The sequence below is a fragment of the Actinoplanes sp. NPDC049118 genome (assembly GCF_040648555.1).
In the GTDB taxonomy this organism is placed as follows: domain Bacteria; phylum Actinomycetota; class Actinomycetes; order Mycobacteriales; family Micromonosporaceae; genus Actinoplanes.
In genome coordinates this window covers 57,672-107,939 of sequence record NZ_JBEZDY010000032.1, presented here as the reverse complement: position 1 = coordinate 107,939, position 50,268 = coordinate 57,672, and the positions used below count along the sequence as shown (strand labels likewise).

Genomic DNA, 50,268 nt, shown 5'->3' with positions numbered 1-50,268 from the left:
CTTGAACGCCTTCTCTATCACCTTCGGCGACCGGTTCCCGGCCGCCGAAACCTACTAACCGAAGACGCCGGAAACACCGTTAGCGAGACAGTCCCTGTTCAGCCCGGATGGGAAGTTGCTGGCGACCCCCGGCGAGGACGAGACGGTGCGGTTGTGGGATCCGGTGACGGGGCGGCCGGTCGGTGCGCCGTTGACCGGCCACACCGACTGGGTGCGGGACGTGGTGTTCAGCCCGGATGGGAAGTTGCTGGCCAGCGCCGCCGACGACGAGACGGTGCGGTTGTGGGATCCGGTGACGGGGCGGCCGGTCGGTGCGCCATTGACCGGACACACCGCCGGGGTGTGGGACGTGGTGTTCAGCCCGGATGGGAAGTTGCTGGCCAGCGCCGCCGACGACAATACGGTGCGGTTGTGGGATCCGGTGACGGGGCGGCCGGTCGGTGCGCCGCTGACCGGACACACCGCCGGGGTGTGGGACATGGAGTTCAGCCCGGATGGGAAGTTGCTGGCCAGCGCCGCCGACGACAATACGGTGCGGTTGTGGGATCCGGCTACCGGACGGCCGATCGGTACGCCGCTGACCGGCCATACCGCCGCGGTGCGGGCGGTGGCGTTCAGGCCGCCGCACGGAGACTTGGTGGCCACCGCCAGCGAGGACAGGACGGCGCGGTTGTGGGATCCGGCTACGGGGCGGCCGGTCGGTGCGCCGCTGACCGGACACACCGCCGGGATGGGGGCGGCGGTGTTCAGCCCGGACGGGAAACTGCTGGCCACCGCCAGTGCCGACAATACGGTGCGGTTGTGGGATCCGGTGACGGGGCGGCCCGCCGGTGCGCCGCTGACCGGCCACAGCGACTGGGTGCGGGACGTGGCGTTCAGCCCGGATGGGAAGTTGCTGGCCACGGCGAGCGAGGACGAGACGGTGCGGTTGTGGGATCCGGTGACGGGGCGGCCGGTCGGTGCGCCGTTGACCGGCCACACCGCCGGGGTGCGGACGGTGGTGTTCAGCCCGGATGGGAAGTTGCTGGCCACGGCGAGCGAGGACGAGACGGTGCGGTTGTGGGACCCGGCCGCCAAGCGGCCGGTCGATGCGCCGCTGACCGGCCACACCGACGGGGTGCGGGCGGTGGTGTTCAGCCCGGACGGGACACTGGCCAGCGGTGGCGGCGGCGATAAGACGGCGCGGTTGTGGAACCCGGTTACCGGCCAACCGATCGGTGAGCCGCTGGTTGAGCACACCGAATGGGCAACAGCGGTGGCGTTCAGCCCGCCGGACGGGAAGTTGCTGGCCACGGCGAGCATCGACAAGGCGGCGCGGTTGTGGGATCCGGTGACGGGGCGGCCGGTCGGTGCGCCGCTGACCGGACACACCGCGGGGGTGCGGGCGGTGGCGTTCAGCCCGCCGGACGGGAGGTTGCTGGCCACGGCGAGCATGGACGACACGGTGCGGTTGTGGGATCCGGCGACGGGGCGGCCGGTCGGTGCGCCGCTGACCGGACACACCGCCGACGCGTTGGCGGTGGCGTTCAGCCCGCCGGATGGGAAGTTGCTGGCCACGGCGAGCATGGACAATACGGTGCGGTTGTGGGATCCGGTGACGGGGCGGCAGGTCGGTGCGCCGCTGACCGGACACACCGCGGGGGTGCGGGCGGTGGCGTTCAGCCCGCCGGACGGGAGGTTGCTGGCCACGGCGAGCATGGACAATACGGTGCGGTTGTGGGATCCGGTGACGGGGCGGCCGGTCGGTGCGCCGCTGACCGACCACACCGAAGAGGAGGGGGCGGTGGCGTTCAGCCCGGACGGGAAACTGCTTGCGATCGCCCTCGACGACGGGACGGTGCGGTTATGGGATCCGGCCACCAAGCGGCCGGTCGGTGCGCCGTTGACGGGCCACACCGAGTCGGTATCGTCGGTGGCGTTCAGCCCGGACGGGAAACTGCTCGCCACCGCCGGCCTCGACGACACCGTTCGCCTGTGGGATCTTTCGATCTTCCTGAACCCGATAGCGAACCTGTGTCAACGAGTCGGCGGTCTCAGCGAGGAAGAATGGAAAACGTATGCGCCCGGCGAATCGCTCCCTAGGGTCTGCGGCGACTGAAGGTGGCTCCGGCCGGGAGCCGGGCCTGGGGCCGAGCTGATGGCCGAGCGCAGGCCGGGTCAGGGCGTGCGGCGGTTGGTGCGGCGGGTCGGCGCGGCGGTGGTCGGGTCCTCCGGCCACGGGTGCCGGGGGTAGCGCCCGCGCAGTTCCGCACGTACCTGGGGATAGCCGTTCGACCAGAAGGACGCCAGGTCCCGGGTGACCGCGACCGGGCGGCCCGCGGGCGAGAGCAGATGCAGCAGGACCGGGATGCGGCCGTCGGCCAGCCGCGGCGCCTCGCGCCAGCCGAAGGTCTCCTGCACCTTCACCGCCAGGACCGGTGCCGCCGGGTCGGCGTAGTCCACCCGCACCCTCGAGCCGCTCGGCACCGGCAGGCGTTCCGGTGCCACCTCGTCCAGCCGCCCGGCCACCGACCAGGGCAGCAGGCGGCGCAGCGCCGCGGCGGTGTCGATCTTCGCCAGGTCGGCGCGGCGGCGGACCGGACCCAGCGGCAGCCAGTCGTCCAGGCCGGCGAGCAGGGCGTCGTCGTCCACCGCCGGCCAGGGCTCGCCCAGCGCGGCACGGGCGAACGCCAGCCGCTCCCGCAGCTCGGTCGCCGTCCGCGACCAGGTGAGCAGGCCGAGTCCCTCGCGGCGCAGCCCGTCGAGCAGGGCCGCGTGCACGTCGGCGGGGTCCGGGCGGTCGATCCGGCGTTCACTCAGGACGATCGCGCCGAGCCGGTCGACGCGGCGGGCGACCACGTCGCCGTCGATCCAGCCGATCTGGTCGCCGGTCTCGCGCAGGGTGGCCGCGGCCTCGCGGGCGCCGGCCTCGTCCAGCGGCGCGGCGCTGCGGATCCGGGCGGTGCGGGCGCCCGGTGCCCGGTCCGCGTCCGCGACCGCCAGCCAGGGCGTTCCCGCCAGGCCGCTGCCGCCGCCGAGCTCCGCGGCGGTCCCGCCCGCCATCAGGTACGCCCGCCCGCCCGGCTCGCGGGCCCGGGCGACCCGCTCGGGGTACGCGAGCCCGATGATCAGCCCAGCCGCGAGGTCGTCCGGCAGCGGCCCGCGATCACCGGGCTTTTCGCCGGCGTCCGGGTTGCGGGTGACCGCCGCGGTGAGGCGGCGGACCTCGGCGCGCCAGCCGCCGTCGTCCTCGGCGCGGGCGCGGCGCCAGGCCGCGACGAGATCGTCCGCCGCCCGGTCCGCGTCCAGCAGCGCCACGACCTCGGCGGCCCGCCGGGCACCGACCGCGGGCGCGCCGTCGAGCAGGGCGCGGGCGAGGCGGGGGTGCAGGCCCGCGTCGGCCAGCGCCCGGCCGCGGGCGGTGATCCGGCCCTCCGCGTCGGTGGCGCCGAGCGCCCGCAGCGTGCCCGTCGCGGCCTGCAGCGCGCCGGCGGGCGGCGCGTCCGGCAGGCTGAGGCCGCTGCCGTCCGGGTGTCCCCACAGCGCCAGGTCCAGCGCGAAGCCGGTCAGGTCGGCCGCCGCCACCTCCGGCTCGGGCTGGGCCGGGAGCCGGTCGTGCTGGGCCTGCGACCAGCAGCGGTAGACCCGGCCCGGCGCCTCGCGCCCCGCCCGGCCCGCCCGCTGCGTCGCCGAGGCGCGGGACACCGCGACGGTGACGAGGGCGCCGAGGCCCCGGCCGTGGTCCATCCGGGGCACCCGGCTCAGGCCCGCGTCGACCACCGCGCGGACGCCGGGGACGGTCAGGCTGCTCTCCGCGACCGCGGTGGCCAGCACCACCCGGCGTACCGGGCTGGGGCGCAGCGCGGCGTCCTGTGCGGACCCCGGCTGCCGGCCGTGCAGGGTGACCACCTCGGCGTCGCCGCCGGGCAGGCGGGACGCGACCGTCTCGATCTCCCGGGCGCCCGGCAGGAAGACCAGCACGTCGCCGTCGCCGTCGGCCAGGGCCCGGCGGACGGTGCCGGCCACGTGGTCGAGGAGCCTCGGGTCGACGCGCAGGCCGAGCGGGGGCGCGACGGGCTGCGGCGGCGGGCACCAGTGGACGTCCACCGGGTGCAGGGCCGCCTTCGCCTCGACGACCGGTGCGCCGCCCAGGATCTCGGACAGGCGGTGGGACTCGGCCGTCGCCGAGGTCGCCAGTACCCGCAGATCCGGGCGGAGCTCCGCGCGTACCTCGATCAGGAAGGCCAGGGCGAGGTCCGTGTCCAGGTGGCGCTCGTGGCACTCGTCCAGGATCACGACCGCCGTTCCGGCGAGCTCCGGGTCGCGTTGCAGCCGGCGTACCAGGACCCCGGTCGTCACGACCTCGACGCGGGTCTCGGCGGTGACCCGGCGGTCGCCGCGGACCGTGTAGCCCACCCGGCCGCCGACCTGCTCGCCGAGCAGAGCCGCCATCCGGCGGGCCGCCGCCCGGGCCGCGACCCGGCGTGGCTCCGCCACCACGACCCGGCCGGCCGGGTCCGGCCCTGCCAGGGCCAGGGGGACCAGGGTGGTCTTGCCGGTGCCGGGCGGCGCGACCAGCACCGCCGCGCCCGCGTCCGCGAGGGCGGCGCCCACCGCCGGCAGCACCGCCCGGATCGGCAGGTCGGGCAGGGCTTGCGTGGCGATCAGCACCGGACAAGTCTCGCGCACGCGGGCGGACCGCCCGGCGGCACGTGCTGGGCGTGTTAATTTCCCTGGAAAGCAGTGCAAGATCGGATGATGGACTGTTTGACTGACCGTCGGAAAAACAGGGGGTGAGCGGTGGACCGGATCGAAGTTCTCAACTCCCTGCCCGCCGAGAAGCTCGAGGCGGATCTGCTCGCCGTGTGCGCCGCCCCCGCCTGGGGCGCCGCGGTCGTGGCGCGGCGCCCGTATGGCTCACGTGCGGCCGTCATGGCCGCGGCCGACGCGGCCGCACGGGACCTGAGCTGGGAAGACGTCCTGCTTGGGCTGTCCGCGCATCCGCGGATCGGCGAGCGCGCGCAGGGCGACTCGAAGGAGGCGGCGTGGTCGCGGCGGGAGCAGTCGGCGGCCGCGAGCAGCGCGGACGACGAGACCACGGCCGCATTGACCGCCGCGAATCACGCCTATGAGGACAGGTTCGGCCACGTATTCCTGATCTTCGCCAGCGGGCGGTCGCAGGAGGAGATCCTGGCGGCGGCGCGGGCCCGGCTCGGCAACGACGAGGAGACCGAGCGGGCCGTCGTCGCCGGCGAGCTTCGCAAGATCGCACTGCTGCGGCTGGAGAGGCTGCTGGATGCCCTCGACTGACGGCACGGCGGCGCGGTTCCACGCCAAGATCTCCACCCACATCCTGGACACGGTGACCGGCGATCCGGCCCGGGACGTCTACGTGCGGCTGGAGCGGCGCGATTCGGACGGCTGGCGCCTGATCGCGGAGGGGCGCACCGACGACGACGGCCGGCTGCTGCACCGCGTGCCCCTGCACGACTGGCAGGCGGGCGGCTACCGGCTCGTCTTCTACGTGGAGCCCTACCTGGGCGGTGAGGCGTTCTTCCCCGAGATCACCGTCGCGTTCCACGTGCACGATCCGGAGCGGCACTACCACGTGCCGCTGCTGCTGAGCCGCTACGGCTACACCACCTACCGAGGGAGTTGACGCGTGGCGATCGTTTTGGGGAGCAACCGTTACGGCAAGGCGGAGACGCGGCTGGTGCGCGTCACGCGGGCCGGCGACACCCACGGGCTGCTCGACCTGAACGTGAGTGTCGCGCTCTCCGGCGATCTCGCGGCGACCCACCTGACCGGCGACAACGCCGGCGTGCTGCCCACCGACACGATGAAGAACACCGTGTACGCGTTCGCCCGCGAGCACGGCGTCGGCTCGCCGGAGGCGTTCGGGCTGCTGCTCGCCCGCCACTTCGTCGCGACGCAGCCGCAGATCTCCGGCGCGGTCGTGAGCCTCGAGTCGTTCGGCTGGGAGCGGCTGGGCCCGCACTCGTTCCGGCGGGCGGGCGACTTCGTCCGCACGGCGACGGTCGGCGTCTCGCCGGACGGGGAGCAGGTGGTGTCCGGGCTCAAGGACCTGGTGCTGCTGAACTCGACCGCCTCGGAGTTCCACGGCTTCCCGCGCGACCGGTACACGACGCTGCCCGAGACGACCGAGCGGATCCTGTCCACCGCGGTCGACGCCCGCTGGCGGCACCGGTCGGCCGCCGCCACCGACTGGGACGAGTCGTTCGAGGGCGCGAAGGACGCGATGGTCAACGCGTTCGTGAACACCTACAGCTACTCGTTGCAGCAGACCCTGTTCTCGATGGGTTCGCGGGTGCTGGACAGCCGGTCCGAGATCGCCGAGATCCGGCTCGCGCTGCCCAACAAGCATCACTACCTGGCTGATCTGTCCCCGTTCGGGCTCGAGAATCCGAACGAGGTGTTCATCGCCGGGGACCGGCCGTACGGCCTCATCGAGGGCACGGTGGCCCGTGACGACGCGCCCCCGGCCGCCGCCGACTGGTACTTGTGATCATTTCCACCCGATGAAGCCGGGGAAGAACCGCGGATTTTACCCTCCGCAAAAGGTTGCCGGAAGACCGTAAGGTGCGGGACGCCTCGGGACCGATACGGTAGCCAGAGATTCACGTTTCGAGGGGAGTCGCAGATCGTGACCGAGATTCTGTCCGACGAGGCCGTGGCGTTCGTCGCCGATCTGAACCGGCGTTTCCGGCCGCGTCGCAACGAGCTGCTCGCAGCCCGCGCCGCCCGCCGGGCCGAGATCGCCGCCGGCGGCACGCTCGGGTTCCTGCCCGAGACGGCCGACATCCGGGCCGGCGACTGGACGGTGCCCGCCGCACCGGCCGACCTCACGGACCGGCGGGTGGAGATCACCGGGCCGACCGAGCGCAAGATGACCATCAACGCGCTCAACTCCGGCGCCAAGGTGTGGCTCGCCGACCTCGAGGACGCGAACACCCCGCACTGGGCCAACGTGGTGGACGGCCAGCAGAACCTCTACGACGCGATCCGGCGCACCATCACCCTCGAGACCCCGGCGAAGACCTACGAGCTGGGCGGCGGGCCGTACCCGACCATCGTGATGCGGCCCCGCGGCTGGCACCTCGACGAGCGGCACCTGCCCGTCGACGACGAGCCCGCCGTGGGTGCGCTCGTCGACTTCGGGCTCTACTTCTTCCACAACGCCGCCGAGCTGATCAGCCGCGGCAGCGGGCCGTACTTCTATCTGCCCAAGATGGAGTCGCACCGCGAGGCCGCGCTCTGGAACGACGTCTTCACCTACGCCCAGGAGGCCCTCGGCATCCCGGTCGGCACCATCCGGGCCACCGTGCTCATCGAGACGATCCCGGCCGCGTTCGAGATGGACGAAATCCTGCACGCGCTGCGCCCGCACATCTCCGGGCTCAACGCGGGCCGCTGGGACTACCTGTTCAGCATCATCAAGTACTTCCGGGACAACCCGGCGATGGTGCTGCCGGACCGGGCCGCGGTGACGATGACGGCGCCGTTCATGCGGGCCTACACGGAGCTGCTCGTCTCGACCTGCCACCGGCGCGGCGCCTTCGCGATGGGCGGGATGGCCGCGTTCATCCCGAGCCGTCGCGACCCCGCGGTCAACGAGGTCGCCCTCGCCAAGGTCCGTGAGGACAAGGAGCGGGAGGCCGGCGACGGCTTCGACGGCTCCTGGGTCGCGCACCCCGACCTGGTGCCGGTCTGCCGGGAGATCTTCGACCGGGTGCTGGGCGATCGCCCCAACCAGCTCGACCGCAGGCGCGACGACGTGACCGTCGAGGCCGCGCAGCTGCTCGACGTCGCCGCAACCGGCGGCGCGGTGACCGAGGCCGGCCTGCGTGGCAACGTCTCGGTGGCGCTGCAGTACCTGGAGGCCTGGCTGCGCGGCAACGGCGCGGTCGGTATCAACAACCTGATGGAGGACGCGGCCACCGCGGAGATCTCCCGCTCCCAGGTCTGGCAGTGGATCCACAACGGGGTGCGCCTCGACGACGGCACCGCGATCACCGCGGACCTGGTCGGGCGGCTCGAGGACGAGGAGCTTGCCAAGATCCGTGACGCGCTCGGCGACCAGGCGTGGGCGGGCAGCCGCTTCGACGACGCCCGCAAGCTGTTCGAGCGGGTCGCCCTGGCCGACGACTTCGCGGACTTCCTGACGACGGCCGCGTACGACTCGATCGACTGACGATGCGGCTCAGCGAGGACGACTACGCCGCGGTCGACGGCCGGCTCGCCGTGCACGACGCGTTCCTCGCCGAGCGTTACCCGGGTGAGCGTCCGGGCCGGCAGCCGGTGCACACCGTCTACATCCCGGCCGACCGCATCGCCGGTTTCCGGGACTGGGGCGGTGCCGCGCTGGCGGCCCTGGACGACCACCCGCCGCTGCCGTTCCCGGCGGCCCTCGCCGACCGGGTCCGGGCCAAGCTCGCCACCGAGCCGATCGAGGACCTGCGCATCGACTTCGAGGATGGCTACGGCGTCCGCGACGACGACCAGGAGGACGCCGCGGTCAAGGCGGCCGTCGCCGTGCTGTCCGACGGCGACCGGCCGCCGTTCCTCGGTATCCGGATCAAGTCGCTGGAGGCCGCCACCCGGCACCGCGCGCTGCGCACCCTCGACCTGTTCCTGTCTCTGTATTCCGAGCCGTTCGTCGTCACGCTGCCCAAGGTCAGCGGCCCGGACCAGGTCGCGGCGATGGTCTCGCTCTGCGAGCGGCTCGAACGCGGCCACGGGCTGAGCGCCGGCACGCTGCGGTTCGAGATCCAGATCGAGCTGCCGTCGGCGGTGCTGGGCGCCGACGGCACCGCCACGGTGGCCCGGCTCATCACGGCGGCCGACGGACGCTGCACCAGCCTGCACTACGGCACGTACGACTACAGCGCGGCGGCCGGGGTGGCGGCGGCCTACCAGGCGATGGACCACCCGGTCGCCGACTACGCCAAGGCGGTCATCCAGGCCGCCGCGGCCGGCACCGGGGTCCGGCTCTCCGACGGCTCGACCAACATCCTGCCGGTCGGCACGGACGTGGCCGTGCACGACGCCTGGGCGCTGCACCACCGGCTCGTCCGCCGGTCTCTCGAACGCGGCTTCTACCAGGGCTGGGACCTGCACCCGGCGCAGTTGCCGACCCGGTTCGCGGCCACCTACGCGTTCTTCGCCGGCGGGGTGGACGCGGCCACGCTGCGCCTGCGCCGCTATCTGGACCGCCAGTCGGGCGGCATCCTGGACGAGCCGGCAACGGCCCGGGCGCTGGCCGGCTTCCTGCTCCGCGGCCTGGACTGCGGCGCGCTCGACGACGTGGGCTTCACCCGCGACGAGCTGTCCGCCTTCCGCTGATCAGCCGCCCGAGGAGCCGCTGATCCCGGAGCCGCCGCTGCCGCGGCCCACGACGTTGGTCTTGACGCTGCCGTTGGACACCTTGCCCGCCGACGGCAGCGCGAAGGCGCGCCGGGCCGCGGTGTCGTTCGCCCGGAAGCGCTCGCCGCCGAGCAGCGCCGTGCCCGGCCGCAGGCCGCGTGCGTAGAAGGGCGAGTGCCAGAGGAAGTACGCCGCGCTCCCGTCGTCCGCGCAGAGCTTCTCGTCGACGATGTCCCCGTCCGCGTCGGCGCAGTAGAACACCTCGCCGCCGTCCTCCTCGGCGTCCTCCTCGTCGACGTAGTCCTCGTCACCGGACGAGTCGTAGGTGTACGTCGATGTGTCGTCGATGCCCCACTCGTCCTCGGCCGAGGAGTCGCAGGCGGCGGCGCCGCCGGCGGCGAGGGCGAGGAACGCGGCGGTCAGCGCCACGTTCCGGGAGGTCATCCGTCGGGTCACGGCTGTTCGTACTCCGCCCTTTTCCGTGCCGGACGACCCTGCGGCCGGCGATCTTCGCGCATCCTGCCACAGCGGCGCCAGCCGGGTGAGGCGGCTTCGCCCGACCTGGCCGCCGGGCGACGCACGGCGGCTAGGCTCGGCTCATGGTCGATCTCGTGCTGCGGTCCCGCCGCGTCGTCACCGTGGGCGGCGAGCGCCCGGCCGCGGTCTCGGTCAGCGGCGGCCGGATCGTCGCCGTCGGCGATCACGGCGCGGCGGTCGAGGCCGCCGAGGACGTGGATCTGGGCGACCTGGCCCTGCTGCCCGGGTTGGTCGACACCCACGTGCACGTCAACGAGCCCGGCCGCACCGAGTGGGAGGGCTTCGACACGGCGACCCGGGCGGCCGCGGCGGGCGGGGTGACCGCCATCGTGGACATGCCGCTCAACAGCCTGCCGCCGACCGTCGACGTCGCCGCGCTGGCGGTCAAGCAGGACGCCGCGCGCGGCCGGATCCACGTCGACGTCGGCTTCTGGGGCGGCGCGATCCCCGGCAACGCCGCCGCGCTGCCCGCCCTGCATGCCGCCGGCGTCTACGGCTTCAAGGCGTTCCTCGCGGACTCCGGCGTCCCCGAGTTCCCGCCGCTGAGCCCCGACCAGCTGGGCGAGGCGCTCGCGGCGGTCGACGCACAGTTCGTGGTGCACGCCGAGGACCCCGACCACCTGCACGCCGCCGCGTCCTCCCCGGCGTACGCGGACTTCCTCGCCTCCCGGCCGCCCGACGCCGAGCACGCGGCCGTGGCGACCGCGATCGAGGCCGCCCGCGTGGCGGGCGCCCGCGTGCACATCCTGCACCTGTCCGCGGCGGGCGCCCTGCCGCTGATCGAGGCGGCCCGGGCGGGCGGCCTGCGGGTCACCGCCGAAACCTGCCCGCACTACCTGACCCTGGATGCCGCCGAGATCCCGTCCGGCGCGACCGAGTTCAAGTGCTGCCCGCCGATCCGCGACAGCGCCAACGCCGACCGCCTCTGGGCCGCGCTCGCCGGCGGGCTCATCACCTGCGTCGTCAGCGACCACTCGCCCTGCACTCCCGAGCTCAAGCGCCGGGAGACCGGCGACTTCGCGGCGGCCTGGGGCGGCATCGCCTCCGTGCAGCTCGGCCTGCCGGTGATCTGGACCGCGGCGCGGGCGCGCGGGCACACCCTCTCCGACGTGGTGAGCTGGATGGCCCGGCGCCCCGCCGACCTTGTCGGGCTCACCGGCAAGGGCCGCATCGCGGTGGGCGCCGACGCCGATCTGGTCGCCTTCGACCCCGAGGCCACCTTCACCGTCGACCCCGCCAGGCTGCACCACCGCAACCCCGTCACGCCGTACGCGGGAAGGGTCCTGTCGGGCGTGGTGCGCACGACCTGGCTGCGCGGACGGACCGTGACCGGCGACGCCCCCCGCGGCGTCCTTCTGACCCGGGAGATCTCCTGATGGAAGAGTTCACGCGCCTGCCCGATCTGGCGTCGCGCACCTTCGGCGGCGGAGTGGTCTTCGCCAACGACGAGCTGTTCGCCGCCGCCGACCACCTGGTCGAGCCGGACGCGCCGGTCTTCGCGCCGAGGACCTTCGGGCTCAAGGGCCAGGTGTACGACGGCTGGGAGACCCGCCGGCGTCGCCAGGACGGCTACGACACGGCGATCATCCGGCTCGGCGCGCCCGGCGTCGTGCATGGCATCGACATCGACACGGCGTTCTTCACCGGCAACTTCCCGCCGCACGCCTCGGTCGACGGCTGCGCGCTGGAGGGCTATCCGGACCCGATCCAGCTCGCCGAGGCGCCCTGGGTGCCGCTCGTGCCGCGCTCGCCGCTCTCCGGCGACAGCCGGAACCTGTTCAACGTCGACTCCAGCCAGCGGTTCACCCACGTGCGGCTGAACATCTACCCGGACGGCGGGGTGGCCCGGCTGCGGGTGCACGGCGAGGTCGTGCCCGACCCGCGGCTGCTGCCGAGCGTCTTCGACGTGGCCGCGGCCGAGCACGGCGGCCGGATCGCCGGATGCAGCAACATGTTCTACGGCCACCCGCAGAACATCATCCTCCCCGGCCTGGCCCGCTCCATGGGCGACGGCTGGGAGACCTCGCGGCGCCGCGACGACGGCAACGACTGGGTGCTCGTGCAGCTCGCCGTGCCGTCGGTGATCGAGCTGGCTGACCTGGACACCAGCCACTTCAAGGGCAACGCGCCCGGCAGCGCCACGCTGCGCGGCATCGACGCGCGCACCGGGCTGCTCGACGACCCGAGCGACTGGTTCGACCTGCTGCCGCAGGTCCGGCTCTCGCCGGACACCCGGCACCGCTTCCCGGTCTCGGTGGTTCCGGTGGCGACCCACGCCCGGCTGGACATCTTCCCGGACGGCGGCATGGCCCGGCTGCGGCTGATCGGCCGCCCGGACGTCGCGGTGCTGCGTGCGCGCTACGAGGCGGTGACGTAGAGAACGGCGGGGCGGCTCCGACCCAGGGGTGAAGGCATCCCGAGCGAAGGAGTTGAGGATCATGGCCAAGGTGGTCGCGGAAATGTCGATGTCGCTGGACGGGTTCATCGCGGACCCGCACGACGGGGTCGACGAGCTGTTCGGCTGGTACGGCAACGGGACCGTCGAGGTGCCAACGGTCGACGAACGCCTCACCTTCAAGGTCTCCGAGGCGAGCGCCGGGCACCTGCGGCCGGCGTTCTCCGGCGCGGTCGGCGCCCTGATCACCGGCCGCCGCAACTTCGACCAGTCGCAGGGCTGGGGCGGCACCCACCCGGTCGGCGCGCCGGTCTTCGTGGTCAGCCACTCGATCCCGGAGGGCTGGCCGCGCGCGGACTCGGCGACGACGTTCCACGACGACGCGCTGCGCGCCCTCGAGGCCGCGAAACAGGTCGCCGGCGACCGGATCGTCGCGGTCTCGACGCCGACGCTGACCCGGCAGTACCTCGACGCGGGCCTGCTGGACGAGATCGTGGTGTCGCTGGTGCCGGTGCTGCTGGGCGCGGGCATCCCGTTCTTCTCCGGCCTGTCGAAGACCCCGGTCCGCCTGGAGGACCCCCTGGTCGTCGAGGGCACCGGGGTGACACACCTGACCTACCGCGTGCGCAGGTGACCGCGCGGGCCTACGACAGCTCGACCAGCGAGAGATGATCGTCGGCCGGGAGATCGCCGCCGGCCACCGCGGTGATGAACAGCTCCGGCATGGTCAGCAGGCCGGACAGCGTCGTCTCCAGCGCGGTGTCGGCGGCGTCCCGGCCGTCGGCGATGCGGATCAGGCTCTGCCGGGGCGCGAGCCGGGTCGCGTCCCAGACCTTCCAGCGGCCGTCCAGCGCCGTCTCGACCACCAGGTGGAAGTCCATCGGGGACAGTCCGGGCGCGTAGACCGCGACGACCCGGGCGGGCACGTTCAGCGCCCGGCACAGCGTGGCGACGAGATGGGCGTAGTCCCGGCAGACCCCGCGCCCGTCGAGCAGGGTGTCCGCCGCGTCGGTGGTCGGCCCGCTGCTGCCGGCGGAGTAGCTCAGGTGCTCGAACACCCAGGTGGTGATCGCCCGCACGGTGGCGGTGTGGTCGCCGGCCCAGCCGAACATGGTGGCCGCGAAGCCGGCCAGCCGGTCGGACGGGCAGTACCGGCTCGGCCGCAGCGCGACGATCCGCTCGACCTCGGTGACGCCGGCCGGCTCGGTGCCGGACACGGCGACCTCGGCCGCGTAGGTCACGGTCAGCCTGCCCCGGGGCGCCCGCACGTAGTGCAGCCGGCCGGGCAGCTCCACCGCCTCGACGGCCCGCCCGCCGTCGCCGGTGACCGCGAGGGTCTCGGCGAGCGGCCGGGCGGCGGCGATCCGCAGGACGATCTCGGCCGGCTCGGTCACGTCGAAGCCGAGGGTGGAGGCGACCTGGGAGTTGTTCACGGTCGCCACCGTAACCGCCCAACGTTTCCGCGCACGCCGGCTCGCCCGCGGCGTCGCGGGCGTCGCGGCCGTACGGTGTAAGCGTGAGCGACCCGCGCCGACGCTTCGTGGAACGGATCCACCGCCACGGCGCCCCGCTGACGCCCCGGCTCGCCGCGGCCTTCGCCGCCGTGGCCCGGGAGTCGTTCGTGACCGAGGGTTTCCAGCGCCGCGACGGATCCTGGGCCCGGCCCGGCTCGGCGGGCTTCCTCGAGGCCGTCTACCGCGACGACGTGCTGATCACCAAGGTCGACGGCGGCATGCCGGTCAGCTCGTCCAGCCAGCCCTCCCTCATGGCGATCATGCTGGCCGCGCTCGACGTGCACCCCGGTGACCGGGTGCTGGAGATCGGCGCCGGCACCGGCTACAACGCCGCGCTGCTCGCGTTCCTCGGCGCCCGCGTCACAAGCGTGGACGTGCAGGCCGACGTCGCGGACCGGGCCCGGTCCGCGCTGGCCGCCGCGGGCATCGACGGGGTACGGGTCATCGTCGGCGACGGCTACGCGGGTGCGCCGGGCGAACGCTTCGACCGCGCGATCGTCACCGTCGGCGTCGCCGGGATCTCTCCACAGTGGCTTGCACAGACCTGGCCGGGTCCCGTCGTGGCCCCCGTCGAGCACGCCGGCACCCACCCCGTCCTGGCGGTCCGCGGCACGGCCGGCGGGCCGGTGACCGCGACGGTGATCTGCCCCTCCGGCTTCATGAGCGCCGCGGGCCCGCTCACCGCGGCGCATCCGCGCTCGCATCCGACGCCGGCGCCGTCCGGGTCGCTGGCCGCGGTCGCCGAGATCGCGCCGCCGCGCTGGGGCGACCCGCTGGACTCGCTCGCCTACCGCGACCTCTGGTACGCCGCGGGGGTGTGGAGCGAACGCGCCACCCACGCCGCGGTGCGGGGACGCGACCAGAGCTGCCTGGTGCTGCTGGACGAGACGGGCACCGGCGGCGCGGCGATCCTGCCCGACGGCTCGGTGCTGGCCGGGGGAGCGCGGGCGGAGGAGTACGGGCGGCGGGCCGTGGAGATCGTCGACCGCTGGGAGGCGGCCGGGCGGCCGCCGATGCAGGCGTGGCGGATCGGCCTGCGGCTCACCGGCGAGGAGTCCGCGCCGATCTGGGCGCCCGAGACCTGGACCCTGAAGCCCTAGCCTCGCAGGTAGGCGAGGACCGCCAGGACGCGGCGGTTGGTGTCCTCGGCCGGCGGCAGGTCCAGCTTCGCCAGGATGCTGCCCACGTGCTTGCCGACCGCCGCCTCCGTCACGAACAGCCGCGCGGCGATCGCCGAGTTCGAGTGGCCCTCCGCGACCAGCGCCAGCACCTCGCGCTCGCGGGCCGACAGCGCGGCCAGCGGGTCCCGGGTGCGGCGCAGCAGCCTGCGTACCACCTCCGGGTCGACGACCGTGCCGCCGCCGAGGACCGTGCGCAGGGCCGCGACGAAGTCCCGCACGTCGACGACCCGGTCCTTGAGCAGGTAGCCGACCCGCAGGCCGTCGCCGGTGTCCAGCAGGGCCGACGCGTACTCCTCCTGCACGTACTGGCTCAGCACGACGACCGCGAGCCCGGGCCGCTCCCGGCGCAGGGTGACCGCCGCGCGCAGGCCCTCGTCGGTGTGTCCGGGCGGCATCCGGATGTCCGTGATCACCAGGTCCGGCCGGTGTTCCGCGACGGCCGCCAGCAGGGCCGGGCCGTCGCCGACCGCGGCCACCACCGCGAAGCCGAAGCGGGACAGCACCCCGACCAGGCCCTCGCGCAGCAGGACGCCGTCCTCGGCGAGCACCACCCGGGTCAGCTCCGGCACGGCAGCTCCGCCCGGATCAGCGTCGGGCCGCCCGCGGGGCTGGCCAGCAGCACCCGCCCGCCGACCGCGGCCACCCGGTCGGCCAGCCCGGTCAGGCCGGTGCCCCGCGCCGGGTCCGCGCCGCCGTCGCCGTCGTCGCGCACCTCCAGCACCAGCATGCCGGCGGTCTGCGCGAGCAGTAGGTCGGCGCGGTTCGCCCCGCTGTGCCGGACCACGTTGGCCAGCGCCTCGGAGGCCACGAAGTAGGCGCAGCCCTCGACGTGCGGCGCGGGCCGGGCCATGCCGTCCGCCACCGTGACCGTCACCGGCAGCGGCGACCGGCCGCCGAGCTCGCGCAGGGCGGCGGGCAGTCCCAGGTCGGTCAGCGACTGCGGCCGGATGCCGTGTATCAGCTCCCGCAGCACCACCATCAGCTCCTTCGCCTCGTCGTGCGCCCGGGCCAGCGGTGCCGCCGCCGGCGAGTCCTCCGGCACGTCCAGGCGTGCCATGCCGAGTTGCAGCGTAAGGCTGGTCAGCCGGTGCTGCGCGCCGTCGTGCAGGTCGCGTTCGATGCGGCGGCGCTCGGCCTCGAACGCGTCGGCCAGCCGGGCCCGCGACTGCGCCACCTCGTGCAGGGCGGTGCCGTCCCGGTCGCCGAGCAGGGCCCGGGCCGTCGCGGCCTGGCCGGCCGACACCAGCCCGAGCAGGTGTACGAGCACCGGGACGAACAGCAGCCCGAGGATCGACAGCGGGATCGCCTCGGCGGTCGAGTCCACGGTGAACACGCCGAACTGCCAGGAATCGGTGCCGGTGGCCGCGAACAGCGGGCTCACGATGCACCCGACGTCGATCAGCATCAGCAGCGCGAGGACGCCGTAGACGACCGGGACCACCAGGCCCAGGATGACGGCGTAGAGCACCTCACGCCAGGTGGCCGCCTCGGTGTACCGCAGCCGCAGCCAGCTCACCGGTCCCGGCGCGGCGTCGCGGTGCGCCGACCGCACCGGGCGCCGATCGACAAGCGCCAGGCGCCCGCGCTCGATCGCCGCGAGGGGAATCGCGACCAGCGGGCCGAGCCCGGCGAACAGGACCAGGGCGGTGACCATCAGGAACAGCAGCGGCGCCTCCAGCATCCGGCCCTCCTGCAGCCGCAGCCCGGCCGCCAGCCACGGCAGGATCAGCGTGCCCACCGCGAACCCGGTCAGCGCGGCCAAGGGGCACGTCGTGAGTACGTAGAGCAGCGCGCGCCACGGGCCCGAGGAGAGCAGGTAGCGGGCTTGCCAGGGTGCTTCGTTTGTCGACACGGCGACACGGTAGCCAGCGCGGGGCGGTCGATCCCAGCCGTCCACGGCTAGTTCCGGGGTATGCCTGGCACTACCAGGTGCCGGCCCGGCGCTCCCGCCACGGCCGCCCGTCCGGGTCGTAGATCAGCCGATATGCCGGTACTGCCCAGAATCGCTGGTGCCAGGGGAGCCGCGTCGTGCGGTGCGGCACGAGCCGCCCCGGTGGGCGCGGTCCCCGCTCCCCGCCGGCGTGCCAGTCCCGTACGGCGTTCGCGCTCTCGTTGATCACCCGCAGGGCCGAGGCGGGATCGACAAGCTCTGTGTCGTCGGTGCGGTCCAGGTGTTCGCGCAGCAGCGCGAGCCGCAGGTCGCGGGCGTAGGTGCGGGCGCCGTCGCCGAGCCCGGCCGGATCCGCCGGTTCCCGCTCGTCGGCGGTGCGATCCAGCACGGCGCAGGACAGCTCGCTGTCGTGGGTCCACGAACGACGGTTGAAGTTGTCGCTGCCCGTGCTCGCCCAGACGTCGTCGACAACGCAGACCTTGGCGTGCACGTAGACGGGCGTCCCCTCGTGGTTCTCCACGTCGAAGACGTGCACCCGCTCCGGCGCGGCCCGGCGGCACAGCTCGATGGCCTGCTCGCGGCCGACCTGGTTGGGCGGCAGCGCGAACCGGCCGTCCACGTCCGGGTGGCGCGGCACCACCGCGATCAGATGCAGGTCCGGGCTGCCGTTGAGCGCGTCCGCGAAGAGCCGGGCGACCTCGGTCGACCACAGGTACTGGTCCTCGAGGTAGATCAGCCTGCGTGCTCGTTTGATGGCCTTCGTGTAGCCGCGGGCGATGCTCTGCTCACCGAGCCGGGCGAAGCCGTACGGCGGGCGCATCGACGGGTAGGTGCGCAGCACCTGGATGTCGTGCGGGCCGCACTCGGGCGGGTCCGGCGGCCGCGGCGGCAGGCGGTCGGCGCTCAGGTCGGCGTGGCGCAGCTTGTCCTGCAGCGTGGAGATCGGCCCGTGCTGGTCCAGCGGCACCCGATCGGTCCAGCGCTCCCGGAACGACAGATCCAGGGCGCCGACCACCGGGCCACGCAGCGCGAGCTGCACGTCGTGCCAGGGCGGGTTCCCGCCGTACGCCGAGGCCATCGCGACCGACTGCGGGTCGCCGCGGTGGTCCGCGTCGTCGCGCCGGCTGTGGCACAGGTCGATGCCGCCGGCGAACGCGATGTCCCGCTCCGGCGCGCCGATGTGCCGCAGAATGACCAGCTTCTGGTGATGTGAACCGCCGCGCCGGACCCGCTGGTCGAGCAGGACCTCCCCGCCGGCGGCCGCGATGTCTTCGCCGAGGTTGCGGTTCTCCTCCTCGCTGTACGCCAGCTTGTCCACATGCGAGCGCCAGAGCAGGCCCTTGACCACGACACCGCGCCGGGCCGCCCCGGCGAAGAGCTCGGCGACGGTCGGCCCGCCGTCGCGCATCCGCTCGTCGGGATCGCCCCGCCAGTCGGTGAAGAACAGGTGATCACCGTCACCGAGCGTCTCCACCTCGGTGACCAGCCGGTCGAAGTACGCGCTCCCGTGTATGAGCGGCTCGACCGTGTTTCCGGGGCACCACGCGGGTATCCGGGAGTCCGGGTTGCCGCGCTCGTCCGCGGACAGGAACCAGTCCTCCAGTGGCACGGTGCAGCCTTCCGAGGTCGACGTAGCCCCACGGTAGGCGCTCCGGTGGCCCGCCGCACCCCGAAGTACCCGGAAGCGAAACGCCGGCCGCCCGGCTCGTGCCTGTCCGAACAGGTCTGGACGCGATGTCGCGGATGTCCGGGGCAGTCGATACCGATCTGTTGCCGCGGAGTGACGGATAGGGGGCAGCGAGGGGTCGGCCGCCTAATCCATACTCGTCGTCATGACGGGGGATCCGAATATCAGCAGCGCCATCATCGAGGTCCCGCAGGCGGAAGCGGCCACCGGCACGACCAAGGTCGTCTGGTCGCCCACCCACGGCCCGCTCAACGTGGTGGTGCCCCCGGGCACCGTCGACGGCGCGGTGGTCTGGGTGCAGACCCCTACGGCCGGCAACGTGGCGGTCACCGTCCGGGTCTCGACGCCGTTCCCGCCGCCGCCGCCCTTCGCCGGCGTTCCCGCCTCCGGCCCGCCCGCGCCGGGCTACCCGCCGCCCGGTCAGGCGCCCGTCTCGGGTCAGCCTTTCCCGGGTCAGCCGCCGGTCTCGGGTCAGCCTTTCCCGGGTCAGCCGCCCGTCTCCGGTCAGCCCTTCCCGGGCCAGCCCTATCCCGGGCAGGCCTATCCCGGCCAGCCCTTCCCGGGTCAGCCGCAGACGTTCGCCGGGCCGCCGACGGCCAAGCCGGGCAACGCCCGGCGTAACTCGCTGATCGGCGGCGCGCTCGCCGTGGTGCTCGCGCTGGGTTGCTGCGGCGTCGTCCGCGTGTTCGCCGGCGGGGACGACGACGATCGGGCTGGCAAGCGCACCGGCGGCTCCTCGACCACCGCGCCGGCCACCACCGCCCCGCTCGCCCCGGAGCAATACGTACTGGCCCTGGCGTCCGCCGACACGGCCATCGGTTCGACCTTCGGCAAGCTCAACACCGCGGACAGCGCGGTGTTCGCCAAGGCCGCCCCGGCCGCCGCGGGCGCGATCCGCGCCGAGTCCGAGAAGCTGCGCGCGATCGAACCGCCCGCCGGCGCCGAGACGGCGCACGAGCAGTTGACACTCGAGCTGGGCAGCATGGGCGACATGATCGAGGAGTCCGCCTCGGCGAAGCAGGACTGCCCGGCCGCGTCGCCGTGGACGTCGCTGCTGCAGTCCGGCTGGGCCGAGGGGATCCGCGAGGACGCCAGGAAGCTCGCCGTCGCCGACCCGCAGTACAAGTTCGGCAAGTTCCTGCCGGCGGCGCCGAAGGAGACCAACCGGCGCCTCAAGACCGGCACGTTCGTCAAGCGTTCGAGCTCGAGCGGCCGCGGTCACCTGAAGATCAAGAACGGCCCCGACGACACCACGATCAGCCTGGTGCCGACCAAGGGCAAGAAGCCGAAGCCGGTCTTCACGGTCTACGTGCGCGCCGGCGGCACCTACACGGCCAAGGGCGTCCGCGACGGTACCTACCGGGTCTACACCGCGTCGGGTGCGGACTGGAACGCGGCGAAGAAGGGCTTCATGCGGGACTGCTCGTTCAGCAAGTTCGACGACACGTTCAAGTTCACCACCACGTTCACCTCTACGTCGGTCTCGGCCTCGATCTGGACGATCACGCTCAGCTCGGTGATCGGCGGCAACGCGTCGACGACCGACGTGGACCCGAACTCGTTCCCGAACTGAGCGGTGCGGCGGGCGCCCTGACGGACGCCCGCTTTCCGGTGGCGCCCCTGGGCGGGGGCGCCGCCGGCGGGCGAATATGCCGTTCGCACTATCCCGGTCGCGGATCGCCGCCGCTAGTCTCATTACCAGCGCCCGCCCGGCTGACGGCGTCCCCACGGCCCACGTACGTGTACCGCAATGCGGGTACTTACGGATGTGCGCGCCCATCCCCGCCTGACAGCGTGATCCCCGGACCGCGCCGGGTGGTCCAGTGGTGGGGGACAGGGACAGATGACCTGGAACGGGTCCGACGAGAAGCACGAGTACGGTACCGCCGCGATCCGGGAGCCCGAGCTGGGCGCGCTGCGCCGGGCGCTGGCCCGCTGCGGCCCGGCCGGCCGCTGGATCGTCGCCGAGGTCGCGGGCGAACCGGGCATGGGCAAGTCCACGCTCCTGGCGGGTTTCGGGCGGTACGCGGCCGACGCCGGATGCCGGGTACTGCCGTGGCGGGCCGGGTCCCCGGCGTCGTGGCAGCCGGCTCCCGGTGAGCCGGGCGCGCACGGCGGTCCCGGCGCCGGGCCGCCGATCTCGTCGCTCGCCGAGGTGCTGCGCTCGGTGGCGGGTCCGGGCGCCGGGCGTCGCCAGGTGCTGATCGTCGACGACGTGCACCGGGCCGACCCGGCCTCCGCGGAGCTGCTCGCCGAGCTGGTGCGGCACCCGCCGCTCGGCCCGGTGCTGCTCGTGCTCGCGCACCGGCCGCGGCAGCTCACCGGCGACCTCGCCGCGGCGCTGGCCACGGCCGCGGACGCCGGGGAGGTTCGGCGGGTCGCACTGCGGCCGCTGACCCCGGCCGAATCGGCGACCCTGCTGCCGCCGTCGACGCCGCCGCACCGGCGGTCCGACCTGCACGAGGCGGCCGAGGGCAACCCGCTCTACCTGCTCGGCTCAGCCGGTACGCCCGGAGCCGTGCCGAAGCGCGTCCTGGCGGCCCTTGAGCCGGAGCTGCTCGCCGGCTCCCCGATCGAGCGGCTGGTGGTGTGGTCCGCCGCGGTGGCCGGTGACCCGGCGGATCCGGAGCTGATCGCCGCCGTCGCCGAGTGCGATCCGGCGGCGGTCTACCGCGCGCTGGACCGGATCGTCGCGGACGACCTGCTGCGCCCGGCCCCCTCCGGCGCCGGATTCCGCTTCCGGCACGAGGTGGTGCGGGCCGCCGCCTACGCGTCCGCCCCCTCGGGCTGGCTGCTGGCCGCGCACGGCCGGGCCGCCGCGGCGTTGCGCGACCGCGGCGCCGCCGCGGCCGACCGGGCCGATCACCTCGAGCGCTGCGCCGCACCGGGCGACGAGGACGCCGTCGAGACGCTGAGCCGGGCCGCGGCCGGCGCCGCCTACCGGGCGCCCGCCGACGCGGCGCGCTGGTTCACCGCGGCGCTGCGGCTGCTGCCGGTGGGGCCGGCGACCGCGGAGCGGCGTACCCGGCTGCTCCTGCGGTGTGCGCGGGCGCTGGGCCTGGCCGGGCGGCACGGCGAGAGCCGCGCGCACCTGCACCGGCTGCTCGCCGAGCTGCCGGCCGCCGATGCCGGCCGCCGCGCGGAGGCGGCGGTGCTCGCGGCGCGTGCGGAACGGCTGCTGGGCCGGCATGCCGAGGCCGACGCCCTGCTCCGCAGCGAACTCGGGGCGCTGCGCGCCGCCGTCGCCGCGGGCCCCGGACCGCACGCCGCCGGCTCGGAGCCGGACGCCTCGGAGCCGGACGCCGAGCTGGCCGGCGCCCTGGCCGCGGGCGCGATGCTGCGCGGGGACGCCGCCACGGCACGGCGGTGGTCCGCCGAGGTCCTCGACCACGCCGTCGGCGGCGCGCCCCGCATCGCCGCGTCGGCGCTGCTCGCGCTGGCCGATCTCATGACCGACCCCGCCGGGCCGGCCGATGCCGGCCCCGATAGCGACGGTGCCCGCTCCGGGGTCGCCGCCCGCCTCGGTGGGTCTGCGGATGCCGGCCCTGATAGCGACGGTGCCCGCTCTGGGGTCGCCGCTCGTCTCGGTGGGTCTGCGGATGCCGAGCCTGATAGCGACGGTGCGCGCTCTGGGGTCGCGGCCCGCCTCGACGAGGCGGCCGACCTGGTCGACGCCATGGTCGACGACCGGCTCGTCGCCGTGCTGGATGACGTCCGCTGGCTGGCCGAGGCCGAGCTGGCGGCCGAACGGATCGGCGACGCCCTGCGGCACACCGACCGGATGCTGGCCGTCGCCGGGGGGTCGAACCGGTTCGACATCCTCGCCGCGCTGCACGGGATCGCCGGGCGGGCGCGGCTGCTCGGTGGCGACCTGCCGCGTGCCGCGGAGAGCCTCGACCGGGCGGCCGCCGACGCCCGGCGCAGCGGCAGTCCGGCGCGGCTCGCCGAGGCCACGGCGTGCCTCGCCTGGTCGTCGCTGTGGCAGGGGGATGCCGCGGCCGCGGCGCGGCTCGCGGAGCGGGCACACGAGCAGGACGGCGCGGTCGCGTCCCGGCTGGTCGGCGGCGCCGCGGTGGGGGACTGGGTGCGCCTCGGCGACGACGCGAGCGCCGCGGACCGCCTCGGTGGCGAACTGGAGACCTCCGGCGGCGATCCGCTGGTGCGGGTCCGTTGGCTCGAACTGGCCGCGATGACGTGCGCGGACCGGGGGTTCGCGACCTCCGCCTCGGCCTGCGCCGCGTCGGCCCGTCGCCTCGCGGCGGGTTCGCCGGGCCGCCGGGTCCGGGGCTACGCGGCGCTGGCGCAGTCGCACGCGCTGCTCGGCGCCGATCCGGCGGCCGCGGCCGATGCGGCCCGGCTCGCGGCCGACCTGCTCGCCGCGGCCGGAGATCAGCTCGGCGCGCGCGGTGCCCGGCTGCGGCTGGACGCCGCCCTGTCGGCGCCGGACGACGGCGCCAAGGCCGGCGGGCTGGCCGCGCTGACCGCACGGGAGACCGAGGTCGTCACCCTGGTCGCCGAGGGCCTGACCAACAAGGAGATCGCCCACCGGCTCTACCTCAGCCCCGGTACGGTGTCGATCCACGTCGGCCGGGTGTACGCCAAGCTCGGCGTCTCGCGCCGGGCCGCGGCCGCCGCCCGGCTGGTCGGAGCCGGACTCGCCGGGCCGGGTTCGGCGAGCGAGCCGGGCGCCCGGGGATGATCGCGGGCCCGGTGACCGGCCCGCGCCGTCAGTCGGCGTGCGGGAGGCGCTCCGCCGGGATGACGCCCAGGCGGCCCTTCTGGTAGTCCTCGAACGCCTGCATGAGCTCCTCGCGGGTGTTCATCACGAACGGGCCGTACTGGGCCACCGGCTCGCGGATCGGCCGGCCGCCCATGATGAACAGCTCCATCGCCGCGACGTTCGAGTCCTGGGACTTTCCGGCGGCGACCCGGATCGTGTCGCCGGCGCCGTGCGCGGCGAGCTGGCCGATCTGGATCGGGCGCGCCTCCACGCCGACCGTTCCGCGACCGGCGAGCACGTAGACCAGCGCGTTGTAGTCGGGCTGCCAGGGCAGGTCGAGCTGGGCGCCCGGCTGGAGGGTGACGTGTGCGAGGTTGATCGGGGTGTGGGTTGAGCCGGGGCCGGCGTGCCCCGCGATCTCGCCCGCGATCACCCGGATCAGGCTGCCGCCGTCGGGCGTGGTCAGCAGCGCCGCCTGGTTGCCGCGGATGTCCTGGTAACGCGGGGCGATCATCTTCGCCGCCCGGGGCAGGTTCACCCAGAGCTGCAGGCCGTGGAAGAGCCCGCCGCTGGTGACCAGCCGCTCCGGCGGGGCCTCGATGTGCAGGATGCCGCCGCCCGCGGTCATCCACTGTGTGTCGCCGTTGGTGATCGAGCCGCCGCCACCGTTGGAGTCCTGGTGGTCCATCTGGCCGTCGATCATGTAGGTGACGGTCTCGAAGCCGCGGTGCGGGTGCCAGGGCGTGCCCTTGGGCTCGCCGGGCGCGTAATCGACCTCGCCCATCTGGTCGAGGTGGATGAACGGGTCCAGCTCGTTCGTCGGCACCCCGGCGAAGGCGCGCCGGACGGGGAAGCCCTCGCCCTCGTAGCCCGACGGCGCGGTGGTGAGCCGGTGCACGGGCCGGTAGCTGGTCGTGGCGGGGTCGGGCTGCGGCAGGCGCGGCAGGACCAGGACGTCGTCGACGGTGATCGCGGGCATTTCTCTCTCCCTCAGGCTGTGACCGGCAGCGAGCGCAGTCGCGGACCCAGGCGCCCGAAGACGCGGGTGATGGTGGCGATCTCGGCGTCGTCGAGGTCGTCGATGAACGTTTCCCGCACGGTGGCGAGATGCAGCGGCGCGGCGGCGGTGAGCGCGGCCAGCCCGGCGTCGGTCAGGACGGCCTCCTGGCCGCGCCCGTCGTCGGAACAGCTCTGCTTGCGGACCAGACCGCGCTTGACCATCGAGGTGATCTGGTAGGTGCACCGGCTCGGCGAGAAGACCAGCCGGTTGGCGAGCTCACCCATGCGCACCCGGTGCCCGGGCGCCTCGGAGAGCACCACCATGACGTGGAAATCCGACATGCTCAGGCCGGTGGTGGCGCGCAGGTCGTCCTCGAGCCGTGTGTGCAGCGCCCAGCTGCTCTCCACGAAGGCTCGCCAGGCCTGTTGCTGGCTGTCGCTGAGCGGTCGGGTCATGCTGTCGACGGTAACTCTTTCAAATCTGAAATACCACCGATACGGCGGTGGCGGCCGTCACGGTCCTCCCGTCAGGGGTTCAGCAGCCGGTGCAGCCGGGTGAGGTCCTCGATGCGCAGGTCGCCGTCGACGCCCTTGAGCGCGGCGACCTTGGCGCCCGCCGCCCGGCCCGCGGCGACGCCGACCTCCGCGTCCTCGACGACCAGGCAGCGCCGCGCAGCGACGCCGAGCAGTTCGGCGGCGCGCAGGTAGCCCTCCGGATCCGGCTTGCCGGCCCGGACGTCCTCGACCGTGACCAGTACGGGCGCCTCGATGCCGGCCGCGTCCAGCCGGGCCTTGGCCAGCCGCAGGTCGGCGCTGGTCACGACCGCCCACGGCAGTCGCAGGGCCGCCAGCAGTTCGTGCGCGCCCGTGGTCGGCACGACGTCGGACAGGTCGTCGTACTGCAGCTCGAGCTGGCGGGCCGCGGCGCTCGCCACGCCGTCGCCGGCCAGGCCGGGCAGCATCAGCCGGACCGTGCGCTCGGCCGGTGCGCCGTGCGCGACCGCGAGCACCGCGTCCGGATCGACGCCGTACTCGCCGGCCCAGGTCCTCCAGGCGCGTTCGACGGCCGCGTCCGAGTCGACCAGGGTGCCGTCCATGTCGAAGAGCACCGCCGCGATGATGGTCAGGTCCACGTCGTCCTCCAATATCCTCGTACTGCGAGGATAAGAGTGGGGGTGCCGGTCATGCCAGGTCCGATCCGCCGCCGGGCCGAGCAGGCCCGCTGGCACACCGCGTCCCAGGTGCTGGCCTGGCTGCGGGAGAATCCCGGCGGGACCCGGGCGGCCCTGGCCCGGGACCTGCAACTCGCCAGCGGGCTGGCCACCGAGCTGACCGGGCGGCTGCGCGCGCTGAGCCTGCTCGCCGAGACGCCCGCGCCGCCGCAGGGCCGCGGGCGGCCGACGACGATCCTCGGCCCACACCCGCAGGGGCCGGTCGTGCTCGCGGTGGACGTCCGGATGGCCGACTGGCGGTACGCGGTGGCGGGGCTCGACGGCCGCCCGTACGACGTGACCGGGGCCCGGCACGCCACCCGCGACCCGGCAGCCGTGCTCGGCTGCGTGCGCCGGGCGCTCGAAGCGGCCCGCGCCCGGTACGGCGACCGGCTGCGTGCCGTCGCCGTCGCGGTGGCCGGGACCATCCACGACGGCAGGCTCGCCCAGTCCGCGACCCTCGGCTGGCGCGACGTCGACCTGACCGTGCTGACCGCGGGAACCACGCTGCCCCTGCTGCCCGGCAACGACGCGATCCTGGCCGGGGTCGCCGAGGCCCGTACCGGTGCGGCGGTGGGTGCCGGCGCCGCGCTGCATCTCATGGTCGAGGTGGGCATCGGCGGGGCGTTCACCGTGTACGGCCGGCCGGCGACCGGCGCGCACGGCGCCGCGGGCGAGTACGGGCACCAGCCGTACGGCGATCGCGCTCTGCTCTGTCCCTGCGGGGCGCGCGGCTGCTGGGATCTCGACGTCGACGGGCGCGCGCTCGCCCGGCACCTGGGCGAACCCGCACCGTCCGACCCCCGCGGATACGCCCGGCAGGTCCTGGACCGCGGCGACCCCGCGGCCCGGCGGGCGCTGGAGACGGTCGCCGCCGCGCTCGGCGCCGGCATCGGCGCGCTGGTCAACGTGCACGACCCGGACACCGTCACGCTCGGCGGGCTCGCCGCCCCGCTGCGCGCCGCCGCGCCCGGCACGTTCGCGCGGGCGTACGACCAGGGTCTGATGGCCTTCCATCGTGGACAGCCGCCGCCGGTGGTCGACGCGGCGCACGGCGACGACGGCGCCCTGCGGGGCGCGGCGATCGTGGCCCTGGACCACGTGACCAGCGAGGCGGCGCTGGCGCAGTGGTCGGCCCGGTCCGGCGGTCGTGGTGCCCGCGGGTCAGGAGCGGTAGTAGACGCGTAGCTCGAAGCCGTCGGTGCGGTACCGCCAGCCCAGATCGTCGACAGCGCGCACCTCGGTGCGCCCGGCGAGCCAGTTGGCGGCCATCGCGAGCACGTCCGCGGGCGTGCTCCCGGTGAACACCCGGCGGCGGGCGAGATCGTCGGCGAGGGCCGGCGCGTGCCGCGGGTGGTTCCGCGCGGTCAGCGTCGGCTCCGGGCCGGTGACCACGGCGGTGGCACCGACGGCCTCGCCGTCGATGACGCCCTGGATGAACCAGTCGTTGATCGACTCGTCGTGCTCGACACTCCACCCGCTGATCGGCCCGATGTCCGAGGCGATGGCACGCTTCGCGTTGTCGAGCGCGGCGTCCAGGGTGGGAAGATCGATGTCATCGCCGTTGTACTCGACGCGGTAGTTCATCGTGCCTCCAGCGGTCGCCCAGGTCGCCGGTAATACCCAGGCGACCGCCGGAATAGGCATGTCCTGCCGCTCGGATCCCGGGCTCAGGCCGCCTGGTCCCGCACGGAGCGGGTGACGTCCTCGCGCAGCCGGGCGAGATCGACCTCCGCATCCGTCAGGATCCGCACGGCCAGGCCCTGCCCCTCGCGCAGGATGCCGAGCATGATGTGTTCCGGGGCGATGAAGTTGTGCTTCAGGCGGATCGCTTCGCGCAGCGAGAGCTCCAGGACCTTCTTGCTCCGGGGCGAGAACGGCGTGTGCCCGCCGCCGGTGAAGCGGCCGAGCAGGCCCCGGCGTTTCGGCGGGGCGTTCCGCGGCAGGCGCAGCGCTCCCGGGCCGAAGTTCTCCTCGATGGCCCGGCGGACCGCGTCCAGGTCGATGCCGATCGCCTTGAGGGCCGCCGCGTCCTCGGCGTCCGCGTCCGCCAGCACGTCCCGGTACGGCGATGCGCCGCCGTCGACGCGGCGGACGATCTCGGCCCGGACGTACGCGGCGTCGATGTTCCGCTCCCGCAGGGCCGGCGCCGAGGCGACCGGGCCCGTCTCGTCCGCCAGCAGTGACAGCAGCACGTGCTGCGTCCCGATCGGGGCCTGCTGTAACTCGCGGGCCTCCTCCTGGGCGCGCACGACGACGTTTCGCGCTGCGTGGGTGAATCGCTCGAACATCTCAGCCCTCCCGTGGGTCCTGCATCGGCACGCGGCCGGCGTGCTTCTTGTGGACGCCCTGGCGCGTCACCTCTAGGGCGTCCGCGATCTCCTGCCAGGACCAGCCCTTGCGGCGGGCGTTGGCCACCTGGAGGTGCTCGAGGCCCTCCAGGAGGCGGCGCAGCGCCACCACCGCGCGCAGGCCGACCCGTGGGTCGGCGCTGCCCGCGGCCGCGGCGAGATCGGTTGCTTCGGTCATGCTGTCAACCTACGTTGACACGGACGGCCTGTCAACTCTGGTTGACACTCGGCGCGGCACACGGAGAAGGCGCCGGACCCGGGGTCCGGCGCCTTCCACATTTCCCGATCTGGGGTACCGCTACGCCCCGAACGTCAGCTCCATGCCGGCCGCGGGGGTGAAGGACATGCTGAGCTCGACCGGCAGGGCCGCCGGCGCCGCCACCGAGAACGGGACGCCCCAGGGGTCGAGCAGCTCGGCGTAGCTGCCGAAGCCCATGTCCGTCGGGCCCGCGATGATGCCGCCGCCGAGGCTCCGGCACAGCTCGATCGTCTCCGCGCAGTCCGCGACCTGGAAGGCCGCGCGCCACCAGTTGCCGCCGCGGCTCGGCGCCAGGCCGGCCATCGCGTCGTGGGCCGTGGTGATCCACTCGCCCCGGGTGCCGTCGCTGCCGTACTCGTCGCGCAGCAGCCAGCCGAACGCGCGGCCGTAGAAGCCCGCCGCCGCGACCGCGTCGTCGGTGAGCAGCTCCGGGAAGGTCATCGTGCCCGGCTCGCCGCCCACCTGGGCGCCGGTGAAGTCGCCGCTCTCCCAGAGGCCGAGCAGGGCGCCGGCCGGGTCGGCGATCAGCGCCGAGCGGCCGCCGTGCCCGTCGGCGGGCGGGGAGACCAGCCGGCCGCCGGCCTCACGGACCCGGTTGATCGACGCCTCGAGGTTGTGCTCGGTGAGATAGGTGAGCCAGCCGACGGGGCGGTCGGCGCGCGCCCGGGTCAGGCCGGCCGCGGCGCGCCCGCCCAATTTGAACCGGTCGCCGGCCGCCTCCCAGCCGAAAAGGCCGGCATAGAAATCCGCTGCCCGGGCGGGATCCGCACTCGCCAGTTCGACCCAGCAGGGGGTCGCCGGCGCAAAGCCCCGAATTCGCATCGGCCGCACCTTTCCTGTCGTTCCATCGTGGAATCTCGGCCTTGGGGGAGGTGCCGATCACCTTACAGGTATGAATACGCTCTGCCACCATGCCCGGGTTCAATGTCCTAAATAAACTACGAACTCGCGGGGCATGCATTACTCAGAGTTGCGATCATTACTGAGCGTGGCGCTCTTCCGGGGTCCGGGATCGTTCGTTGGACCTATCCAAAAGCCGCATCACCGGCGTGGCCGCAACGCCGTGCAACACGACGCTCACGACCACGACTAAAGCCACTGTCGCCCATATGACATCCACGTTCGGGAACGTCGCGTGGCTCGTCGCATAGGCGAGGTAATAAAACGAACCAATGCCGCGGATCCCGAACGCGGCGATCACCCAGTGCTCGGCCGTGCGGCCCGGAGCGCCGCGTAACGACAGGAAGCCGGTCACCGGGCGGATCAGGAAGATCAGCGTAAGGCCGGCGAGGGCGGCGGGCCAGGTCAGCGGCGTCAGTAGGCCGCCGACCACGGCTCCGCCGAGCAGCAGGAGCAGTAACACGGTCAGCAGCCGCTCGATCTGCTCCGCGAAGTCGTGCAGCACTTGGTGGTACTCGTGCGAGCGCTGCGCCGACCGGATCGCGCGCGCGGCGATGAACACGGCGAGGAAGCCGTACCCGCCGATCACCTCGACCAGCCCGTACGCGAGGAACGTTGCGGCCAGCGCGAGGAAGCCCTCCGCGTGACGGGCCAGGCGCAGCTCGCGGCTGGGCGCCTGGAAGAAGAGCTTGCCGAGGAGCTTGCCGATGACCAGCCCGCCGATCACACCGACCACGCTCTTGTAGAGCACGTCGACCAGCACCCACTCGGCCAGCCAGCTCTCGTGGGTCACGGCGGCGCCGGCCATCGCCAGCGCCGCATACACGAACGGGAAGGCCAGCCCGTCGTTGAGGCCCGCCTCCGAGGTCAGCGCGAACCGCACCTCGTCCTCGGAGTCCTCCTCGTCGGTCGGCTCGCCGACCTGGACGTCCGCGGCCAGCACCGGGTCGGTGGGTGCGAGGGCCGCACCGAGCAGCAGCGCCGCCGCCGGCACCAGGCCGGCCCACCACCAGCCGAGCAGCGCCACCGCCGCGATGGTGACCGGCATCGCGACGGCCAGCAGGCGCCACGTCGACGACCAGCGGCGGCCGGCCAGCGGGCGGTCGATCTTCAGGCCGGCGCCCATCAGGGCGACGATCACGCACACCTCGGTGAGGTGCTGGGTCAGCTCCGGGTGGGCCACCGGATCGATCTTCGGCAGGCCCAGGGGCAGCGCGAAGACGAGCATTCCGAGGGCGAGGAAGGCGATGGGCATGGACAGGGGCCGGCGTTCGAGCACGCGCGGGAGGATGCCGGCCAGCAGGGCGGCCACGCCGAACAGGGCGAAGAGAAGATCGGACAGCTGCACGGCAGGCAGACTGCCCCGCCAGGGGGCGAAACATGCGGCGCGGCGCGACTCAGCGCGGCGGGATGAGCATCTCGAACCAGACCGTCGAGCCGCGAACGGTCGGGTCGGTGCCCCAGGTGTCGGTCAGCTCCTCGATCAGGCCCAGGCCGCGGCCCCGGCTGCTGAGCGTGTCCGTGCGGGCCCGGGTGACGCTTCCCCGGGTACCCGTGTCGGCCACCGACACCAGCAGGCGCTCCGCGCTCAGGTCGATGTGCACCTGGGCCGGGGTGCCCGCGTGCAGCAGGGCGTTCGTGGTCAGCTCGCTCGTGCACAGGATCGCCGCGCCGATCACCGGCTCCGGCACCGACCACTCGCGCAGGCGGGCCGACATCCACTGCCGTACCCGGCTCGGGCCCGTCGGCTCGGCCGCCACCAGCATCGTCGCCGAGCGGCTCAGGGTCACCGCCCGCTCGACGGCCAGCACGGCCACGTCGTCGTCGGTGCGGCCGGCCACCGCCGCCGTCGCCAGCGAGCACAGGTTGCGCGGGTCGCCGCTGGTCGCCGCCGCGGCCGCGGCCACCAGATCCGCGAGGCCGTCGCTCAACGGCCGGTGGCGGCGCTCCACCACGCCGTCGCTGAACAGCAGGATCGAGTCGCCCGGCTCCAGGCGCAGGGACGCCGTCCGCCACTGCCCGCCGAGGCCCAGCGGCGCGCCCGGCGGCACCCGGACGAGCTCCGCGGTCGCCGGCCCGCCCTCCGGGTCCGAGCGGCGCACCACGGGCGGCGGGTGGCCGGCGCTGGCCACCGTGATCGTGCCGTCGGCGGGGTCCAGCACCCCGTAGACGACGGTCACGAAGATCTCCTCGTTGCGCGACTCCGCGCCCAGCGAGGTGACCAGCCGGTCCAGCCCGGCGAGGACCGTGCCGGGCGCCGGGTCGGTGAGCGCCAGCGCTCGCAGCGCGGCCCGGACCTGGCCCATCACGGCGGCCGCCCGGACGTCGTGGCCGGCCACGTCGCCCAGCACCATCGCCAGGCGGCCGTCGGCGAGCTCGAAGGCGTCGTAGAAGTCGCCGCCGGCCGCGTTGCCGTCGACGCCGACGTCGTAGCGGGCCGCGATCCGGAACCTCTCCAGCTCCGGCAGGTGCTCGGGCAGCATGCTGCGCTGCAGCAGCTGGGCCGTGCCGTGCTGCGCCTCGAAGCGGCGGGCGCGCTCGGCGGCCTGCGCGACCAGCTCGGCGGCCGCGTAGAGCAGCGCCCGCTCGGCCGGCAGCCAGGTGTGCGCCGTGCGGTAGCCCATGGTCAGGGCGCCGACCAGCGAGGCCGTGCGCAGCGGCATCGCCGCCAGGGCCCGGATGCGGCGCTCGTGCCGGTCGGTAGCGATCTTGGCGAGGGGGGAGCCGTCCGGCTGGAACAGGGGGCGGCCGGTCTGTGCCGCGGCGACCAGCGGCGACGCCGGGTCGCTGCCGATCCGCTTCCACAGCGGGGGCAGCCGCTCGTCGGCCTCGTCCATCATCTCGCCGCGGATGCGGCGCACGTAGCGGAACTCCGGCCCGTCGTCGACGGCGAAGACGCAGTGGTCCACGTCGAAGGAGGTCATCGCGTACGCCAGGACGACCCGCGCCACGTCGTCGATGGTCAGCGCCGCCGCGAGCTTGGCGGTCAGGTCGCCCAGGCTCTGCAGCCGGCGGGTCACCTGGGTGGTCTCGGCCGCCACGGTGAGCACCCCGACGACGGTGCCCTGCGCGTCGCGGACCACCGAGTGGCCGCGGGTGAACGAGGCCTGCTCGACCTGGCCGGCGCTGCCACGGGCCACCGCCACCTGCGTCTCGGCCTCGAGGAACGGCTGGCCGGTGCGGTAGACGTCCTCGATGACACCGCCGACGCCGGGCGCCGGCCACAGCTCGCCGAAGACCTCGGCGGCGGGGCTGCCCAGCGCGGCGGGATGCCGGGCGCCGAGCAGTTCCGCGTACGCGTCGTTGTAGACCAGCACGTGGTCGTCGCCGTAGGCCAGCGCCATCGGCACCGGCGAGGCGAGGAGCACGTCGATCGTCGCGCGGACGACCGGATCCCAGGCCTCGGCCGGCCCCAGCGACGTGCCGCTCCAGGGGTGGACGCGGACCCGGGCGGCGCAGTCGGCGGGAGGCCCCGCCGGCGCGCCGGTCTGGTTGGGCAGCGTGGTCATCGCTGAAGGGCTCCCCATGCCGACCATGAGATGAGCGTAGCCCGCCTCGGCCGTTCGGACGATGGGGGCACCATACGGTCGTCCGATTATGACCGGTACGCGCAGGTGAGATGGGTGTGCCGCTCGTGACCCGTCCCCGCGAGATCTTACGATGCGTGGTCCGGGTGTGCGGGATCCGGTCCCGGTGCCCTCGATCCTCGCCCGTCAGGCGGCGGCGTCCCTCGGGCCCTGCGTCGTGGGGCACGTCGCTGAGCTGCGACGATCCGCTCCGGAGCCGGCGTGCGTCCACGGACCGCCGCCGCCGGCCGGTGTCCTCGCCCGGCCACTGTCCGCAGTGCCGGCCTCGGCGGCCCGGCGGCCCGCGGTGTCGCATATTCGACAGGGGCCGGGGGCGCCGGACTCCATGATCGACTTTCGCAACGCACCCGGCCGGGTTCGGAACGCCGGCCCCGCCGACCTGCGATCAGGCCCGGGGCGACCTATGGTCGGCACAGCCGGCATCGATGCCGGGCGGGTAGCGGGCGTTGGAGGAGAGCGGATGACCGGGCCCGATCTGAGCGATGCGCTGAGCGACATGTGGCGTTCCGTGTTGTTGTTCGTGCCGATCGCGCTGGCGTTCATCGCCATCCTGATCATCGGCTACGTGCTGGCCCGGATCGTGCGCACGGTGGTCGGCAAGACCCTGCGGCGGGTCGGCTTCGACCGGGCGGTCGAACGCGGCGCGATCGGCCGGGCCCTGGGCGGCCGGGTCGAGCCGAGCGACCTGTGCGCCAAGATCGCCTTCTACGCGGTGCTGCTCTTCGCGCTGCAGCTGGCCTTCGGCATCTGGGGCCCGAACGCGGTCAGCGACCTGCTCACCGCGCTCGTCGCCTGGCTGCCCCGGGCGTTCGTGGCGATCGTCATCATCGTGGTCGCCGCGGCGATCGGCGGCGCCGTCCGCGACCTCATCGGCAGCGCGCTCGGCGGGCTGCCCTACGGCCGGGTGCTGGCGCAGGCCGCGTACTGGCTGATCGTGGCGCTCGGCGTCATCGCCGCGCTGGAGCAGGTCCAGATCGCCACGGCGGTCACCCAGCCGGTGCTCATCGCCGTGCTCGCCACCGTCGCGGGGGTGCTGATCGTCGGGGTCGGCGGCGGGCTGATCCGGCCGATGCAGCAGCGATGGGAGGTCTGGCTGGAGCGGGCCGGCGCCGAGTCGGCGGCGATCCGCGAGCACGCCCGCAACTACGCCGACGAGCGGGCCCGGGCGGCCGCCGAGAAGAAGGCGGCCGAGGAGGCCGCGGCGGCACGCGCGGCCGAGGAGGCGCGGCTCGCCGAGCAGGCCCGGATCGCCGAAGAGGAGCGCGTCGCCCGGAAAGAGGCCCTCGCCGAGACCGCCCGGCTGGCGGCGGAGCGCGAGGCGGCCGAGGCCGAGCGGCAGCGGGCGCTGGAGGCGCAACGGGCGGCGGCCGAGGCGGAGCGGCAGCGGGCGGCGCGGGCGGCCGCCGTGGAGACGACACAGATCATCCCCCTGCAACAGAGCGGCGGCGAGGACGACCGGCCGCATCCGGTACCCGGATTCGGCGAACCGGAGCCGCTCGTCGCCGGCGCGGAGACCACGACCCGGCTGACGGTCGGCGCAACGGCACACACCGGCCCGGAGGCGGATCCGGACACCACGGCGGACGTCGGTGGCGGCCCGGCGCGGGCGGCCGATGATCCGGATGCCACCACGGATGTGAATGCCGGCGCGCGGGCGGCCGATGATCCGGACGGTGCAGACCAGGGCGAGCCCGGCCCCGGCGACGCGGCCCGTGCCGATGCCGCGACGCCGGCGGCGGGCGGTAAGACGGAGGACTCCGACGCCACCGTCGACATCGCCGCGGATCCGGAGACGACGGCGATCATCCCGGAGAGCGAGCGGCGGCGGCGGACGCCTCCCCGGCAGGGCGGATCCGGCGAGGAGGAGAAGACCCAGGTGATCCGGACGCAGCAGCCCGGCGACGGGACGTGAGCGAAAGGGCCGGCACCGGGAGTCCCGGTACCGGCCCCAGAACGGTCGGTATGGCCTGTCAGCGGTGTGCGGCGTTCAGCGGCTCTCGGGCAGCGTGCGGGCGAGCGAGCAGACCGCCAGCAGGCGGCTCAGCACCCAGTCGTGGTCGGCCCAGTCCACCGGGCCCGCCGGCGGGCGCCAGCCGTGCTTGAAGGCGGCGTCGCGGACGCCCTCGGCGTACGCGGCGAGAATGACCGCCGTGAGGGGGCGGACGTCCGACGACAGGCTGTCGCGGACGCCGGCGGCATGCTGGTCGACGAGGGCGAGCAGCCCCGGTGACTCCGCCGCGGCCGCGAGGCCGGAATTGCCGACGGACTTCATCAGCTCCTCGAGGCAGGCATGGGCGGAACGCAGGGCAGCACGGGCGGCAGCGCCGCTGAACAGGCCATTCATGAGCGGAACGTTAGGGATGCTGGGGTATGCAACGGTTTCCCTGACCGGTGCAGCTCGGTTGAACTCCGGCCGGCGGGGGAAGCCGGGCACCGGACCCCGGCGGTGACGGAGGCGGTTGTGACGCACGAGGGACCCGACGACGCGCACCGGCGCCCGGAGGGCATGAGCGACGCGACGGTCGAGGCGCTGGGCAAGCTCAGCGAGGCGCTCGAGGTGGTCGAGCGCGTCCGCGGGTGTCTCTACGAGGTGCACCAGCTGACCGGGCAGGCCGACTTCAAGCTCGACGAGGCCGTGTCGCTGTTCATGCAGGCCGGGCAGGCCGGGATCGCCGAGCGGATCCAGCGGGAGCTCATCGGCCGCAACATCGTGCCGGGGCACTGGACGTTCCAGCTCGTCGAGGAGTTCGACGACGGCTACTACGCCGACTTCCGCGCGGTGGAGCGGGACGCCCGCGACGAACTGGCGGGCGGCCGGCGGCACCTCTACGAGGCCGAGCTCAAGGAGCGGCGCCGCACCCACGGTCGCAAGGGCCACGAGGCCCGCTGACCGCACCTACTCGGCGGCCTCGGCCTCCGGGCGACGGCGCTGGGCGTCGTCCGCCAGGATCACCGTGGCGACCACGAGGGCGACGACGACGGCGAAGAGCCAGGAGGCGTCGTCGACCAGCCGGGCCGCGATCGGGGCCTGGAAGGCGGCGAGCAGAAAGCCCAGCCAGGCGAAGCGGCGCTGACGCTCGGACAGGAAACCGGCAGAACGCATTCGGACAGTCTCACCGGAATTGGACGCTTCGCCGTCACCCTTTCGGCCGATCTCGGGTTGTCCGATGGTGCCCACTGCGCAGCGTCGTCGTCGCTCAACGGCCGGTACGCGACCCTTGTTTCTGCTGGTCGCGGGCCTGCTGGCGAGCTTCGCCGTGGCCGGTTGCTCGCCGGTGTCGACGCTTGGTGCGCGACAGATGCCGGCCGAGGACGGGCCGCAGCAACATGTCCTCGCGGGAGCCCTGCACGGCCGCAAGGGCGCCTTCCTGATCGTCCGGGACGCCGCCTCCCGGGTCGAGGTGCGCCTCGCGGACCTGCCGGGACTGCTCTACCGGATCAGCACGCCCGCCGACTCCGGGCTGGCGCCCGCGGTCACCGGCACGCCCGGCCGGGTGCGGCTGGGGCTCCGGCCGACCGGCGCCGACGGCCCCGACACGGTCGAGATCCTGCTCAACCGGGCCGTGCGCTGGGACATCCGGCTGCCGGCCGGCGCGGGCGAGCAGCACCTGGACCTGGCCTCGGGGCGGATCCGCCGCGTCGAACTCGGCTCGGGGACCGGCCTGGTGAGCATGCGGCTGCCGCCGCCGCGCGGCACGGTCCCGATCAAGCTGACGGGCGGCGTCGGCGAGATCGCGGTGGCCATTCCGGCGGGGACGCCGCTGGGCTTCCGCCTGCGCGGTGGCGCGGAGCTCGTGGCCGTGCCCTGGACGCGCCGGGCGCGGGCAGAGGCGGGGGTGCTGGTCGCGCCGGCCGGCTGGGTCACCGCCCGCAACAGGTACGCGGTGGACGTGGAGTCCGAGGTCGGCACCGTGACCGTCTGGGGCTGACCCGGCATCCGCCGCACCCGTGTTTGCGCCGAAATCGGCGGGGTACGGCGAGCGGGACGAGAGGCGGCTGGTCGCGGTGGAGCGTGCGGATGCGATGGTCATCGGAGCGGGGCACAACGGCCTGGTCGCCGCGAACCTGCTCGTGGACGCGGGCTGGAGCGTGGAGGTCCTCGAGGCGACCGCGCGGCCCGGCGGCGCGGTCCGCTCCGGATACGTCACGGCACCGGGCTACCTGAGCGACCTGTTCAGCTCCTTCTACCCGCTCGGCTTCGCCTCGCCGGTGCTGAAGGGGCTGGAGCTGCAGGAGCAGGGTTTGGAGTGGACACACGCCCCGGACGTGTTCACCCATCTGCTCCCGGACGGCCGGGCGGCCACGGTGACCCGGGACCTGGAAAGCACCATGGCCTCGATGGAGCGGTTCGCGCCGGGCGACGGTGAGCGCTGGCGGCACGCGTACGCGCAGTGGCGCGACATCTCCCCGCAGCTGTTGAAGGCGCTGCTCCAGCCCTTCCCGCCGGTGCGCCCGGGCCTGGACCTGGCCCGGCGGCTGCGGGTCGGCGGCTCGTTGCGACTGGCCCGCCGGCTGGTGCTGTCGGCGCGCGAACTCGGCTCGGAGCTGTTCCGCGGCGAGGGCGCGCGGCTGGCGCTGGCGGGCTGCGCGCTGCACACCGACCTGTCGCCGGAGGACGCGGGCGGCGGCGTCTACGGCTGGCTGCTGGCGATGCTCGGCCAGGAGGTCGGCTGGCCGGTCCCGGTCGGCGGCGCCCAGGAGATCACCTCGGCGCTGGTCCGGCGCCTGGAGGAGCGGGGCGGGCGGATCACCTACGAGACCCCGGTGACCCGCGTGCTGGTCGCGGGGGGCAGGGCGATGGGGGTACGGACGGCGGACGGGCGTGACTGGCGCGCCCGCCGGGCGGTGCTCGCCGACGTCCCGGCGCCGACGCTCTATCTCGACCTGGTCGGCGCCCGGTGGTTGCCGCCGCGTGTCGCGCAGGACCTGGAGCACTTCCGCTGGGACGGCGCGACGGTCAAGGTGGACTGGGCGGTGAACGGCAGGATGCCGTGGAAGAACCCGGCCGCGGCCGGTTCCGGAACCGTGCACCTCGGCGCCGACCTGAACGGGCTGACCCGGTACGCCGCCCACCTGGCCACCGGGGAGACGCCGCCACACCCGTTCCTGCTGCTGGGCCAGATGACGACGGCGGACGCCTCACACTCGCCGGCGGGTACGGAGTCGGTCTGGGCGTACACGCACCTGCCGCACCGGGGGCGCTGGTCCGCGGACGAGATCGCGGCACACGTGGCCCGCATGGAGGCGGTGCTCGAGCAGTACGCGCCGGGCTTCGGCACGATGGTCGTGGGCCGCAACGTGTTCTCCCCCGCCGACCTCGAGCGGGAGAACCCGTCGCTGGTCGGCGGGGCACTGGGCGGCGGGACGGCGGCGGCGTTCCAGCAGCTGTTCCTGCGGCCGATCCCGGGCCTCGGCCGGGCGGACACGCCGGTGGAGCGACTGTTCCTGGCGAGCGCGTCGGCGCATCCGGGCGGGGGAGTGCACGGTGCGCCGGGTGCCAACGCGGCCCGGGCGGCGCTGGCCCGGGACCGCGCGCTGACCGGGAGGCTGTATCAGGCCGCGATCAGCGCCGCCCATCGAGCGGTCTACCGCTGACCCGGCTCAGGCCGCCGTCCTGCCGGCCGCGCGGGTGGCGATGTCGGACAGGCGGCGCAGCGACTCGATGTTGCGGCGGTGCAGCACCAGATCGTTGACCTTGTTGCGGACCCAGAGCAGGGGTCCGGCCTCGAAGTCCTCCTCCATGGTGACCCGGGTCGCGCCGGCGTCCACCGGTTCCAGTACTAGCTTGACCCGGGCCGAACCGAGCGGCCACAGGCCCGCGATCAGCGTCAACGACCTGTCCTGCTCGACCGCGACGACCGTCGAGCTGTCGTGCAGCGACAGCGGCCACGGGCCCGCCTTGTGGTGGAGCTCCGCGCCGACCTGCGGCCAGTGCGGATCTACGTCCCTGATGTGTACGGTGCCGACCACCCAGTCGCTGTAACTCCAGCCGTCGGCGAGGACGGCAAAGACGCGCTCGGGTGGGGCCGGGACGGTACGCTGCACGATAGCCACGAGGTGTGACATACCCGGCACGACGATGTTTACGCTTCTGGGTGAAGGGCAAGTCTCGCCGCGTAGTGCAGCCTCAACTCCGGTCTTCTCCCGGAACCAAGCTGTCGGAGGAGGACCCTGTGCGCATCGCCATGATCTCCGAGCAGGCGAGCCCGCTGCCCACCGGCGACACCGGCGCGCAGCAGCGTCACGTCGCCGACCTTTCCACCGCGCTGGCCGCCGCCGGCCATGACGTGCGGGTGTACACCCGCCGCGACGATCCGGGCCTGCCCGCGATCGTGAAGCTGGGCGAGGGCGTGCACGTCGTGCACGTGCCCGCCGGCCCGGCGCGGGTGCTGCCGGCGGAGCGGCTGCTGTCGCACATGGGCGATTTCGCGGAGTGGCTGCGTACCGAATGGCGGGGGACCGGCTGGGTACCCGAGGTCGCGCACGCGCACTTCTGGACCAGCGGCCTGGCCGCGGTCACCGCGGCCCGGCGGGTCGGCATCCCGGTCGTGCAGTCGTTCCACGAGCTCGGCGTCGCCGAGGCCGCACACGACGGGCCGTCGCGCAACGGCTACGAGCGCGCCCTCGGCCGCGCCGTCGACCGGGTGGTGGCACAGAGCCAGGACGAGGCGCGCGGGCTGGTGCGCATCGGCGTACCCCGGACCCGGCTCACCGTGGTACCCGCGGGCGTCGACAGCGAACGCTTCACCCCCGAGGGGCCGGCCGCCGAGCGTGACCCGGAGCGGCCCCGCATCCTGTCCGTCGGGCGGCTGGTCGAGCGCAAGGGCTTCGGCGACGTCATCCAGGCTATGCGCTACGTGCCCGGCGCCGAGTACGTCGTCGTCGGCGGCCCGTGCGCCGAGCAGCTCGCCGCGGACCCACAGGCCAAGCGGTTGCGCGCCATCGCCGAGCACTTCCGGGTCGCCGACCGGGTCCGCCTCGTCGGCGGCGTGCCGGGCGCCGAGATGCCGCGCTGGTACCGCTCCGCCGACCTGCTGGTGGCGGCGCCCTGGCAGGAGCAGTTCGAGCTGGCCCCGCTGGAGGCGATGGCCTGCGGCCTGCCGGTGATCGGCACCGCGGTCGGCGGGCTCAACGAGACCGTCGTCGACGGCCTCACCGGGGACCTGGTGCCGGCCCGCGACCCCCGCGCGCTGGGCGGTGCCCTGCGGCGGCTGGTCAACGACAAGGTCCGGCGATTCGCGTACGCGACGGCGGCGCTGGACCGGGCCCGGCAGGCGTACTCGTGGAAGCGCGTCGCCTCCCAGCTGGGCTCGGTGTACGCGACCGTCGCCGGTCGCCGTTCCGGCGAGGGTGCGGAGGCGGTGGCCTAGCGGGGCTCGCCCCGGTAGGTCCCGAACGACCACAGGTTGCCCTCCGGGTCGCGTGCGGCGAAGTCCCGCGAGCCGTAGTCGGTGTCCGCCGGCGCCTTGATGATCGTCGCCCCGCACTTGCGCGCCCGGTCGTGCAGCCCGTCCGGGTCGTCGGTGACCACGTAGGCGCCGAAGGTGCCGGGTTGCAGCGCCCACGGGTCGTCCGGGTCGTCGCGGTGCGAGCCGAGCATGATGCCGCCGCCGAGCGGCCAGGCCAGCTCGGCGTGGTGCACCCGGTCGCCCTCGCCGTGCACGGCGGTCTCGGTGAAGCCGAACGCGTCGACCAGGAACCGGATCAGGGCGCGCGCGTCGCGGGCCCGCAGCGTGGGCCACACCTGGGGAGGGGGCGCCGTCTTCGTCTCAGCCATGTGACCCATCCTCGTCGCGCCGGCCCGGCCGGTCTTGGACGAATGTGAACTCGTCGGCCAGCCATCGCGACGGCGAGCAGCCGGCCATCGCCCGGAACTCACGGTTCAGGTGTGCCTGGTCGTAGTAGCCGGCGTCGGCGGCGAGGTCGGCGAGCCGGGTCCGCGGGGTGAGCCGCCGCCGGGCCCGGTCGAAGCGGACGACCCGGGCGGCCTCCTTGAGCCCCAGCCCGGTCTCGACCCGGAACCGGTCGGTGAGATGGCGGGGGCTCCAGCCGACCTCGCCGGCGAGTTCCCGCACCGGCAGGTTGCCGCCGGTCGCCAGCAGCCGCCCGAAGGCGTGTATCACGTCGGGATGAACCTCGGCGGCGGCGCGGCGGGCGAGCGCGAGCAGCGCGGCGTCCAGCGCCGCGAACCGGCCCGGCCAGTGCGGTGCCGCCCGCAACCGCTCGCGTACCTCCTCGGCACTGAGCGCCCCCAGCACGTCCGCCAGCTCGAGGTCGAGGCCCGCCAGCTCGCCCGCGGGCAGGCCGAAGAGGGCGCGGCACCCCAGCGGATGCACGGCGACCTGCACGCCGGACTGCCGGCCGCCGTGTGCGATCAGGGCCGGGGTCAGATGCAGGCCGCCGACGAGCGCGTCGTAGCGCCCCGGCGTCTGCCGCCGGTCGGGGTGGGCCCGCACGACGAGCGGGTCGTCGAGGGTCAGGACCAGCGTCAGGTAGGGCGAGGGCAGACCGCGGTGTGTGACGGACGGCACGCCGACCTGGCGCCAGCCCGCATAGTGCGCGACATAGGGCCGCAGCGCCGCCGACGGCCGGGCCCACGCGGACTCGTCCACCACCATGTTCCGAGCATCTCACCCGCGCGGGGTGCGGCAGTCCCGGAAAACCCTCACGTGCACCCCGTACCGGCCGACCTGATCCTTCAGGCCCACCTCGGGCCTGCTACCCGCTGTCGAATGGTGATCAGGTGAAGTTCTCGAACCTCAAGGTCGGACACAGGCTCGGTGCCGGCTTCCTCGTGGTGATCCTCTGCATGGTCGCGCTCACCGCGGTCGGGGTCTCCCAGGTCAACAGGATCGGCGCGGGGCTGACCGCGGTCAACGACCTCGACGGCACGCAGCAGGCCGCGACGGCGCAGGCCCGCGACATCGCCGACGGCTTCCTGACCACGATGGTGCTCGGCTGCCTGCTGGCGGCCGCCGTCGCGGCCCTGGTCGCCTGGCGGATCACCCGCAGCATCACCCGGCCGCTCGACGACGCCGCGACCGTGCTCGCCGCGGTGGCCGACGGAGACCTGACCCGGCGGGTGAACGTGACCTCCACCGACGAGGTCGGCCAGATGGGCCGGTCGGCGAACGCGGCCCTGGCGTCGATCAGCAACGTCATCACCGAGCTGACGCACAGCGCCGAGGGGCTCGCGGACACCAGCCGCCGCATCGGTGGCCTGTCCGGGCAGATCGCCAAGGGCGCGGCGGAGTCCTCGGCGCAGGCGAACGTCGTCGCCGGCGCCGCGCAGGAGGTCTCCCTCAACGTGCAGACCGTCGCGGCCGGTGCCGGTGAGATGGGCGCCTCGATCAGCGAGATCTCGCACAACGCCCACGAGGCGGCCACCGTCGCGGCCACCGCCGTCTACACGGTCCAGACCACCACCGACACGGTGTCCCGCCTCGGCGAATCCAGCCGCATGATCGGCGACGTCGTCAAGGCCATCACCAACATCGCCGAGCAGACCAACCTGCTGGCCCTCAACGCCACCATCGAGGCCGCCCGGGCCGGCGAGGCCGGCAAGGGCTTCGCCGTCGTCGCCGGCGAGGTCAAGGACCTGGCGCAGGAGACCGCGCGGGCGACCGAGGACATCTCCCGGCGGGTCGAGGCGATCCAGGCCGACACCGCCAGCGCCGTCGCCGCCATCGCCGACGTCACCGAGGTCATCACCCGAATCAGCGACTACCAGACCACGATCGCCTCGGCGGTCGAGGAGCAGACCGCGACGACCAACGAGATGAACCGCAGCGTCGGCGACGCCGCCGCCGCGTCCGAGCAGATCGCCGTGAACATCGGCAGCGTGGCCGACGCCGCCCGCGACACGACCGCCTCGGTCGACGAGTCCCGGCGCGCGGCCGGCGAGCTCGACGAGTTGAGCCGCTCGCTGCAGACCCTGGTCGCCGGGTTCCGCGTCTGAGCGCAGGCCGCGGCGACGGTGACGCGTGACCGCGCCGGTGCCCTGGGCGCCGGCGCGGCCGCATCGCGGGTGTCAGCCCGCCAGGGCCTTCGCCAGCTCGTCGCGGAAGGTGCGCTCGTCCTCGGTCACGACGTCGCCGCCGAGGCCGAGCACGCCGCCGGTCGTCGCCGCACCGACCACGCTCTCCGCGATCTCCACCAGCCAGTGCTTGTACGTCTCGGCGTCCACCGCCGCGGTCGTGTTGGCCAGCAGGGCCGCCGCCTGCGCGGCGCGGTCGAGCACGTCCTGCGCGTAGCCCACCGGGTCGGCCGGCTCGATCGCCGGCAGCTCCTCGCCGCGGTCCGGGTCGCCGGTCTGCTCCAGGACGGCCGCGGTGATCGTGGTGACCAGAGGGCTGGCCGAGATGCGGCCGTCGGAGATCCGGTCGAGCCCGGCGGCCGTCTCGGCGCGGGTCTTGCGCGCGCTGTCATGGGTGGCCACGCTCGCGGCGGTCAGTACCGCCTGCGGCAGGCCCACGAGCAGGCCCCACTCGGCATCGGTGAAGCCGAACTCGGCGTACTGCGGTGCGTCCGTCACTGATCCTCGCTTCTTTCTTCCCGGGCGACCGGCGGTCACTCTCCCCGTGCCGGCACCGAGCGGTTGAGACAGCTGACGGTACCCAGTGGGCGCGGGACGGAACCCCCGAGTCCCGTGTGCACTACCCGGAGGTGAGTAGCTGCTGCTCGGTGACGACCGGGACGGAGAGGGTCTTGTAGCCGACGGTCTCGAAGAGCACCGTCATGCGCTCCGCCTCGTAGCCCATCACCATGCCGGAACCCCACTCGGTGTGCCGGACCGTGCTGTGCACGGCGAACGGCTCGTCACCGGACTCCTGCGCGGTCTGCGCCGCCGCGCCGCCGGCGCAGTTGTCGCAGTGCCCGCAGCGCTGTGCGAGGTCCTCGCCGAAGTAGGCCAGCAGGGTCTGTGAGCGGCACGCGTTGCTCTGCGCGAAGGCGCGCATCATGTCGTTGCGGGAGCGCTGCACGACCTGCTGCCGCTCGTATTCCGCGACGGCGGCCTCGGCCGCGGCGGCCGGCAGCGGCGCGAAGACCGGGACGGTCCACTTGTTGCCGTTTCCGGCGACGGCGGCGCCGACCTGCTCGAGCAGGCCCAGCAGCGAGCCGAGCCGGCGGGCGCCGAGGCCGGTCTTCTCTCGCAGGGCCGACTTGGTGGCCGGGCCGGCGCGCAGCGCGGCGGCCAGCTCGCGGAGCTCCACCGGGTCGGGGCCGCCGCCGTTGAAGAACCGCTGGATCGCCTCGTCCTCGGCGCGCCAGAGCAGCAGCGCGCGGCCCGGCGCGCCGTCGCGGCCCATCCGGCCGATCTCCTGGAAGTAGCTGTCCGGGGAGTCCGGCAGGGCGACGTGTGCCACCCAGCGGATGTTCGCCTTGTCGATGCCCATGCCGAACGCCGACGTGGCGACCATGATGTCGACCTTGTCGGCGGTGAAGTCCTCGTGCCGCTGCTGGCGGGCGCCCGCGGCCATGCCGCCGTGGTAGAAGTCCGCGCGGTAGCCGGCGACGGTGAGGCGCTCGGCCAGTTCCTCGGCGGCGCGGCGGGTGGCGACGTAGATGATGCCGGGGCGCGGCGAGGAGTCGAGCAGCGCGGTGAGCCGGCGCCAGCGGTAGTCCTCGTCGGGGCAGTAGGCCACCTCGAGGAAGAGGTTGCGCCGGTCCAGGCCCGAGACGTGGATCTCGGGCCGGTGCAGGTCCAGCCGGGCGATGATGTCGTCGCGCACCGGCGGCGACGCCGTCGCGGTCAGCGCCAGCACGGGCGGGCGGCCGATGCCCTTGATCAGGTGCCCGAGCGACAGGTAGTCGGGCCGGAAGTCGTGGCCCCAGGCGGAGATGCAGTGCGCCTCGTCGATCGCGACCAGGCCGGGGCGCAGCGCCCGCACCTCGGCCATCCACTCCGGGTTGCTGAGCTGCTCCGGGGTGATGAAGAGGAATTCCGCCCGGCCCTCGGCGACCTCCCGGATCGCCTCGTGCCGCTGGCGGGGGGTCTCGGCGGAGCTGACCCGGACCGCGCGGACCTTGGGGTCGGCGCGCTCGTTGAGCGCGGCGATCTGGTCCTGCTGCAGGGCGAGCAGCGGCGAGATCACCACCGTCGGCCCGGGCAGCAGGACCGCCGGGATCTGATAGATCGCCGACTTGCCGGCACCGGTGGGCAGCACGACGAGGGCGTCGCGGCGGCGCAGCACGGCCCGCATGGGCTTGAACTGGCCGGGGCGCAGGGAGGGCCAGCCGAAGTGCCGGCGGGCGACCCTGCGCAGGCGTGGGCCATAGATGGGTAGCTTCATCGAGCGGCCATTGTGCCCCACGGGTGCGACAGGCAAACGCGGGTCGTCCGCCCGGCGGATCCCGGCTACTTGCCCCCGAACATCCGGCGGATCGCCCAGAACAGGATCAATGCCCCCAGTGCGACGCCCAGCAGGCGCACGGCGTGCACCTCGGACCAGTCCACTGAAGAGGCCGCCAGGGCCGGGGGGAACGCATCGGTGTGCACGCATCGAAGCCTACCGAGACGAGCTACCGGCCGAACACTTTAAGTGGGCTTAATAGAAAGGTTTGTTGACTAAAGCCGGGAAGTGGGTGACCATAAGTCGTCGCCGCGCCCAATGACGGTCCGGTCGATCACGTTGGGGGACGTGCTCGCTGAGCGCGTATTCGTCGTCACCGGAGGTACGCGGACTTATGCCGAATCATGGCGAACTGCCAGATCTGGCCGCGACGGTTCTTCAGCCCGGGTTCGTCGGTACCACGGCGCCCGACTGGGTGCGCCGCTGGCTCGGCGAAGGGCTGGGCGGCGTCGCGCTCTTCGCCCGCAACGTCGAGACCCCGGCGCAGGTCGCCGCCCTGACCGCGCAGCTGCGGGCCGAGCGCCCGGACGTCATCGTCGCCATCGACGAGGAGGCCGGCGACGTCACCCGCTTCGAGTCGCGACACGGCAGCTCCCGCCCCGGCAACCTGGGCCTGGGCGCGATCGACGACACCGAGCTGACCAGCGCCGTCGCCCGGGACCTGGGCCTCGAGCTGGCCCACGCGGGCATCACGCTCGACTACGCGCCGGACACCGACGTCAACAGCAACCCGGACAATCCGATCATCGGGGTACGGGCGTTCGGCGCCGAGCCCGACCTCGTCGCCCGGCACGGCGCGGCGTGGATCCGCGGCCTGCAGGAGTCCGGCGTCGCCGCCTGCGCCAAGCACTTCCCCGGGCACGGCGACACCGCCGTCGACTCGCACCACGACGTACCGCTGATCGACCGCAGCCGCGAGCGGCTCGCCGAGGTCGAACTCGTGCCGTTCAGGGCGGCCATCGCCGCCGGCGTGCAGTCGGTGATGACCGGCCACCTGCTGGTGCCCGCGTACGACCCGGACCTGCCCGCGACGCTGAGCCGGCGCATCCTCACCGGGCTGCTCCGCGAGGAGCTGGGCTTCGAGGGGCTGATCGTCACCGACGGCATCGAGATGCAGGGCGTGCGCCGCACCTTCGGCCTCGAGGGCGCCACCGTGCGGGCCCTGGCCGCCGGCGCCGACGCCATCTGCGTGGGCGGTGACCACGCCGACGAGCACACCGCGGTCCGGCTGCGTGACGCGATCGTCGCCGCCGTGCGCAGCGGCGAGCTGCCCGAGGCGCGGCTGCGTGACGCCGCCGCCCGGGTACGCAGGCTGGCCGGCTGGACGCAGCGGACGCAGACCGCGATCGGCGCCCGCGCCGTCGCCGACGCCGCCGGCTCCGAGGCACACGAGGTGGCGGTCATCGGCGGCTCGGCCGTCGGCCAGGCCGCCGCCCGCCGGGCGGTCCGGGTCACCGCCGCCGCGACGGCCCCCGAACTGCCGCTGACCTGCCCGCCGCACGTGGTCGAGTTCGCGCCGGAGCGCAACATCGCCATCGGCGCCGAGACGCCGTGGGGCGTGGGTGCGCCGCTGAGCACGCTGCTGCCGGGCACGACCTCGGTCCGGCTGAGCGCCGAAGACCTGGCGGGCGTCGCCGACGTGGCGGCACTGATCCTGGCGGGAGCGGGCGCGCGCCCGCTGGTGCTCGTCGTGCGGGACGCGCACCGGCACCGGTGGATCGCCTCCGCGCTCGAGCACACCCTCGCCGTGCGCCCGGACGCGGTCGTCGTGGAGATGGGCGTGCCGGTCGCGATCAGCGGCGGCGTGCACGTGGCGACCTACGGGGCCACCCGGGCCTGCGGCCAGGCGGCCGCCGAGATCATCGCCGGCGCCGCGGTCCCGCACCCGTCGAGGCAGGCGCTCGCGGCGTGAGCCAGGCGGATGGCGGGCGGCACGTACTCTTGATGTCGTGACGAAACCCGCAGCACGCCGTCTGGCCGCCCTGTTCACCTCCGCAGCCCTCGGACTGACGTTGCTGGCCGGATGCAGCAGCGACAACGTCAGCTGCGGCCTCGACCAGTGCACCGTCACGCTCGAGCGCAGCACCAGCGCGAGCGCCAGCGTCCTCGGCGTGGACGCCAAGTTCGTCAGCGCCGACTCCAACACGGTGACCCTCGAGGTGGCCGGGGAGCAGATCCAGCTCAGCAAGGGACAGCAGGCCGTGGACGTCGGCGGCCTCCAGGTCTCGCTGGACAGCATCAACGCCGACAACATCAGCTTCGTGGTGGCGCGCCAGTAGAGCAGGCGTGGCACGGGTGACAGGTTTCAACAATCGCGTCACGGGTCAAACAAGGCCGCATGTCTGCCACCGAACACGTCCGCGGAACGGCCTCACGCGCCGCCGACAGCAAGCCGCTCGAGCTTCTCGCCCGTGGTGGCTTCGTCATGTACGGCGTCATCCACCTGCTCTTCGCCTGGCTCGCCCTGCAGGTCGCCTTCGGCAGCTCGGCCGAGAGCGACCAGTCCGGCGCGATCCAGCACCTCGCCGCACAGCCGTTCGGCAGGTTCCTCGTGATCGTCTCCGTCGTCGGCATGATCGGCCTCGCCGTCTGGCAGGCCTTCGAGGCCGCGATCGGGGAGAGCGGCATGCGGGGCAGGTCGGCGGTCGCCGAGCGGGTCGTCTCCGGTTTCCGGGCGGTGCTGTACCTCTACTTCGCCTGGATCGGCATCAAGGTGCTGCAGGGCGCGAACGCCTCCACCGGCGACAGCCAGCAGCAGAACGCGTCGACCATGATGGACGGCTCCGGTGGCCGCCTCCTCGTCGGCCTCATCGGCGTCGCGGTCGCCGCCATCGGCATCGGCCTGGTGGTCTACGGCGTCACCGGGAAGTTCGAGAAGCACCTCAACACCCAGCAGATGAACACCACCGTGCGCAGGACGACCCGGCGGCTCGGCGTCGCCGGCTACTCCGCCAAGGGCGTCGCCTACACGATCGCCGGCGGCCTGATCGTGGCCGCCGCGGTCACCTACGACCCGGAGAAGGCGCGCGGGCTCGACGCCGCGCTCAAGCTGCTCGCCGGCCAGCCGTACGGGCCGTGGCTGCTCGGCCTGGTGGCGCTGGGCATCGCGGCGTACGGCGTCTACTGCTTCTCGCAGTCGCGATACCGCAAGGTGTGACGTAAACCAAGGCCCGACATCCCCCCGGATGACGTTCTTCGCACAGGCGGGCAGGGCAAGGTAGAACGCTGGCAACGACCCTGAACCTGGAGAGGGGACTTCGTGACCAGCGTTCTGACCGCCCTGCTCGCCGTCGTCATTGCGGCGGGCTCGGCGATCGTCCTCGCCGAGGCCCTGCACTGGATCGTCAAGCGCCTCGGCCGGAGATCGATTCTGCTGAACGAACTGGCGGCGACGGCACACCGGCCCTTCCTCGCCACGCTGACCGTCTTCGCGGTGCAGCAGGCCGTACGCGGCTTCGCCGGTGACTTCCCCGGCCGCGACCTCGTGCTGCACGGCCTGGTGCTCCTCGTGATCGCCTCGGCCGCCTGGCTCGTCGGCGCCCTGCTGCTGGTGCTCGAGGACGTCGCGCTGGCGCGCTGGCGGGTCGACGTGCCGGACAACCTGCGGGCCCGGCGGCTGAAGACGCAGGTGGTGATGCTGCGCCGGGTCACCGTCGCCGGCATCGTGGTGGTCACCGTCGGCGTGATGCTGATGACCTTCCCGGCGGTACGCGCCCTCGGCGTGAGCCTGCTGGCCTCGGCCGGCCTGGTCAGCGTCGTCGCCGCCCTGGCGGCGCAGAGCACGCTGGGCAACCTGATCGCCGGTCTGCAGCTCGCCTTCAGCGACGCGGTGCGCATCGACGACGTGGTGGTCGTCGAGGGTGAGTGGGGCCGCATCGAGGAGATGACGCTGACCTACGTCGCCGTGCAGATCTGGGACGACAGGCGCCTCATCCTGCCCACCTCCTACTTCACCACCAAGCCCTTCCAGAACTGGACCCGTACCGACTCCGCCGTGCTGGGTACCGCCGAGATCGACGTCGACTGGTCCGCTCCGGTCGAGCCGATGCGGGCCGAGCTGCGCTCGGTCTGCGAGGGCACCGAGTTGTGGGACGGCCGGGTCTGCGTTCTGCAGGTGACCGACGCGGTCGGCGGTATGATCCGGCTGCGGGCCCTGGTCAGCGCCGGCGACGCCGGATCGCTGTGGGACCTGCGCTGCCTGGTCCGCGAGCGGCTCGTCGCCTGGGTGTTCGAGCACCGGCGCGACTCGCTGCCGCGGCTGCGTGCCGACGTGGCGCCCGCGGAGCCCACCGAGCCCGCCGAACCCAGGATCCCGATGCAGGCCGGCCGGCGCCCCGCGGCCGGTCCGGACGCCCCCGACGACGCCCGGGTCTTCAGCGGCGCGGGCGACGGCGACGAGCGGGCTGCCACCTTCGGTGGACCCGAAGAGCCTGCCAGGCCCTCCACGTCCGGTATGCGGCAGTAATTCTGGACTTCAGTTGCGAGGATTGATCCGGCCCTGTGCAGGGCATACAGCCGTCATTGGAAGGAGGACACCATGGCCGATGTCCTGAACGGTAGCCCGGCCCGTCCGGTGACCGACCAGTCCACCTCGGAACTGGTACAGCAGGCGACGGAGCAGATCTCGCGTCTGGTGAAGGACGAGATCACCCTTGCGAAGGCGGAGCTCGCGGAGAAGGCTAAGCACGCCGGAATCGGTGCGGGCCTGTTCGGCGGGGGAGCGGCGTTCGCGCTCTACGGCGTCGGCGCCCTGTTCGCCACGCTGATCATCGTCCTGGACCTGTTCCTGCCGCTGTGGCTCGCCGCGCTGATCGTCACCGTGGTGCTGTTCGCCTCGGCGGGCATCCTGGCGCTGCTCGGCAAGCGACAGGTCACCAAGGCAGTCCCGCCGGAGCCGTCGGCCGCCATCGCCAGCGCGAAGGCGGACGTCGACGAGGTCAAGCACGCGATCAAGACCAGGAGCCGGACATGAGCGAGTTTACGAGCGAATCATCAGCCCAGTCCAAGACTCATGCCATCGGTGGAGCGCCAGCGGAGGCGATGGCATGAGCGATAAGAATGGTTCGGCTGGGGGGCGGCCCGATGTGGCCGCCCTTCGCGAGGACATCAGGCAGACCCGCGCCGATCTCGGCGAGACGGTGCAGGCCCTCGCGGCCAAGGCGGACGTGAAGGCGCGGGCGAAGGAGCAGGTCGAGCAGACCAAGCAGCGGGCAAGGGCGCAGGTGCACGACGCGTCCGAGAAGGTGCGGCGCAACCCGGTGCCGTTCGCGGCCGCGCTGGTGGCGGGTGCCGCCCTCGTCGGCATCATCCTGATCGTGCG

The 50,268-nt window shown here is 73.8% G+C and carries 47 protein-coding genes and 2 pseudogenes (1 of these 49 cut by a window edge); 25 read left to right on the top strand and 24 right to left on the bottom strand.

Annotated features, from left to right (window positions below; genetic code table 11):
* Positions 1-94 precede the first annotated feature (94 nt).
* Positions 95-2,098, top strand: coding sequence for a WD40 repeat domain-containing protein (locus AB0B58_RS36235; protein ID WP_360233625.1), 2,004 nt, complete (start codon positions 95-97; stop codon positions 2,096-2,098).
* Between the two features lie 59 nt (positions 2,099-2,157).
* Here the strand turns inward: AB0B58_RS36235 and hrpB are convergent, their stop codons facing one another.
* Complete coding sequence (gene hrpB, locus AB0B58_RS36230) at positions 2,158-4,647, bottom strand: ATP-dependent helicase HrpB (protein WP_360233622.1); 2,490 nt, start codon at positions 4,645-4,647, stop codon at positions 2,158-2,160.
* A 132-nt stretch (positions 4,648-4,779) separates the two neighbouring features.
* Here hrpB and uraD point away from each other — a divergent pair, with 132 nt between their 5' ends.
* The 5 genes from uraD to AB0B58_RS36205 all read left to right on the top strand — a co-directional run bounded on the left by uraD (position 4,780) and on the right by AB0B58_RS36205 (position 9,342).
* Positions 4,780-5,289: a 2-oxo-4-hydroxy-4-carboxy-5-ureidoimidazoline decarboxylase gene (uraD, locus tag AB0B58_RS36225; RefSeq protein WP_360233598.1), complete on the top strand. Its 510-nt coding sequence runs from the start codon at positions 4,780-4,782 to the stop codon at positions 5,287-5,289.
* Positions 5,276-5,638 carry a hydroxyisourate hydrolase gene (gene uraH / locus AB0B58_RS36220; RefSeq protein ID WP_360233595.1) on the top strand — a complete coding sequence of 121 codons (363 nt, stop codon included), beginning with the start codon at positions 5,276-5,278 and terminating at the stop codon, positions 5,636-5,638. The genes uraD and uraH overlap by 14 nt, the downstream gene beginning before the upstream one ends.
* Positions 5,639-5,641: 3 nt before the next feature.
* Positions 5,642-6,505 (top strand): factor-independent urate hydroxylase, encoded by an 864-nt coding sequence (gene pucL / locus AB0B58_RS36215; protein WP_360233592.1) that lies wholly within the window; start codon positions 5,642-5,644, stop codon positions 6,503-6,505.
* 138 nt (positions 6,506-6,643) lie between these two features.
* On the top strand, positions 6,644-8,191 hold the full coding sequence (gene aceB, locus AB0B58_RS36210; RefSeq protein WP_360233589.1) for a malate synthase A: 1,548 nt from the start codon (positions 6,644-6,646) through the stop codon (positions 8,189-8,191).
* A 2-nt stretch (positions 8,192-8,193) separates the two neighbouring features.
* Positions 8,194-9,342 carry a DUF6986 family protein gene (locus AB0B58_RS36205; protein WP_360233586.1) on the top strand — a complete coding sequence of 383 codons (1,149 nt, stop codon included), beginning with the start codon at positions 8,194-8,196 and terminating at the stop codon, positions 9,340-9,342.
* Here the strand turns inward: AB0B58_RS36205 and AB0B58_RS36200 are convergent, their stop codons facing one another.
* Positions 9,343-9,819, bottom strand: a complete 477-nt coding sequence (locus tag AB0B58_RS36200) for a hypothetical protein (protein WP_360233583.1) — start codon at positions 9,817-9,819, stop codon at positions 9,343-9,345. It abuts the gene before it with no gap.
* A 143-nt stretch (positions 9,820-9,962) separates the two neighbouring features.
* On the opposite strand from AB0B58_RS36200, the gene allB reads away from it, so the two are divergent.
* From allB to AB0B58_RS36185, 3 genes are all read left to right on the top strand, one after another.
* Positions 9,963-11,276 carry an allantoinase AllB gene (gene allB, locus AB0B58_RS36195; RefSeq protein WP_360233580.1) on the top strand — a complete coding sequence of 438 codons (1,314 nt, stop codon included), beginning with the start codon at positions 9,963-9,965 and terminating at the stop codon, positions 11,274-11,276.
* The gene (alc, locus tag AB0B58_RS36190; RefSeq protein ID WP_360233577.1) at positions 11,276-12,277 is read left to right on the top strand and encodes an allantoicase; all 1,002 of its coding nucleotides are present in this window, start codon (positions 11,276-11,278) and stop codon (positions 12,275-12,277) included. The genes allB and alc overlap by 1 nt, the downstream gene beginning before the upstream one ends.
* 61 nt (positions 12,278-12,338) lie before the next feature.
* Positions 12,339-12,929, top strand: coding sequence for a dihydrofolate reductase family protein (locus AB0B58_RS36185; protein WP_360233574.1), 591 nt, complete (start codon positions 12,339-12,341; stop codon positions 12,927-12,929).
* A gap of 10 nt (positions 12,930-12,939) precedes the next feature.
* On the opposite strand, the gene AB0B58_RS36180 is transcribed toward AB0B58_RS36185, so the two are convergent.
* Positions 12,940-13,728, bottom strand: coding sequence for a transglutaminase-like domain-containing protein (locus AB0B58_RS36180; protein WP_360233571.1), 789 nt, complete (start codon positions 13,726-13,728; stop codon positions 12,940-12,942).
* A gap of 83 nt (positions 13,729-13,811) precedes the next feature.
* Between AB0B58_RS36180 and AB0B58_RS36175 the strand changes: the two genes are divergently transcribed.
* Entirely contained in the window at positions 13,812-14,909 is a 1,098-nt protein-coding gene (locus AB0B58_RS36175; protein ID WP_360233568.1) for a methyltransferase domain-containing protein, read from the top strand.
* Here the strand turns inward: AB0B58_RS36175 and AB0B58_RS36170 are convergent.
* From AB0B58_RS36170 to AB0B58_RS36160, 3 genes are all read right to left on the bottom strand, one after another.
* The gene (locus AB0B58_RS36170) at positions 14,906-15,559 is read right to left on the bottom strand and encodes a response regulator transcription factor (RefSeq protein WP_360233565.1); all 654 of its coding nucleotides are present in this window, start codon (positions 15,557-15,559) and stop codon (positions 14,906-14,908) included. The two genes, AB0B58_RS36175 and AB0B58_RS36170, sit on opposite strands and share 4 nt — an antisense overlap.
* Positions 15,547-16,842: a sensor domain-containing protein gene (locus tag AB0B58_RS36165; protein ID WP_360233562.1), complete on the bottom strand. Its 1,296-nt coding sequence runs from the start codon at positions 16,840-16,842 to the stop codon at positions 15,547-15,549. Before AB0B58_RS36165 ends, AB0B58_RS36170 begins: the two co-directional genes overlap by 13 nt.
* 70 nt (positions 16,843-16,912) lie before the next feature.
* A complete protein-coding gene (locus AB0B58_RS36160; protein ID WP_360233559.1) occupies positions 16,913-18,490 on the bottom strand; it encodes a phospholipase D-like domain-containing protein in 1,578 nt (525 codons plus the stop codon).
* A gap of 223 nt (positions 18,491-18,713) precedes the next feature.
* Here AB0B58_RS36160 and AB0B58_RS36155 point away from each other — a divergent pair, with 223 nt between their 5' ends.
* Together AB0B58_RS36155 and AB0B58_RS36150 are read left to right on the top strand one after the other, a co-directional pair.
* Entirely contained in the window at positions 18,714-20,141 is a 1,428-nt protein-coding gene (locus AB0B58_RS36155; protein ID WP_360233556.1) for a hypothetical protein, read from the top strand.
* A 270-nt stretch (positions 20,142-20,411) separates the two neighbouring features.
* Positions 20,412-23,267, top strand: a complete 2,856-nt coding sequence (locus tag AB0B58_RS36150) for a LuxR C-terminal-related transcriptional regulator (protein ID WP_360233553.1) — start codon at positions 20,412-20,414, stop codon at positions 23,265-23,267.
* Between the two features lie 28 nt (positions 23,268-23,295).
* Here AB0B58_RS36150 and AB0B58_RS36145 read toward each other — a convergent pair whose 3' ends face one another.
* The 3 genes from AB0B58_RS36145 to AB0B58_RS36135 form a co-directional block, all read right to left on the bottom strand.
* Positions 23,296-24,267, bottom strand: coding sequence for a pirin family protein (locus AB0B58_RS36145; protein WP_360233551.1), 972 nt, complete (start codon positions 24,265-24,267; stop codon positions 23,296-23,298).
* Positions 24,268-24,278: 11 nt separating this feature from the next.
* Entirely contained in the window at positions 24,279-24,743 is a 465-nt protein-coding gene (locus AB0B58_RS36140) for a MarR family transcriptional regulator (RefSeq protein ID WP_360233548.1), read from the bottom strand.
* Between the two features lie 71 nt (positions 24,744-24,814).
* A complete protein-coding gene (locus AB0B58_RS36135; RefSeq protein WP_360233545.1) occupies positions 24,815-25,420 on the bottom strand; it encodes an HAD-IA family hydrolase in 606 nt (201 codons plus the stop codon).
* 51 nt (positions 25,421-25,471) lie between these two features.
* Here AB0B58_RS36135 and AB0B58_RS36130 point away from each other — a divergent pair, with 51 nt between their 5' ends.
* Positions 25,472-26,686 carry an ROK family protein gene (locus AB0B58_RS36130; protein ID WP_360233542.1) on the top strand — a complete coding sequence of 405 codons (1,215 nt, stop codon included), beginning with the start codon at positions 25,472-25,474 and terminating at the stop codon, positions 26,684-26,686.
* Here AB0B58_RS36130 and AB0B58_RS36125 read toward each other — a convergent pair.
* The 7 genes and pseudogenes from AB0B58_RS36125 to AB0B58_RS36095 all read right to left on the bottom strand — a co-directional run bounded on the left by AB0B58_RS36125 (position 26,663) and on the right by AB0B58_RS36095 (position 32,517).
* The gene (locus AB0B58_RS36125; protein ID WP_360233539.1) at positions 26,663-27,085 is read right to left on the bottom strand and encodes a hypothetical protein; all 423 of its coding nucleotides are present in this window, start codon (positions 27,083-27,085) and stop codon (positions 26,663-26,665) included. The genes AB0B58_RS36130 and AB0B58_RS36125 overlap by 24 nt on opposite strands.
* Before the next feature lie 83 nt (positions 27,086-27,168).
* Entirely contained in the window at positions 27,169-27,555 is a 387-nt protein-coding gene (locus tag AB0B58_RS36120; protein ID WP_360233619.1) for a Clp protease N-terminal domain-containing protein, read from the bottom strand.
* A gap of 45 nt (positions 27,556-27,600) precedes the next feature.
* Positions 27,601-27,789 (bottom strand): annotated as a pseudogene (locus tag AB0B58_RS36115) (Clp protease N-terminal domain-containing protein); the annotation flags it as partial.
* A 1-nt stretch (position 27,790) separates the two neighbouring features.
* The gene (locus AB0B58_RS36110; RefSeq protein ID WP_023560874.1) at positions 27,791-28,027 is read right to left on the bottom strand and encodes a hypothetical protein; all 237 of its coding nucleotides are present in this window, start codon (positions 28,025-28,027) and stop codon (positions 27,791-27,793) included.
* A 120-nt stretch (positions 28,028-28,147) separates the two neighbouring features.
* Positions 28,148-28,930 (bottom strand): VOC family protein, encoded by a 783-nt coding sequence (locus AB0B58_RS36105; RefSeq protein WP_360233535.1) that lies wholly within the window; start codon positions 28,928-28,930, stop codon positions 28,148-28,150.
* A gap of 157 nt (positions 28,931-29,087) precedes the next feature.
* On the bottom strand, positions 29,088-30,356 hold the full coding sequence (locus AB0B58_RS36100) for a cation:proton antiporter (RefSeq protein ID WP_360233532.1): 1,269 nt from the start codon (positions 30,354-30,356) through the stop codon (positions 29,088-29,090).
* 49 nt (positions 30,357-30,405) lie between these two features.
* On the bottom strand, positions 30,406-32,517 hold the full coding sequence (locus tag AB0B58_RS36095) for a SpoIIE family protein phosphatase (protein WP_360233529.1): 2,112 nt from the start codon (positions 32,515-32,517) through the stop codon (positions 30,406-30,408).
* A 538-nt stretch (positions 32,518-33,055) separates the two neighbouring features.
* Here AB0B58_RS36095 and AB0B58_RS36090 point away from each other — a divergent pair.
* Positions 33,056-33,736, top strand: a pseudogene (locus tag AB0B58_RS36090) (hypothetical protein); the annotation flags it as partial.
* Positions 33,737-34,582: 846 nt separating this feature from the next.
* Here AB0B58_RS36090 and AB0B58_RS36085 read toward each other — a convergent pair.
* On the bottom strand, positions 34,583-34,939 hold the full coding sequence (locus tag AB0B58_RS36085; protein WP_360233527.1) for a DUF6401 family natural product biosynthesis protein: 357 nt from the start codon (positions 34,937-34,939) through the stop codon (positions 34,583-34,585).
* Positions 34,940-35,101: 162 nt separating this feature from the next.
* Between AB0B58_RS36085 and AB0B58_RS36080 the strand changes: the two genes are divergently transcribed.
* Positions 35,102-35,485, top strand: coding sequence for a hypothetical protein (locus AB0B58_RS36080; RefSeq protein WP_360233616.1), 384 nt, complete (start codon positions 35,102-35,104; stop codon positions 35,483-35,485).
* A 6-nt stretch (positions 35,486-35,491) separates the two neighbouring features.
* Here the strand turns inward: AB0B58_RS36080 and AB0B58_RS36075 are convergent, their stop codons facing one another.
* On the bottom strand, positions 35,492-35,698 hold the full coding sequence (locus tag AB0B58_RS36075; RefSeq protein WP_360233524.1) for a hypothetical protein: 207 nt from the start codon (positions 35,696-35,698) through the stop codon (positions 35,492-35,494).
* A 115-nt stretch (positions 35,699-35,813) separates the two neighbouring features.
* On the opposite strand from AB0B58_RS36075, the gene AB0B58_RS36070 reads away from it, so the two are divergent.
* Positions 35,814-36,524 (top strand): hypothetical protein, encoded by a 711-nt coding sequence (locus tag AB0B58_RS36070; RefSeq protein WP_360233521.1) that lies wholly within the window; start codon positions 35,814-35,816, stop codon positions 36,522-36,524.
* Positions 36,525-36,618: 94 nt separating this feature from the next.
* Complete coding sequence (locus tag AB0B58_RS36065; RefSeq protein ID WP_360233613.1) at positions 36,619-38,190, top strand: NAD(P)/FAD-dependent oxidoreductase; 1,572 nt, start codon at positions 36,619-36,621, stop codon at positions 38,188-38,190.
* A gap of 6 nt (positions 38,191-38,196) precedes the next feature.
* Here AB0B58_RS36065 and AB0B58_RS36060 read toward each other — a convergent pair whose 3' ends face one another.
* A complete protein-coding gene (locus AB0B58_RS36060; RefSeq protein ID WP_360233518.1) occupies positions 38,197-38,649 on the bottom strand; it encodes an SRPBCC family protein in 453 nt (150 codons plus the stop codon).
* A 119-nt stretch (positions 38,650-38,768) separates the two neighbouring features.
* On the opposite strand from AB0B58_RS36060, the gene AB0B58_RS36055 reads away from it, so the two are divergent.
* Complete coding sequence (locus tag AB0B58_RS36055; protein ID WP_360233515.1) at positions 38,769-39,965, top strand: glycosyltransferase; 1,197 nt, start codon at positions 38,769-38,771, stop codon at positions 39,963-39,965.
* On the opposite strand, the gene AB0B58_RS36050 is transcribed toward AB0B58_RS36055, so the two are convergent.
* Both AB0B58_RS36050 and AB0B58_RS36045 read right to left on the bottom strand, forming a co-directional pair.
* Positions 39,962-40,372: a VOC family protein gene (locus AB0B58_RS36050; RefSeq protein ID WP_360233512.1), complete on the bottom strand. Its 411-nt coding sequence runs from the start codon at positions 40,370-40,372 to the stop codon at positions 39,962-39,964. The two genes, AB0B58_RS36055 and AB0B58_RS36050, sit on opposite strands and share 4 nt — an antisense overlap.
* The gene (locus tag AB0B58_RS36045; RefSeq protein ID WP_360233509.1) at positions 40,365-41,213 is read right to left on the bottom strand and encodes a helix-turn-helix domain-containing protein; all 849 of its coding nucleotides are present in this window, start codon (positions 41,211-41,213) and stop codon (positions 40,365-40,367) included. The genes AB0B58_RS36050 and AB0B58_RS36045 overlap by 8 nt, the downstream gene beginning before the upstream one ends.
* Before the next feature lie 125 nt (positions 41,214-41,338).
* Between AB0B58_RS36045 and AB0B58_RS36040 the strand changes: the two genes are divergently transcribed.
* Complete coding sequence (locus AB0B58_RS36040; protein ID WP_360233506.1) at positions 41,339-42,553, top strand: methyl-accepting chemotaxis protein; 1,215 nt, start codon at positions 41,339-41,341, stop codon at positions 42,551-42,553.
* A 72-nt stretch (positions 42,554-42,625) separates the two neighbouring features.
* Here the strand turns inward: AB0B58_RS36040 and AB0B58_RS36035 are convergent, their stop codons facing one another.
* The 3 genes from AB0B58_RS36035 to AB0B58_RS36025 form a co-directional block, all read right to left on the bottom strand.
* The gene (locus AB0B58_RS36035) at positions 42,626-43,129 is read right to left on the bottom strand and encodes a hypothetical protein (RefSeq protein ID WP_360233503.1); all 504 of its coding nucleotides are present in this window, start codon (positions 43,127-43,129) and stop codon (positions 42,626-42,628) included.
* 121 nt (positions 43,130-43,250) lie between these two features.
* On the bottom strand, positions 43,251-44,888 hold the full coding sequence (locus tag AB0B58_RS36030) for a RecQ family ATP-dependent DNA helicase (RefSeq protein ID WP_360233500.1): 1,638 nt from the start codon (positions 44,886-44,888) through the stop codon (positions 43,251-43,253).
* Positions 44,889-44,953: 65 nt separating this feature from the next.
* Positions 44,954-45,094: a hypothetical protein gene (locus AB0B58_RS36025; protein WP_360233497.1), complete on the bottom strand. Its 141-nt coding sequence runs from the start codon at positions 45,092-45,094 to the stop codon at positions 44,954-44,956.
* Positions 45,095-45,282: 188 nt separating this feature from the next.
* On the opposite strand from AB0B58_RS36025, the gene AB0B58_RS36020 reads away from it, so the two are divergent.
* From AB0B58_RS36020 to AB0B58_RS35995, 6 genes are all read left to right on the top strand, one after another.
* Positions 45,283-46,860 carry a glycoside hydrolase family 3 N-terminal domain-containing protein gene (locus AB0B58_RS36020; RefSeq protein ID WP_360233494.1) on the top strand — a complete coding sequence of 526 codons (1,578 nt, stop codon included), beginning with the start codon at positions 45,283-45,285 and terminating at the stop codon, positions 46,858-46,860.
* A 37-nt stretch (positions 46,861-46,897) separates the two neighbouring features.
* A complete protein-coding gene (locus AB0B58_RS36015) occupies positions 46,898-47,227 on the top strand; it encodes a hypothetical protein (protein WP_360233492.1) in 330 nt (109 codons plus the stop codon).
* Positions 47,228-47,286: 59 nt separating this feature from the next.
* Complete coding sequence (locus AB0B58_RS36010; protein ID WP_360233489.1) at positions 47,287-48,105, top strand: DUF1206 domain-containing protein; 819 nt, start codon at positions 47,287-47,289, stop codon at positions 48,103-48,105.
* 102 nt (positions 48,106-48,207) lie between these two features.
* Entirely contained in the window at positions 48,208-49,413 is a 1,206-nt protein-coding gene (locus AB0B58_RS36005) for a mechanosensitive ion channel domain-containing protein (RefSeq protein WP_360233486.1), read from the top strand.
* Between the two features lie 72 nt (positions 49,414-49,485).
* A complete protein-coding gene (locus AB0B58_RS36000) occupies positions 49,486-49,920 on the top strand; it encodes a phage holin family protein (protein WP_360233483.1) in 435 nt (144 codons plus the stop codon).
* 73 nt (positions 49,921-49,993) lie between these two features.
* Positions 49,994-50,268, top strand: the 5' portion of a protein-coding gene (locus tag AB0B58_RS35995; RefSeq protein WP_360233480.1) for a DUF3618 domain-containing protein. It continues 16 nt past the right edge of the window; 275 of the gene's 291 nt are visible here — the first part of the coding sequence; it begins with the start codon at positions 49,994-49,996; its stop codon lies beyond the right edge, outside the window.

Excerpts from the sequence above, each read along its gene's own strand:
- uraH (WP_360233595.1), top strand. The coding sequence starts at position 5,276 with ATGCCCTCGACTGACGGCACGGCGGCGCGGTTCCACGCCAAGATCTCC.
- AB0B58_RS36205 (WP_360233586.1), top strand. The coding sequence starts at position 8,194 with ATGCGGCTCAGCGAGGACGACTACGCCGCGGTCGACGGCCGGCTCGCC.
- allB (WP_360233580.1), top strand. The coding sequence starts at position 9,963 with ATGGTCGATCTCGTGCTGCGGTCCCGCCGCGTCGTCACCGTGGGCGGC.
- alc (WP_360233577.1), top strand. The coding sequence starts at position 11,276 with ATGGAAGAGTTCACGCGCCTGCCCGATCTGGCGTCGCGCACCTTCGGC.
- AB0B58_RS36185 (WP_360233574.1), top strand. The coding sequence starts at position 12,339 with ATGGCCAAGGTGGTCGCGGAAATGTCGATGTCGCTGGACGGGTTCATC.
- AB0B58_RS36155 (WP_360233556.1), top strand. The coding sequence starts at position 18,714 with ATGACGGGGGATCCGAATATCAGCAGCGCCATCATCGAGGTCCCGCAG.
- AB0B58_RS36150 (WP_360233553.1), top strand. The coding sequence starts at position 20,412 with ATGACCTGGAACGGGTCCGACGAGAAGCACGAGTACGGTACCGCCGCG.
- AB0B58_RS36145 (WP_360233551.1), bottom strand. The coding sequence starts at position 24,267 with ATGCCCGCGATCACCGTCGACGACGTCCTGGTCCTGCCGCGCCTGCCG.
- AB0B58_RS36140 (WP_360233548.1), bottom strand. The coding sequence starts at position 24,743 with ATGACCCGACCGCTCAGCGACAGCCAGCAACAGGCCTGGCGAGCCTTC.
- AB0B58_RS36130 (WP_360233542.1), top strand. The coding sequence starts at position 25,472 with ATGCCAGGTCCGATCCGCCGCCGGGCCGAGCAGGCCCGCTGGCACACC.
- AB0B58_RS36125 (WP_360233539.1), bottom strand. The coding sequence starts at position 27,085 with ATGAACTACCGCGTCGAGTACAACGGCGATGACATCGATCTTCCCACC.
- AB0B58_RS36110 (WP_023560874.1), bottom strand. The coding sequence starts at position 28,027 with ATGACCGAAGCAACCGATCTCGCCGCGGCCGCGGGCAGCGCCGACCCA.
- AB0B58_RS36105 (WP_360233535.1), bottom strand. The coding sequence starts at position 28,930 with ATGCGAATTCGGGGCTTTGCGCCGGCGACCCCCTGCTGGGTCGAACTG.
- AB0B58_RS36095 (WP_360233529.1), bottom strand. The coding sequence starts at position 32,517 with ATGACCACGCTGCCCAACCAGACCGGCGCGCCGGCGGGGCCTCCCGCC.
- AB0B58_RS36085 (WP_360233527.1), bottom strand. The coding sequence starts at position 34,939 with ATGAATGGCCTGTTCAGCGGCGCTGCCGCCCGTGCTGCCCTGCGTTCC.
- AB0B58_RS36080 (WP_360233616.1), top strand. The coding sequence starts at position 35,102 with ATGAGCGACGCGACGGTCGAGGCGCTGGGCAAGCTCAGCGAGGCGCTC.
- AB0B58_RS36075 (WP_360233524.1), bottom strand. The coding sequence starts at position 35,698 with ATGCGTTCTGCCGGTTTCCTGTCCGAGCGTCAGCGCCGCTTCGCCTGG.
- AB0B58_RS36065 (WP_360233613.1), top strand. The coding sequence starts at position 36,619 with ATGGTCATCGGAGCGGGGCACAACGGCCTGGTCGCCGCGAACCTGCTC.
- AB0B58_RS36050 (WP_360233512.1), bottom strand. The coding sequence starts at position 40,372 with ATGGCTGAGACGAAGACGGCGCCCCCTCCCCAGGTGTGGCCCACGCTG.
- AB0B58_RS36045 (WP_360233509.1), bottom strand. The coding sequence starts at position 41,213 with ATGGTGGTGGACGAGTCCGCGTGGGCCCGGCCGTCGGCGGCGCTGCGG.
- AB0B58_RS36030 (WP_360233500.1), bottom strand. The coding sequence starts at position 44,888 with ATGAAGCTACCCATCTATGGCCCACGCCTGCGCAGGGTCGCCCGCCGG.
- AB0B58_RS36020 (WP_360233494.1), top strand. The coding sequence starts at position 45,283 with ATGCCGAATCATGGCGAACTGCCAGATCTGGCCGCGACGGTTCTTCAG.
- AB0B58_RS36010 (WP_360233489.1), top strand. The coding sequence starts at position 47,287 with ATGTCTGCCACCGAACACGTCCGCGGAACGGCCTCACGCGCCGCCGAC.
- AB0B58_RS36000 (WP_360233483.1), top strand. The coding sequence starts at position 49,486 with ATGGCCGATGTCCTGAACGGTAGCCCGGCCCGTCCGGTGACCGACCAG.